At 74.0% G+C, this 55054-nt stretch carries 54 protein-coding genes and 1 pseudogene (2 of these 55 running past the window's edge); 33 read left to right on the forward strand and 22 right to left on the reverse strand.

What is annotated here, in order from left to right; genetic code table 11:
* Positions 1 to 641, forward strand: partial view of an SDR family NAD(P)-dependent oxidoreductase gene (locus tag ACFVU3_RS03355; protein WP_390063234.1) — the 3' portion only. The gene continues 133 nt to the left of window position 1, outside the view; 641 of the gene's 774 nt are visible here — the last part of the coding sequence; its start codon lies off the left edge, out of view; its stop codon occupies positions 639 to 641.
* Positions 642 to 873: 232 nt separating this feature from the next.
* Positions 874 to 1707, forward strand: coding sequence for a DUF4157 domain-containing protein (locus tag ACFVU3_RS03360; RefSeq protein WP_390063235.1), 834 nt, complete (start codon positions 874 to 876; stop codon positions 1705 to 1707).
* Positions 1708 to 1796: 89 nt separating this feature from the next.
* Here ACFVU3_RS03360 and ACFVU3_RS03365 read toward each other — a convergent pair whose 3' ends face one another.
* Positions 1797 to 3137, reverse strand: a complete 1341-nt coding sequence (locus ACFVU3_RS03365) for a hypothetical protein (RefSeq protein WP_390063236.1) — start codon at positions 3135 to 3137, stop codon at positions 1797 to 1799.
* A 235-nt stretch (positions 3138 to 3372) separates the two neighbouring features.
* On the opposite strand from ACFVU3_RS03365, the gene ACFVU3_RS03370 reads away from it, so the two are divergent.
* From ACFVU3_RS03370 to ACFVU3_RS03385, 4 genes and pseudogenes are all read left to right on the forward strand, one after another.
* Entirely contained in the window at positions 3373 to 4002 is a 630-nt protein-coding gene (locus ACFVU3_RS03370; RefSeq protein ID WP_390063238.1) for a response regulator transcription factor, read from the forward strand.
* A 151-nt stretch (positions 4003 to 4153) separates the two neighbouring features.
* Positions 4154 to 6226 carry an HYR domain-containing protein gene (locus ACFVU3_RS03375; RefSeq protein ID WP_390063240.1) on the forward strand — a complete coding sequence of 691 codons (2073 nt, stop codon included), beginning with the start codon at positions 4154 to 4156 and terminating at the stop codon, positions 6224 to 6226.
* Positions 6227 to 6233: 7 nt separating this feature from the next.
* A pseudogene (locus ACFVU3_RS03380) lies at positions 6234 to 6809 on the forward strand (DUF4255 domain-containing protein); the annotation flags it as partial.
* A 5-nt stretch (positions 6810 to 6814) separates the two neighbouring features.
* Complete coding sequence (locus tag ACFVU3_RS03385) at positions 6815 to 8812, forward strand: ATP-binding protein (protein WP_390063242.1); 1998 nt, start codon at positions 6815 to 6817, stop codon at positions 8810 to 8812.
* Positions 8813 to 8826: 14 nt separating this feature from the next.
* On the opposite strand, the gene ACFVU3_RS03390 is transcribed toward ACFVU3_RS03385, so the two are convergent.
* Positions 8827 to 9414, reverse strand: a complete 588-nt coding sequence (locus ACFVU3_RS03390) for a hypothetical protein (RefSeq protein WP_390063243.1) — start codon at positions 9412 to 9414, stop codon at positions 8827 to 8829.
* The gene (locus ACFVU3_RS03395) at positions 9411 to 13145 is read right to left on the reverse strand and encodes a hypothetical protein (protein ID WP_390063245.1); all 3735 of its coding nucleotides are present in this window, start codon (positions 13143 to 13145) and stop codon (positions 9411 to 9413) included. The genes ACFVU3_RS03390 and ACFVU3_RS03395 overlap by 4 nt, the downstream gene beginning before the upstream one ends.
* A gap of 348 nt (positions 13146 to 13493) precedes the next feature.
* On the opposite strand from ACFVU3_RS03395, the gene ACFVU3_RS03400 reads away from it, so the two are divergent.
* The 13 genes from ACFVU3_RS03400 (at position 13494) to ACFVU3_RS03460 (ending at position 25424) form a co-directional block, all read left to right on the forward strand.
* A complete protein-coding gene (locus ACFVU3_RS03400) occupies positions 13494 to 15059 on the forward strand; it encodes a phage tail sheath subtilisin-like domain-containing protein (protein WP_390063246.1) in 1566 nt (521 codons plus the stop codon).
* A 10-nt stretch (positions 15060 to 15069) separates the two neighbouring features.
* A complete protein-coding gene (locus tag ACFVU3_RS03405) occupies positions 15070 to 15513 on the forward strand; it encodes a phage tail protein (protein WP_150233589.1) in 444 nt (147 codons plus the stop codon).
* Positions 15513 to 15944, forward strand: a complete 432-nt coding sequence (locus tag ACFVU3_RS03410; RefSeq protein ID WP_390063247.1) for a hypothetical protein — start codon at positions 15513 to 15515, stop codon at positions 15942 to 15944. The genes ACFVU3_RS03405 and ACFVU3_RS03410 overlap by 1 nt, the downstream gene beginning before the upstream one ends.
* Positions 15941 to 16084, forward strand: a complete 144-nt coding sequence (locus ACFVU3_RS03415) for a DUF6760 family protein (RefSeq protein ID WP_390063249.1) — start codon at positions 15941 to 15943, stop codon at positions 16082 to 16084. The genes ACFVU3_RS03410 and ACFVU3_RS03415 overlap by 4 nt, the downstream gene beginning before the upstream one ends.
* Positions 16085 to 16106: 22 nt before the next feature.
* Positions 16107 to 17795, forward strand: coding sequence for a hypothetical protein (locus tag ACFVU3_RS03420; RefSeq protein ID WP_390063251.1), 1689 nt, complete (start codon positions 16107 to 16109; stop codon positions 17793 to 17795).
* Positions 17796 to 17831: 36 nt separating this feature from the next.
* Positions 17832 to 18272 (forward strand): phage tail protein, encoded by a 441-nt coding sequence (locus tag ACFVU3_RS03425; RefSeq protein WP_390063252.1) that lies wholly within the window; start codon positions 17832 to 17834, stop codon positions 18270 to 18272.
* A gap of 4 nt (positions 18273 to 18276) precedes the next feature.
* The gene (locus ACFVU3_RS03430; protein WP_390063254.1) at positions 18277 to 19071 is read left to right on the forward strand and encodes a LysM peptidoglycan-binding domain-containing protein; all 795 of its coding nucleotides are present in this window, start codon (positions 18277 to 18279) and stop codon (positions 19069 to 19071) included.
* Positions 19071 to 20915 (forward strand): VgrG-related protein, encoded by a 1845-nt coding sequence (locus tag ACFVU3_RS03435; RefSeq protein WP_390063256.1) that lies wholly within the window; start codon positions 19071 to 19073, stop codon positions 20913 to 20915. Before ACFVU3_RS03430 ends, ACFVU3_RS03435 begins: the two co-directional genes overlap by 1 nt.
* 19 nt (positions 20916 to 20934) lie before the next feature.
* Positions 20935 to 21216 carry a PAAR domain-containing protein gene (locus ACFVU3_RS03440; RefSeq protein ID WP_390063258.1) on the forward strand — a complete coding sequence of 94 codons (282 nt, stop codon included), beginning with the start codon at positions 20935 to 20937 and terminating at the stop codon, positions 21214 to 21216.
* Positions 21217 to 21224: 8 nt separating this feature from the next.
* Positions 21225 to 21683: a GPW/gp25 family protein gene (locus tag ACFVU3_RS03445; RefSeq protein WP_390063259.1), complete on the forward strand. Its 459-nt coding sequence runs from the start codon at positions 21225 to 21227 to the stop codon at positions 21681 to 21683.
* Positions 21680 to 23650 (forward strand): putative baseplate assembly protein, encoded by a 1971-nt coding sequence (locus tag ACFVU3_RS03450; protein WP_390063260.1) that lies wholly within the window; start codon positions 21680 to 21682, stop codon positions 23648 to 23650. Before ACFVU3_RS03445 ends, ACFVU3_RS03450 begins: the two co-directional genes overlap by 4 nt.
* A gap of 5 nt (positions 23651 to 23655) precedes the next feature.
* A complete protein-coding gene (locus tag ACFVU3_RS03455; RefSeq protein ID WP_390063261.1) occupies positions 23656 to 24207 on the forward strand; it encodes a phage tail protein in 552 nt (183 codons plus the stop codon).
* Positions 24208 to 24419: 212 nt separating this feature from the next.
* Positions 24420 to 25424, forward strand: coding sequence for an NADase-type glycan-binding domain-containing protein (locus tag ACFVU3_RS03460; RefSeq protein WP_390063263.1), 1005 nt, complete (start codon positions 24420 to 24422; stop codon positions 25422 to 25424).
* A gap of 16 nt (positions 25425 to 25440) precedes the next feature.
* Here the strand turns inward: ACFVU3_RS03460 and ACFVU3_RS03465 are convergent, their stop codons facing one another.
* A complete protein-coding gene (locus ACFVU3_RS03465) occupies positions 25441 to 26037 on the reverse strand; it encodes a VOC family protein (protein WP_390063265.1) in 597 nt (198 codons plus the stop codon).
* A 119-nt stretch (positions 26038 to 26156) separates the two neighbouring features.
* On the opposite strand from ACFVU3_RS03465, the gene ACFVU3_RS03470 reads away from it, so the two are divergent.
* A complete protein-coding gene (locus ACFVU3_RS03470) occupies positions 26157 to 26582 on the forward strand; it encodes an Imm7 family immunity protein (protein WP_390063266.1) in 426 nt (141 codons plus the stop codon).
* Between the two features lie 96 nt (positions 26583 to 26678).
* Positions 26679 to 27164, forward strand: coding sequence for a DUF1877 family protein (locus tag ACFVU3_RS03475; RefSeq protein WP_390063268.1), 486 nt, complete (start codon positions 26679 to 26681; stop codon positions 27162 to 27164).
* Between the two features lie 33 nt (positions 27165 to 27197).
* Here ACFVU3_RS03475 and ACFVU3_RS03480 read toward each other — a convergent pair whose 3' ends face one another.
* The 11 genes from ACFVU3_RS03480 to ACFVU3_RS03530 all read right to left on the reverse strand — a co-directional run bounded on the left by ACFVU3_RS03480 (position 27198) and on the right by ACFVU3_RS03530 (position 42110).
* Positions 27198 to 28073, reverse strand: a complete 876-nt coding sequence (locus ACFVU3_RS03480; protein WP_390063657.1) for an ROK family protein — start codon at positions 28071 to 28073, stop codon at positions 27198 to 27200.
* A 179-nt stretch (positions 28074 to 28252) separates the two neighbouring features.
* Complete coding sequence (locus ACFVU3_RS03485; RefSeq protein ID WP_390063269.1) at positions 28253 to 30277, reverse strand: PQQ-binding-like beta-propeller repeat protein; 2025 nt, start codon at positions 30275 to 30277, stop codon at positions 28253 to 28255.
* 214 nt (positions 30278 to 30491) lie between these two features.
* Positions 30492 to 31520, reverse strand: coding sequence for a hydroxyacid dehydrogenase (locus tag ACFVU3_RS03490; RefSeq protein ID WP_390063271.1), 1029 nt, complete (start codon positions 31518 to 31520; stop codon positions 30492 to 30494).
* A 24-nt stretch (positions 31521 to 31544) separates the two neighbouring features.
* On the reverse strand, positions 31545 to 32525 hold the full coding sequence (locus tag ACFVU3_RS03495; protein WP_390063272.1) for a carbohydrate ABC transporter permease: 981 nt from the start codon (positions 32523 to 32525) through the stop codon (positions 31545 to 31547).
* Positions 32522 to 33418: a carbohydrate ABC transporter permease gene (locus tag ACFVU3_RS03500; protein WP_390063273.1), complete on the reverse strand. Its 897-nt coding sequence runs from the start codon at positions 33416 to 33418 to the stop codon at positions 32522 to 32524. Before ACFVU3_RS03500 ends, ACFVU3_RS03495 begins: the two co-directional genes overlap by 4 nt.
* Positions 33419 to 33598: 180 nt before the next feature.
* On the reverse strand, positions 33599 to 34906 hold the full coding sequence (locus tag ACFVU3_RS03505) for an ABC transporter substrate-binding protein (RefSeq protein ID WP_390063274.1): 1308 nt from the start codon (positions 34904 to 34906) through the stop codon (positions 33599 to 33601).
* A gap of 119 nt (positions 34907 to 35025) precedes the next feature.
* Positions 35026 to 36105: a substrate-binding domain-containing protein gene (locus ACFVU3_RS03510; RefSeq protein ID WP_390063275.1), complete on the reverse strand. Its 1080-nt coding sequence runs from the start codon at positions 36103 to 36105 to the stop codon at positions 35026 to 35028.
* Positions 36106 to 36192: 87 nt separating this feature from the next.
* Entirely contained in the window at positions 36193 to 38136 is a 1944-nt protein-coding gene (locus ACFVU3_RS03515; RefSeq protein WP_390063276.1) for a helix-turn-helix domain-containing protein, read from the reverse strand.
* 120 nt (positions 38137 to 38256) lie between these two features.
* Positions 38257 to 39627, reverse strand: coding sequence for an MFS transporter (locus tag ACFVU3_RS03520; protein WP_390063278.1), 1371 nt, complete (start codon positions 39625 to 39627; stop codon positions 38257 to 38259).
* Positions 39628 to 39749: 122 nt separating this feature from the next.
* The gene (locus tag ACFVU3_RS03525) at positions 39750 to 40541 is read right to left on the reverse strand and encodes a 3-hydroxybutyrate dehydrogenase (protein WP_390063280.1); all 792 of its coding nucleotides are present in this window, start codon (positions 40539 to 40541) and stop codon (positions 39750 to 39752) included.
* Positions 40542 to 40679: 138 nt separating this feature from the next.
* Positions 40680 to 42110 (reverse strand): tannase/feruloyl esterase family alpha/beta hydrolase, encoded by a 1431-nt coding sequence (locus ACFVU3_RS03530; protein ID WP_390063281.1) that lies wholly within the window; start codon positions 42108 to 42110, stop codon positions 40680 to 40682.
* Between the two features lie 376 nt (positions 42111 to 42486).
* Between ACFVU3_RS03530 and ACFVU3_RS03535 the strand changes: the two genes are divergently transcribed.
* Together ACFVU3_RS03535 and ACFVU3_RS03540 are read left to right on the forward strand one after the other, a co-directional pair.
* Complete coding sequence (locus tag ACFVU3_RS03535; RefSeq protein WP_390063283.1) at positions 42487 to 43263, forward strand: CoA transferase subunit A; 777 nt, start codon at positions 42487 to 42489, stop codon at positions 43261 to 43263.
* Positions 43263 to 43916 carry a CoA transferase subunit B gene (locus tag ACFVU3_RS03540; RefSeq protein ID WP_390063286.1) on the forward strand — a complete coding sequence of 218 codons (654 nt, stop codon included), beginning with the start codon at positions 43263 to 43265 and terminating at the stop codon, positions 43914 to 43916. Before ACFVU3_RS03535 ends, ACFVU3_RS03540 begins: the two co-directional genes overlap by 1 nt.
* 105 nt (positions 43917 to 44021) lie before the next feature.
* On the opposite strand, the gene ACFVU3_RS03545 is transcribed toward ACFVU3_RS03540, so the two are convergent.
* Positions 44022 to 44576, reverse strand: a complete 555-nt coding sequence (locus ACFVU3_RS03545) for an HAD domain-containing protein (protein ID WP_390063288.1) — start codon at positions 44574 to 44576, stop codon at positions 44022 to 44024.
* 192 nt (positions 44577 to 44768) lie between these two features.
* Between ACFVU3_RS03545 and ACFVU3_RS03550 the strand changes: the two genes are divergently transcribed.
* A complete protein-coding gene (locus ACFVU3_RS03550; RefSeq protein ID WP_390063289.1) occupies positions 44769 to 44975 on the forward strand; it encodes a hypothetical protein in 207 nt (68 codons plus the stop codon).
* 30 nt (positions 44976 to 45005) lie between these two features.
* On the opposite strand, the gene ACFVU3_RS03555 is transcribed toward ACFVU3_RS03550, so the two are convergent.
* Positions 45006 to 45176, reverse strand: a complete 171-nt coding sequence (locus ACFVU3_RS03555) for a hypothetical protein (RefSeq protein WP_390063291.1) — start codon at positions 45174 to 45176, stop codon at positions 45006 to 45008.
* Positions 45177 to 45516: 340 nt separating this feature from the next.
* On the opposite strand from ACFVU3_RS03555, the gene ACFVU3_RS03560 reads away from it, so the two are divergent.
* Together ACFVU3_RS03560 and ACFVU3_RS03565 are read left to right on the forward strand one after the other, a co-directional pair.
* Complete coding sequence (locus tag ACFVU3_RS03560; RefSeq protein WP_390063292.1) at positions 45517 to 45825, forward strand: hypothetical protein; 309 nt, start codon at positions 45517 to 45519, stop codon at positions 45823 to 45825.
* A 41-nt stretch (positions 45826 to 45866) separates the two neighbouring features.
* Positions 45867 to 46094, forward strand: coding sequence for a hypothetical protein (locus ACFVU3_RS03565; RefSeq protein WP_390063294.1), 228 nt, complete (start codon positions 45867 to 45869; stop codon positions 46092 to 46094).
* Here ACFVU3_RS03565 and ACFVU3_RS03570 read toward each other — a convergent pair.
* Positions 46069 to 47013: an EamA family transporter gene (locus ACFVU3_RS03570; RefSeq protein ID WP_390063295.1), complete on the reverse strand. Its 945-nt coding sequence runs from the start codon at positions 47011 to 47013 to the stop codon at positions 46069 to 46071. The genes ACFVU3_RS03565 and ACFVU3_RS03570 overlap by 26 nt on opposite strands.
* 42 nt (positions 47014 to 47055) lie before the next feature.
* On the opposite strand from ACFVU3_RS03570, the gene ACFVU3_RS03575 reads away from it, so the two are divergent.
* A complete protein-coding gene (locus tag ACFVU3_RS03575) occupies positions 47056 to 47601 on the forward strand; it encodes a MarR family winged helix-turn-helix transcriptional regulator (protein WP_390063296.1) in 546 nt (181 codons plus the stop codon).
* A gap of 52 nt (positions 47602 to 47653) precedes the next feature.
* Here the strand turns inward: ACFVU3_RS03575 and ACFVU3_RS03580 are convergent, their stop codons facing one another.
* Positions 47654 to 48406, reverse strand: a complete 753-nt coding sequence (locus tag ACFVU3_RS03580; protein ID WP_390063298.1) for an MBL fold metallo-hydrolase — start codon at positions 48404 to 48406, stop codon at positions 47654 to 47656.
* Between the two features lie 175 nt (positions 48407 to 48581).
* Between ACFVU3_RS03580 and ACFVU3_RS03585 the strand changes: the two genes are divergently transcribed.
* From ACFVU3_RS03585 to ACFVU3_RS03600, 4 genes are all read left to right on the forward strand, one after another.
* Positions 48582 to 49265 carry a class I SAM-dependent methyltransferase gene (locus ACFVU3_RS03585; protein ID WP_390063299.1) on the forward strand — a complete coding sequence of 228 codons (684 nt, stop codon included), beginning with the start codon at positions 48582 to 48584 and terminating at the stop codon, positions 49263 to 49265.
* Between the two features lie 99 nt (positions 49266 to 49364).
* Entirely contained in the window at positions 49365 to 50066 is a 702-nt protein-coding gene (locus ACFVU3_RS03590; RefSeq protein ID WP_390063300.1) for a VanZ family protein, read from the forward strand.
* Positions 50067 to 50186: 120 nt separating this feature from the next.
* Complete coding sequence (locus tag ACFVU3_RS03595) at positions 50187 to 50882, forward strand: response regulator transcription factor (protein ID WP_390063301.1); 696 nt, start codon at positions 50187 to 50189, stop codon at positions 50880 to 50882.
* Between the two features lie 115 nt (positions 50883 to 50997).
* Positions 50998 to 52068, forward strand: a complete 1071-nt coding sequence (locus ACFVU3_RS03600; protein ID WP_390063659.1) for a sensor histidine kinase — start codon at positions 50998 to 51000, stop codon at positions 52066 to 52068.
* Here the strand turns inward: ACFVU3_RS03600 and ACFVU3_RS03605 are convergent.
* Positions 52062 to 52700 carry an NAD(P)-dependent oxidoreductase gene (locus ACFVU3_RS03605; protein ID WP_390063302.1) on the reverse strand — a complete coding sequence of 213 codons (639 nt, stop codon included), beginning with the start codon at positions 52698 to 52700 and terminating at the stop codon, positions 52062 to 52064. The genes ACFVU3_RS03600 and ACFVU3_RS03605 overlap by 7 nt on opposite strands.
* Positions 52701 to 52823: 123 nt before the next feature.
* On the opposite strand from ACFVU3_RS03605, the gene ACFVU3_RS03610 reads away from it, so the two are divergent.
* Together ACFVU3_RS03610 and ACFVU3_RS03615 are read left to right on the forward strand one after the other, a co-directional pair.
* Positions 52824 to 53402, forward strand: coding sequence for a TetR/AcrR family transcriptional regulator (locus ACFVU3_RS03610; protein WP_390063303.1), 579 nt, complete (start codon positions 52824 to 52826; stop codon positions 53400 to 53402).
* A gap of 45 nt (positions 53403 to 53447) precedes the next feature.
* Positions 53448 to 54020, forward strand: coding sequence for a GNAT family N-acetyltransferase (locus ACFVU3_RS03615; RefSeq protein ID WP_390063305.1), 573 nt, complete (start codon positions 53448 to 53450; stop codon positions 54018 to 54020).
* A 10-nt stretch (positions 54021 to 54030) separates the two neighbouring features.
* Here the strand turns inward: ACFVU3_RS03615 and ACFVU3_RS03620 are convergent, their stop codons facing one another.
* Positions 54031 to 54405 (reverse strand): hypothetical protein, encoded by a 375-nt coding sequence (locus ACFVU3_RS03620; RefSeq protein WP_390063306.1) that lies wholly within the window; start codon positions 54403 to 54405, stop codon positions 54031 to 54033.
* A 75-nt stretch (positions 54406 to 54480) separates the two neighbouring features.
* Positions 54481 to 55054, reverse strand: partial view of an MFS transporter gene (locus ACFVU3_RS03625; RefSeq protein WP_390063308.1) — the 3' end only. 668 nt of this gene lie beyond the right edge of the window; the window shows 574 of its 1242 coding nt (coding positions 669-1242); its start codon lies beyond the right edge, outside the window — the gene reads right to left on this strand; it ends in the stop codon at positions 54481 to 54483.

The following is a 55054-nucleotide window of genomic DNA, read 5'->3' on the forward strand; positions in this document are numbered from 1 at the left end:
CCCTCGCGCGCCTCGACGCCGGGGACGACGTCACCCTCTGCCTCGCGGACGCCACCCACCGGCCCGACGCCGAACGGGCCGTGGACACCGTCGTGGAGCGCTACGGGCACCTCGACATCGTCGTCAACAACGTCGGCGGGGCGACGGACTTCGCCACGGTCGCCGACATCACCGACGACACCTGGCACCGCACCCTCGCCCTCAACCTCGACACCGCGCTCTACACCACGCGGCACGCCCTGAGCCGCCTCGTGCCGCAGCGCTCCGGCCGGGTCATCACCATCTCCTCGATGGAGGGCCGGGACCCCGACCCCGGCCTCTGCGCCTACGCCGCCGCCAAGCACGCCCTCATCGGACTCACCCGGGTCCTGGCCAAGGAGGTGGGCCCGCACGGCATCACCGCGAACTGCGTGTGCCCCGGCGCCGTCGAGACCGACTGGGTCACCGAACAGGGACCCAAGGCCGCGCGCGTCCTGGGCACCGACTACGCCGGTCTCGTCCGCCACTTCACCGGCCGCACCGCCACGGGCCGCCTCACCCGCCCGGAGGAGGTCGCCGCCGCGGTCCTCCTCCTCGCCTCGCACGCCGGCTCCGGCATCACCGGATCCTGCATCGCCGTCGACGGAGGCGCCACCGTGTGACCGGCACGACGGTGAGCCACCGTGCCCCACCACGGCGGCCGCGCCCGCCGGCGTGCCACGACGCGCCCCCGCCCGCCCCGGCCGTGTGACGCTGCGCGAAGGGGCAGCGCTTCCTGCCCCCGGCGCCCGGGGGCGGGCCTGGACGGGGCACGGGCGGGTGGGGACGCTGGGGGTACGGGGGCCGCCGCGCCTCCACGGAGGACGTCTTCGGGGACCGTTCGGGGAGCTGACGATGAGCGTGTACGACCACGACCACGGCCATGAGCACGACCACGAGCACCACCAGGAGCACACGACCGAGCACGCGGCGGACGACCGGCTCCGGGACGACCGGGCCCAGGACGGCGGTCCCGGTGCGGCGCGGCTCTTCGAGGCCGCGGCCGCCGGGCGCACCGACGTCGTGGGGCCGTCCGGGCTCGGAGCGCTCCAGCGGGCGGTCGGCAACGGGGCGGTCGGGGCGATGGTCCAGCGCCGCCGCGGCGCGGAGCCCGAGGCCCCCGCCGAGGAGGGCGCGCGCTCGCCCGTGCACGACGTGCTGGCCTCGGGAGGCGGGCAGCCGCTGGACACCGCGACCCGCGGGGACATGGAGGCCCGGATGGGCGCCGACTTCTCCGACGTACGGATCCACACCGACGCCGCGGCGGACGCCTCCGCCAAGGGCATCGGCGCGCACGCGTACACGGTGGGCAACGACGTGGTGTTCCAGCGGGACGCCTACGACCCGGCGTCGCCGCGGGGCCGGACGACGCTGGCGCACGAGCTGACCCATGTGATCCAGCAGCGCAGCGGGCCGGTCGAGGGCACGGAGGCACCCGGCGGGATCCGGGTGAGCGACCCCTCGGACCGTTTCGAGCGGGAGGCCGTCTCCAACGCGGAACGGGTCATGGCCGAGCCGGCGGCGCCGTCCGCGCCCGCCGCGCCCGCCGTCCAGACGGCACCCGCCCCGTCGGTGCAGCGCGCGGCGACGGAGGACGAGGACGAGCAACCCGCCGACGTGCAGGGCTCGTTCGTGCAGCGGGCGGCGGAGGCGGGGGCCGAGGAAGAGGAGGAGGCCCCGCCCGCGTAGCCGTGTCGCGGAGACGTGGCCGTGCGCGTGCGGGGCCTCGGAGGGCGCTTCCGGGCGGCCGCGGCCGGAGGACCCGGAGCCGGCGGGGCTCAGGGCTTGGTGGACTGCAGGATGCCTCCGGCCAGGAGGGACTGGGCGCACCGGCCCGGGACCGGGGCGCCGACCGGCCGCCCGACCTTGCGGCAGGTGACGGTCATGGAGACCCGGCCGCCCGCGGACACCACGATCGGGGTGACGAAGTGGTAGTCGTGGTCCCGGAAGTTCTCCAGGGCCAGGCTCAGACGGGGGCCCTCGCCGATCGTGATGAACACGGTGCCCGCGTCGCCCTGCGGGTTCTGGACGACGATGTCGGTGACCCGGAACGCCTTCCCGTCCGGCACCACCATCGCCGTACCGCTGCTCGATCCGCCGCCGACACCGTCCCTGACCTGCACCTGGGCGCTGGTCGGCACGGGTGCCGGGAGCGGCTTCGCGGTCGGCTTGGGCTTGGCCGTGGGCTTCGGGGCGGGCTTGACGCTCGGCTTCGGGGGCGGGGCGGGCGTGGGGGTGAGGGTCGGCGTGGGCGACGCTCCTCCGCCGGAGCCGCCTCCCGTCTGGCCGCCGCTGCCGGGTCCGCTGGTCGCGGAGGCGATGGCCTCGGGCGTGATCGCCTCGCGGGCCGCCGACTTCACGGCCGGCCGGAGCAGTCCGTACCAGAACCCGGCCAGGATCAGGGCGAGGACGCACGCGAGGACGAGGGCCCGGGGCAGCCAGCGCGGCAGGACGGCTTCCTGCTGGTAGGTGCCGTCGAGGACGACCGGCGGCACGGCCGGTTCCTCGCCCTCGGGGGCGGGGGGCGCGACGACGGCCTGGAAGGTGTGGACGACCGGGGTGCCGCGCCAGAGGGGCTTGGCGGGCTTGACGCGCAGCTCGGAGAAGGCCGCGCGGCCCGGCTCGATGGTGAGCTCGGGCCGGGTGAAGGAGATCCGGGCCCGTTCGGTGCCGGAGCGGGCGGCGAGGCCGACGGTGAGCGGGGCGTTGCCGCGGTTGTCGACGGCGACCTTGTGTCCGCCGCGCCGCACGCCGTGCGAGCCCCGGGGCACCAGTTCGGCGGTGACCTCGGTGAAGGGCGCGACGGTCACCCGGCCCTCGGGCACCTCGGGTTCGGCGTGGTCGCTGGTGGGGATCACGCGGACGCCGAAGGGCGTCTCGCCCGCGGGTACGGACGGGTCGCGCGGCGGCCGGAAGGTGACGGAGACGGTCTCCGCGCTGCCGGGGTAGAGGGAGAGGGTCGCCGGTTCCACCGTCGTCCAGGCGGCACAGGCGCCGGCCACCTCGAAGCGGTACTCCTCCACGGTGGAGCCGGAGTTGCGCACCTGAAGAGGGAGGCTCGTCTCTTCGCCCGGTACGGCGGTGACGGACGATGCGTCGAGGCTTGCCGTAAGACTCATGGGCGCACCGTAGGGTGCGGGCTCCTCCACAGCATCGTCAGAGAAGGAACACTTTCGGGCAGATTCAGTGCCCGAAGCAACGATTCAGTTTTCGTGACGGTCAGTCAGGGCATCTCCAGTCCGCCGAACTACCAATGAGACTGGCGTTGTTGGCGTTGCATGTGGTCTTCACGTGTCGTTCACGGGGGCCGCGCCACCCGCGCCGGCCGCCGTTTGCCCCGGGGGGAGCCAGACCATGGAACGTACGGCCGTAGCACTGCGCGCGCAGGACCCGATCTCCCAGGCAGGAGTGACGAGCCAGTTACGGACCCGGCCCGAGATCACCGTGACGGAGTGGAGCGAGACCGCCGACCCCGCGCCCGAGGTCGTCGTGCTCGTGGTCGACACCGTCGACGAGGACGTCCTGCGGCTGCTGCGCCACATCCGGCGCACCAGCACCGCGCGCCCGGTCCTCGTGACGACGGACATCGACGAACAGAAGCTGGTCAGCGCGGCGGAGTGCGGGGTCGCCGGGGTGATCCGGCGCGCGGAGGCGACACCGGAACATCTGGTGCACGTCATCGGGACGGTCGCCAAGGGCGCCGGACACCTCCCCTCCGACCTGGTGGGACGCCTCCTGGAGGAGGTCGGCCGACTCCAGGGCCAGGTCCTCGGCCCCCGCGGCCTGCACTTCACCGGGCTCGCGGCGCGCGAGGTCGACGTGCTGCGCCTGGTGGCGGAGGGCTACGACACCGCGGACATCGCCGCGAAGCTCTCGTACTCCGAGCGGACCATCAAGAACGTGCTGCACGCGGTGATCACCCGTCTGCAGCTGCGCAACCGGTCGCACGCGGTCGCGTACGCGATGCGGCAGGGGCTGATCTGATCCGCGGGCCCGTCCGGGCGTCCGCCCGGACACCCTTGCCCCTTGAGGCAGAACTCCGTTCCCCGAAAGGTGACTTGGGAAGCGCAGACGACCGCGGCCCGGTCCGGCATCCTCGGGCCGTCGAGCGACGTGAGGCCGAGGGGGTTGTGCCGTGCGCTGGTTCCAGTCGTCCGGGCGTACGAGGCCGACGGTGCCGCGCCGGGCCGCGCGACGCTCGCCCGCCCGGGCCACGCTCGCGCTGCTGCTGCTCGCCGGGGCCGTACCGGCGTCGACGTCCGCGTCGGCGGTCCCGGTGCCGGTCGAGCCGGTGACGCCGGCGAGCGTCACGCAGGCGCTGGACCCCGGCGCGTCGCTCACCGTCGACAAGCGGGTCCTGACGCCGCCGGTGCCGCCGAGGCCGGAGGTGGTGCTGCTGGTGGACGGGACGTACAGCATGGTCGACGTCATCGGCAGCGTACGGGGAGGACTGTCGAGCATCATCGAGAAGGTGCGGTCCAACCAGCCCGAGGCCCGGTTCGCGGTGGCGACCTTCGGCGACCAGCAGGTGGACCCCGGCGCCGGCTTCGACGTCACGGCCGCGCTCACCCAGGACGTGGACCAGCTGCGCACCGGGGTCGAGAAGCTCGGCACGTCCCGCGGCAACGGCAGCATGGGCCCCTCCGAGGACTGGATCAACGGCCTGTGGCAGATCGCGAACGGCGCCGACGGCCGGACCGTCTTCCGGGAGAACTCCAGCCCGGTGGTCGTCCTCGTCAGCGACGCGTCCAGCCACAACCCCAGCAACGGACACACCATCGAGGACACGATCTTCGCCCTCCAGGACGCGAACGCCCGCGTCCTCGGCATCGACGTGGACACCTCCGTCGGCGACGGTCTCGACGGCACCGGCTACGCGGGCATCGAGGACCAGATCGAGAACCCGCGCACCACCCCCGGACAGGCCACCCGCATCATCGAGGCGACCGGCGGCCGGAAGCTCAGCGGCATCGACCCCGACCGGGTCGCCGAGGCCATCGTCGAGGGCCTCGGCAATCTGCCCACCCGGGTCGGCCACCGGCCGACCTGCGACCCCGGGCTCACCGTCACCCTCGACCCGCCCACGCGTGACGTCGTCAGCGGCGAGACCGCCGCCTTCACCGAGACGATCACGGTCGCGCCGGACGCGCCCCAGGGCGCCACCCTCACCTGCACCGTCGAATTCCCGCTCGGCACCCAGGCCCCGGACACGTCCGCCATCGGGCCGGCGGCCGCCGCCGGCCCGGGCTACCAGCAGCAGATCTCGATCACCGTCAACGACGTGGCCGCTCCCGTCGTCACCGTCGACGACCGCACCGCCCGCGCCGGCGGTCCCGAGGGCGCTCCGATCGACTTCACGGCGACCGCCACGGACGCGCTCGACGGCCCGCTGACGCCGGTCTGCGTCCCCGCGTCGGGCTCCGTCTTCCCCGTGGGCACCACCACCGTGACCTGCACGGCCACCGACGCGGCCGGCAACACCGGCACCGACACGGCCGTCTTCCACGTCGCGCCCCCGGCCACACCGCCCGGCGGGCATCCGTCGCCGCCCCCCGTACCGCCGTCCTTCGCGGACGTGGCCGTCTCCCTGTCGCTCTCCCCCGTCCGCTCCTACACGGGCCGGGCGGTGGTCGCCCGCTACACCCTCACCAACGCCGGTCCGGACACGGCCCGGGACATCACCCTCGCCACCACATGGCCCGCCGGTCCCGGCCGCGCCCTCTCCCGCACCGACCGCTGCACGGCCGCCGCGCCGTGCTCCCTCCCGCCCGGCGGCCGCGTGGTGGTCACCCAGACGGCCACCTACCCGGAGGCCGTGTCCGGGACGGTCCGGGCGACCGTCCGCCACCCCCTGCCCGACCCGCAGGCCCGGGACAACACGGCCACGGCCGCGCTCCGGGTGGTCCAGCCCCGCCTGGAGGTCACCCCCCGGGTGGTCAAGCCCGGCGAGCCCGTCTCCGTCCGCGGCACCGACTTCCCGCCCGGCGAGCGGGTGAGGCTCGTCTGGTCCACGGGCCTGACCGCCGACACCGCCCCCGTCACCGTGGGCCGGGACGGCCGCTTCGAGACGCAGGTGCTGGTGCTGCGCAAGGACAGGACCGGTCCGCGGCTGCTGCGCGCGGAGGTCGCGCGCCTGGAACGCCTGGAGCAGCCCGTGCTGGTGGTCCAGCACGCGCTCCAGCCGCCGGACTTCGCGGGCCGGGGGTGAGGGTCCGTTGATCCACGAGGTCGACGACGTCCTGCGCTCCCTCATCCGCGCGGAGGTCCTGGAGGGCGGGCAGGTGGCGGTGGTCTTCGACGCGCCCACCCGCGAGTGGGCGGCGAAGGTGAACGCGCCGATGGTCAACCTGTACCTGTACGACATCCGCGAGGACATGCGGCGGCGCGAGCGCGGTCTGCACAACGAGTACGACGAGCGCGGCGTGGTCGTCGCCCGCCGCCGCCCGCCGCGCTACTTCAAGCTGTCCTACCTGATCACGGCGTGGACCAAGCGCCCCGAGGACGAACACCGCCTGCTGTCGTCCCTGCTGGCGTGCCTGCTGCGGTACGAGGCGCTCCCGCCGGCACGACTCACCGGAACCCTCGCGGAGATCGGCGCGGCCGTCCCGATGTCGATCGCCCTCCCGCCGCCGGAGGACCGCTCGTTCGCCGACGTGTGGAGCGCGCTGGGCGGCGAGCTGAAGCCGTCCCTCGACCTGGTGGTGAGCGTCCCGGTGACGGCGTCGCCGCGCTACCCGGCAGGCCCGCCGGTCGGCGACGAGAGACTGGACGTCCGGTTCGGCGGAGGGCCCACCGGATGACCGCCGAACTCCTCGCCAGGGCCCGCGAGATGGAGGTCCGCGTCCGCCGCGCGGTGGAGGCCCGGAGGGAGGCGGACCCGGATCCCGACGACGCCTTCCGGGGCCTGTACCTCACGGAGGAGGCGGTGGAACGGCTCCTGGACGCGCCCCGCGCCTTCCCCCGCCCGGAGCCCATGCCGCCGGCGTCCCCGTCCTCCCGGCTGGGTGTGCTGGCACGCGACTTCGGCCTGTCCGCCCTCGACGTGGACATCCTGCTGATCGCCCTCCTTCCGGACCTGGACGACCGCTTCGAGGCGTTCTACGGCTACCTCAACGACGACGTCACCCGCCGTCGCCCCTCGGCCGGCCTGGCCCTCGGCCTGTGCGGCATGCCCCACGCGGACCGCGAGGCCCGGGCGAGGCTCGGCGAACGGGCCCCCTTGCGGGCGGGTGGCCTGCTCCTGGTCGAGGACCGGGACCGCCCCTTCCTCGGCCGCGCCCTGCGCGTCCCCGACCGGGTGACGGCGTACCTCCTGGGCGACGACACCCCGGACCCGCGCCTGACCGACGTACGAGCCCCCTGGGAACCGGTGCGCGGCGTGGGCGACCCGGCGCCGCTGGCCCGCTTCCTCTCGTCGGACGGGACGGGCCTGGTCTACCTCCAGGAGGACCAGGGCGGCGCCGGTACGGCCCTGGCGGCGTCGGCGCTGGAGACGGCGGGCCGCGCGGTCCTGGGCGTCGACCTGGCCCGCCTCGCCGAGGACCCGGCCCCCGCGGAGGCCGTCCGCTGCCTCCTCCGCGAGGCCCGCCTGACGGGAGCCGGCCTGGTCTGCGCCCCGGTCGACGCGGTGGCGCGGGAGCGCCCGGGCCTGCTGCGCGCGGTGACGGACCTTCCGGTGCCGGTGGCCCTGGTGGGCCGCCTCCCCTGGGACGCGGCCTGGTCGACGGCGCCGCCGCTGCTCGTCCGCGCCCCGAGGGTGGGCCCGGAAGCGCGGGCGGAGCTGTGGCGCGCGAGCGCGGGCGAGGACGTGGCCCTGCCGGTGGAGGACATCCTGGCCCCCTTCCTCCTGACCCCGGAACAGATCGTCCGCTCGGCGCGGGCGGCGGTCCAGAAGGCGAGCCTGGAGGCGACGGAGGTCACCGCGGACCACCTGCGCCAGGGCGCCCGGGCCCAGAACGCGGCGGGCCTCGACCGCCTGGCCCGCCGCATAGAACCCACGGTCGGCTGGAACGACCTCGTCCTCCCCCCGGACACGGAGACCCAGCTCCGCGAACTGACCTCCCGGGCCCGTCACCGCGACCACGTCCTGGGCGCCTGGTCGATGCGCCCGGGCGGCGGCAGGGGCCGGGGAGTGGCGGCCCTGTTCGCCGGCGACTCGGGCACGGGCAAGACGATGTCGGCGGAGGTCATAGCGGCCGACCTGGGCCTGGACCTCTACACGGTCGACCTGGCGACGGTGATCGACAAGTACGTGGGCGAGACGGAGAAGAACCTGGAACGCATCTTCACGGAAGCGGCAGGCGTCAACGGCGTCCTCCTCTTCGACGAGGCGGACGCCGTCTTCGGCAAACGCTCGGACGTGAAGGACGCCCACGACCGCTACGCGAACGTGGAGTCCGCGTACCTCCTGCAACGCATGGAGTCCTTCGACGGCCTGGCCATCCTGGCCACCAACCTCCGCGCGAACCTGGACGACGCCTTCACCCGCCGCCTGGACCTGATCGTCGACTTCCCGGTCCCCGACGCCCCCCAACGCCTCCTCCTCTGGGACCGCACCCTGGGCCCCCACGTCCCCCGCGCGACGGACCTGGACCTCCCCTTCTGCGCCGAAGCCTTCGAACTCTCGGGCGGCAACATCCGCTCGATCGCGGTGACGGCGGCCTACCTGGCGGCGGAGGCCGCCGGCCCCCTGACGATGCCGATGCTGATCCACGCGGTGCAGCGGGAGTACCAGAAACTGGGGCGACTGACGTTGGCGTCGGAGTTCGGGCGGTACGCGGCGCTGCTGGTTTGAAGCTCCCGGAAAATTCAGCGGCTTCTGCGGACGGACCGCAACACGCGCCGCGCCACCGCCCGCACTTCCCTGTCCGGGTCGCTTGACGCCACTGCGGACAGGACGCCATCCAACTCCTCCCAAGCCGCATAGGCTGACGAAACAAGAGCCGCTTTCCTCACCACCGAATCGATCGACTCACCCAAGAGAAGCTCACGAAACGCAGCAATCACCGCACTATCCGGAGATTCGGTCGCCAAACCGAGATGTCCGGCAGCGACGGCCCGCTCTTCAAGGGTGGACGCCTCGCGAACCCACGTCACAACATCAAGGGAATCGAGCACGTTCAGCCCGGCTCTCACCCGGCCGACCAGGCTTTCGATTCGCTTCCCAGGCTGAGCTTCCAGGGTCAAATAATGAACCCCGACCAGATCATCTTCAACATAGAACGCGGCGTCGATACCATTCCGATCAGACCACACCTCTTCGTATGGTTCATCGACGCTACCTTCCTCGAGACTCCGCAGAACCCACGTGATCCTGATGAAGAATGCACCTACTTCACTTCGAGCGACATTCGGACTCAAAGCAAGGCGAACGGTCGCCAGGTCTTGCTCGATCACGGTACAGTCCCATCTCTCACCAGTTGCCTGAGATGCTTCTCTAGCTCTCGCCTGACAAAATTTCTTATCGCACGCTCATTTCCGGATATTCCAGTCTCAGTAATATGCCAACACGCGTACCGTTTCAAAAGATTCCGCTCACGCTCCATGAATTCATCCGGACCGACCTTAAGGTCAGTCCGCTTAGGATAGTCACTCTGAGCCCTGATACCGAGATCTTTGATGGAAGGAAGCGGACGCTCACTCCCTTCATTGAGCTCATCATGCACGAATCGGGCCGTCACTCCCGACCCTTCCAAGACCATCGGCTGCTCAGGACCATAGCGTTCACCCCACCCCAGCGCCCCTCTGGAAGCGAGAAAGTTGGCCAGGGATTCAGTCACACTCGCGCCAGTGCCGCGCGCTGCCTCGATGTGAGAAAGCCGCGCCAGGGAGGCGGCCCTATCCAGCTCGTCCTCCGACAGCCCTGGAGGTGACGGGCGCCCATGCTGAAGAGCCAGTACCGCCTCCATGAAGAGCTGCGGGTCCCTGGGGGGTTCCGCCGCGATCTTCAGATACTTCCCCCCGGGCTTGGGGCGACCTGTCGTCGTTCCGATCTCTCCCACGTTCAGCTGCCCAGGCAATGGGCCAGCCTTCCGCCTATATCCGCCTGATTTTTCAAAAGCTGCGACAGCCCGGTCACGCATCTCCATCAAGAAGAATTCCCATTCGCGACGCACAACCCCTCTCCGGGAGAGATCCCTGACGTCCTGCACAGCAGCCGACGATCGCCCACGCGGACGGAATCGAAGAGACCTGGACGCCTCTTGCCCTCGCCCTACATTCCGCTGCCTCTCAAGGAATTCAGCAGGCCCGGAAACGGAATTATCATAATCCTCTTCTATCGAGACCCTCCTAATCATTCTATTTGAACCGACACCCGGCCCCGAGTATCGCTGCAGTCGATTGCGTCCAAAATTGTCGATCTCATCGTCGACTATTTTCTTGTCCTGCGGCGTGCACTCCCCCGGGGGCAAGAGGTGAGTCCCTGTACGCGCAGCCTGCACGTACACCTCATCGCCTTCCGGCTTTTTAGGTGTGACCACAACACGGAGGCTCGTGCTGAATTTTTTGGCTATTCGTGCAACGCGAGTCCGGACATCATCGACCTTATTCTCACTGGAGAGAACAAGTTCAGACTGCTTCAATGCCTCCCGCTCGCCGTTCGCCTCACCAGGAAATCCTCTCGCATTCTTCCCGGGGTAGGGCGAGGGATTTCTTTCGCCAGCTTTACGCCAGAGCGCCTTGCCCTTCTTGGCTATGAAGTCGACGATCTTGTCGATGGCTCGGTTGACCGGGCGGGAGACGGCCTGGAAGACGGAGCGGACCTTGTTGGCGAGGTTGCCTATGCCCAGGAGGGCGGCCAGGAAGCCGATGAGGAGGGGGACGCTGGCGGCCAGGGCCGTTTCGACCATCTTCGGGACGCCGGCCGCGCCGCCGTTGGCGATCTGGATGACCGCGTCCAGGACCGCGTTGACGAAGTCGGCTATCTGGGCGCCCTGGGTCACCACGAACGTGACGATGTCGATGATGCCCTTGACCGCGCGGACGAAGGCCGAGGCGGGGTTGAGGAGGGAGAGGATCCAGGTGACGCCGGCGATGATGACGGTCGGGACCAGGTATTCCGTGAGCTTCGACAGGATCGTCGACTTGAGGTCGCCCGCCTCCGCCTGGATCTCCTTGACCGCGCCCGCCGGGCCCTCCTTCGCCAGGGACTGGGCCACCGGGACCGTCGACTCCACGGCCGTCATCGCCTCGTCGGGGACGCCCTTGCGGGTGATGCGGGTGCGGATGTTCTCCCAGGTCAGGCCCAGGAGGGAGGCGATGAGCTGGATGATGCCGCGCAGGTCGAAGCGTTGCGGGAGTTCGAGGCCCGCCTTGGTCGCCGTGCCCAGGAGCCAGGAGACCAGGCCCGTCTTCAGGTGGGTGCCTATGTTCGTGATGAAGAGGTTGAGGCCGGCGCCCACCGCCTTCACCAGGTTGCCCAAGAAGCCGATCGGGTCCTTGATGATCTTCACGATCGCCGAGGCGGCCTTCGCCAGGATGCCCAGCAGCAGGTTCTTCAGCTCGTTGATCGTCTTGATGACGCCGGCGATCGCGTCCTTCGCCTTGTCGATCAGGCCCTTGTTGGCCTCCTGGAGCTTCTTGATCTCCTCGTCCACCGCGTTCAGCGCGGCCGTGTACTTGTTCGCCAGGTCCTGGACCAGCTGTTCCGACTTCTCGTCGACGCTCGCTTCCAGGTCCTCGAACTTGCCGGCGAAGTCCTGCTGCGCCTCCTCGCCGAACGCCTTCAGGTCCGCCGGAAGCCGGTCGACCTCCGCCTTCAGCTCCGTCCTGCCCTGGGCGATGCGCGTCTTCGCGCGGCCCAGCTCCACGCCGATCATGTCCGCGACGGAGGAGATCACCGTCCGCATCCGCGCCACGTACAGCTTGCGCGACTCCTGGTAGAGGTCGTTCGCCTCCTTCGGCAGGCCCGCGAACTTGTCCTTCAGCCAGCGGCCCTTGCCCAGGAAGCCGCTGTAGCGCTTGTCCTTGTACTTCTTCATGCGGGCCTTGTGGTCCGCCGTGAAGGCGTCTCGGGCCGACTTCTCGCCCGTCGTGAACGCGGTGTCGACCTTCTGGTCGAGACCCGTCAGCGTCGCCTCGACGTCCTTCTTCGTCGCGTCGAAGACCTTCTGGAGCTTCGCGGTGACCTCGGCCCGCTTCTGCTCGTCCTTCGACTTCGTCTCGCCCTTGCCGCCGTCGACCGCCTTGCCCGCCGCCGCCCGCGTCGCCGTCAGCGTGGTCATCGCCTGCGCCCCCGCCGCCGCCGCGCCCGCCTTCGCGGTCGCCAGCTGCTGGTCCTCGGCCGTGTGCGCCTTGCCGGGGGCCTTCGCGGAGTCCGTCTCCGCGGTCTTCTTCGCCTTCAGCGCGTCGTCGAACTCCGGCTCGTTGCCCTTGGCGAGCTGCTCCTCCGTCACCTCGGCGTCGGCCATCGTCTTGTCGTTCTCCGCCGGGCCCTGGGAGAAGTCCGTCACCGCCGGCGGCTGCTTCTCCGGGATCGCGTCGGACGCGGACGGGGCGCCCGGGTTGGCCGGCGGGCGGTCCGGGCTCATCGGGGTGACCGGTTTGTCCTTCGCCGCCGACGTGTCCGGAGGGGCCTTCGTCGTCGTCTCGATGTCCTTGGCCGAGGTGTCCTTGCCTTCGCCGACCTTCCCGTCGACCTCGTCCTTCACCTTGTCGGCCTTGCCGGACTTGGAGAACTTGTCGGCCTCGTCGAGGTTCTTCGGCGCCTGCGCCTCGATCGCCTTGTCGACCGCCGCGACGAACGCCGCCTTGTCGAACTCCCCCGGCTTCGCCGCGTTCATCTTCTCCGCGTTCGCGGCCTTGCCCTGCGCCTCCTTGTCGTCCGGGGGCGCCACCGCCGCGTCCTGCGCCGACTTCGACTCCGCCGCCGCCGGGGCGTGCGCGGCCATCGTCCGCTTCTTCGCCGCCACGTCCGCGCCCACCCGCCGGAATCCCGGCGCGGCGTTCGCGGGGGTCTTCACCGGGGCGGTGTAGCGCTGGGCGACGAGCCGGGCCACGGCCGCGTTGCCGGCCGCGCCCTGGAGGCGCTGCACACTGTGCGGCGAGAGTCCGCCGGTACGGGAGGCGGGTGCGGCCGGACCGGTCTGCCGGTCGTTCGTCGGCTTCTTCTCCGGGACGTCCTTCATCCGTCGCCTCCCGGTCGCCGTGGCCGCACGGCCAGGCTGCCCGCCGGCCCGTCCCCGCACGGAGGGCGGAGAGGGAGCGCCGATACCCCGACTCCCTTGCACCTTCGGGCAGTTCACGCTGCCCGGGCGGGCGGCCGATCATCCGTTCCGGGTGATCGAACCGCTCGTGAGAATGGCCCGGTTCCAAGGGAGCGGTTCCGAGGGAGCGGTTCCGAGGGAGCGGTTCCGAGGGAGCGGTTCCGAGGGAGCGGTTCCGAGGGAGCGGTTCCGAGGGAGCGGTTCCGAGCGCGTGGTTCGAGGGGAGCGGTTCCCCGGTCGAGGAGTGACGTCGAGGAGAGAGAGCACCGAATGCCGTCGTATCTGTCCCCCGGCGTCTACGTCGAAGAGGTCCAGTCCGGCTCCCGTCCGATCGAGGGGGTGGGCACCTCGGTCGCCGCGTTCGTGGGCTTCGCCCGGAAGGGGCCCTTCGACGAGCCGACGCTGATCACGAACTGGAGCCAGTTCGTGAGCCGCTTCGGCGACTTCGCCGAGGGGACGTACCTCGCCGCCTCGGTGTACGGCTTCTTCTCGAACGGGGGCGGGACCTGTTACGTCGTCCGCGTCGACGACGGCACCGCCGCACCCGACGGGGCCACCGCCACCGGCCCCGCCGAAGCCACCGGCCCCGTCGAGGCCACCGGCCCCACCGCCGTCGGTGCCTACTCGGTCGTCGCCCGCCCCGGTGTCACCGGCACGATCACCGTCGAGGTCGCGGACGTCGAGGGCGACGATCCGCCCTCCGACGCCTTCCGGCTGATCGTCAGCCAGAACGGCAAGCCGGTCGAGACGTACCCCTCCGTCACCACCAAGCGCAGCAAGGAGAACGTCGCCACCCGCGTCAACGCCTCCTCCGCGCTCATCGAGATCTCGGAGCCCGGAACCGGCGCCGCGCCCGCCCGCCCCGCGCCCCAGACGGTCACCCTCGCCCCGGCCCTGCCGGCCCCGGCCACCGGAGTGGTGACGGCCCTCAGTCCCGAGGTGTACGTGGGCGACGCCGACCGGCGTTCCGGACTCGGTGGCCTGGAGGCGGTCGAGGACGTCACGACCGTGGCGGTGCCGGACCTGATGAGCGCGTACGAGCGCGGGCTGATCGACCTCGACGGGGTGATCGCCGTCCAGCAGGGGCTCATCGCGCACTGCGAGCTGATGGGCGACCGGGTCGCCGTCCTCGACCCGCCGCCCGGCCTCAGCCCCCAGGAGGTCGCCGGCTGGCGCTCCGAGCGGGCCGGGTACGACTCCAGGTACGCGGCGCTCTACTACCCGTGGATCAACGTCGCCGACCCGTCCACCGGACGGATCTCGCCGGTCCCGCCGAGCGGCCACGTCGCCGGTGTCTGGGCGCGCAACGACGACCAGCGCGGGGTGCACAAGGCCCCGGCCAACGAGGTCGTCCGGGGTGCGGTCGCGCTCCAGACGCAGTTGACGAAGGGCGAGCACGACCGGCTCAACCCGATCGGCGTCAACTGCATCCGCGCGTTCCCCGGCCGGGGCATCCGGGTGTGGGGCGCGCGCACGCTCTCCTCCGACCCGTCGTGGCGTTACCTCAACGTGCGGCGGCTCTTCAACTACCTGGAGGAGTCGATCCTCGCCGGCACCCAGTGGGTGGTGTTCGAGCCGAACGACGACGCCTTGTGGGCGCGGATCCGGCGCACCGTCTCCGCCTTCCTCGTCAACGAGTGGCGCAAGGGCGCCCTGTTCGGGCTCAACCCCGAGGAGGCGTTCTACGTGAAGTGCGACCGCGAGACGAACCCTCCGGAGAGCGTCGACGCGGGCCATGTGATCTGCGAGATCGGTGTCGCGCCGGTCCGGCCGGCCGAGTTCGTGGTCTTCCGCCTGTCCCAGCTGACCAGCGGCACCGGTGCCGTCGACGAGTGAGGAGTCTCTCGTGCCCCTTCCCGATCTCGACAGTTCCGTCGGACACTCCTTCGGCCTGGAGTTCGACAGCGTCATCATCAGGCAGATCACCGAGGTCAGCGGCCTGAAGATGGAGCAGGACGTCATCGAGCTCAAGCAGAACACCGCCGACGGCAAGTACGCCATCAAGAAGCTGCCCGGCCGGCCCAAGGCGGGCGAGGTCACGGTGTCCCGCGGCCTCACCGAGGACAACAGCTTCGAGCGGTGGATCAAGGACTCGCGGTTCGGCCGGATGAGCGACGCGCGCCGCAACGGCGCGATCATCGTCTACGACTACGAGGGCCTCCCCATCAAGCGGTACAAGCTGATCAACGCCTGGCCCAAGTCGCTGGAGATCGGCGCGCTCAAGGCCGGCGACACCTCCGTCCTGACGGAGAAGCTCGTCATCACCTACGAGAGCATGGAAGTCGACTGATGCGGCGGACGACGGCGGCCGCGCCGTCCCACGCCGACCAGGGCGACGGCGCCGGAGCGGGACTGCGGACCGAGTTCCCGTTCCGTCTGCCCCGCGGGTACGTCGACGAGCACGGCACCGTCCACCGCGACGGCGTCATGCGGCTCGCGACCGCCCGCGACGAGCTGGTGCCGCTGCGGGACGACCGGGTCAGGGAGAACTCCGCGTACCTGTCGGTGGTGCTCATCTCCCGCGTGGTGACCCGGATCGGCGCGGTCGACGACATCCACCCCGGCGTCGTCGAGGACCTGTTCGCCTCGGACCTGGCCTTCCTCCAGGACTTCTACCGGCGGATCAACGCCGAGGGGCACACCCGCGCCGCCGTCACCTGTCCGTCCTGCCAGGAGGAGTTCGCGGTGGATCTCGCCGGTGGGCGCCTGGGGGAATCGTGACGTACGCGGCCGACCAGCTGTACGAGGAGGTCGCGTACCTCGCCTACCACTTCCACTGGCCACTGGATCAGCTCCTCGACCTGGAGCACGCGGAACGTCAGAGGTTCGTCGCCCATGTGGCCCGCCTCGGCGGAGGATGACCGACGGGGAGGGAGCGGAACGATGGGACTGCTGTCCTGGCTGCGCGGCGGGCGGGGGGCGGAGCGCCCGGCGGACACGCCCGCGCCGGTTCCGGCGTCCGCCTCCCGCGAGGACCGGTTCGACGTCGTCGAACTCCCTCCGATCCAGCGCACGCTGGGAGCACCGACGCTCGTCACGGACCCGTCCGCCTTCGAGCGCGGGCTGCCGACCCGGCAGCCGACCGCGCTCTCCACGCCCCTGGGCCACCTGGTCAGCGCGGAGGCGCCCGGCGGCCTGGTCCAGGGCGTGACGACGCCCGTCCAGCGGTCGCTGGTGGAGTTCCCCGTACGCGGCGGGGCGGCGCCGTCGGGGTCCCCGGTGGCCGGCGCCCCCGCCCCCGGGCTGCCGGCGGTGACGTCCCCCGTCGGCGGGCCGCCCCGGTCGGCGGGCCCCGTGCAGCGGACGACCTCCGCCCCCTCCCGTCACCCTTCCCCGCCCGCACCGGACATGTCTGCCCCGCCCGCGGTCCAGCGGACGCGCGAACCCCAGGAGAGCACGGAGGTCACGGAGGCCGCGGAGGTCACGGAGACCACCGGCCCGGAGGAGCTCCCCGCCGCCGCGACCGAGGGCTCCGGCGCCACCGACTCCGCAGGGACCGGGGCCGCCGAGGCCGCCCCCGAGCCCTCCGTACGCCCGCTGGTCGGCGAGCGGCCGCTCCTGGACACCCCGTCGCCGGACGCCGCCCCCGACAGCACCCCGGATCCCGCCCCGCCCCCGGTCCAGCGCTCCCTCCCGCCTGCCGGAACGGCCCCGGCCCCGGCACCGGCGCCCTCGCCGGCTCCCGGAGCGTCACCGCCCCCGTGGCGTGCCCCCGGCCTCGGAGCGCCGCTCGCCGCACTCCCGCCGACGGCCCAGCGCGTGGCCCACGCCTCCGCCCCGACCCCCGCGCCCGCCCCCGTACCGGCCGAAGGCACGCCGCCCCCGCTCCCCGCACCGGCGCCGGAGCCCGCGCCCGCGCCCGAGCCGGTGGCGCCGCTCCTCGCCGACCGGCCCCTGGTCCTGCGTACCGTGTCCTCCGAGCCGGGACCGGGCGCGACCGTCCCCGGAGCGGCTTCCGCCCCGGGGTCCGCCTCCGCGCCCGCCGTCCCCGTGCGGTGGGAGACGCCCGCCGTCCAGCGCCGGACACAGGCGCCCGCGGCCCCCGCCCTCACACCCGTACCCGCAGCCGCACCCGCACCCGCAGCCGCAGCCGTCCAGCGGGCCTCGGCGGGTCCCGCCGGGCGGCCGGCCGGACGCCCCGCTCCGGAGGTCCCCGCGCCGCCGCGGGACGCCGGGGACGTGGCCGTCGCGGCCGGGATCGCCCAGCGCATGGCCGACGGAAGCGTGGTCTTCGCACCGCCGCCGCCCGTACGCCGGTCCGCGGCCCCCTTCGTCCAGCGCGAGGTCGCCACCGAGGAACCTCCTCCCCCACCGCCGGAGGACGGCGGGGCCGCCGAGCCCGATTCCGTACCGGATCCGGACCCCGGCGCGGACCCCGCACCCGGCCCCGACGGGTCCCCGGCCGCGGGCGGCACGGGAACCGTCTCCGCCGGCTCCGGTGCCGCACCCGGCACTCCCCCCGTCACCGACGAGTTCGTGCGCGCCCTGTACCCGCCGCTCGCCCGGCTCTTCAAGGCCGAGCTGCGGCTGGAGCGCGAGCGGGCCGGACGGCTCATCGACACCCGGTTCTGACCGGGCGAGGCATCGAACACCGGAAGGAGCGACCCCATGGCCACCCCCGCCCAGAACGACGAACCCGCCGTCAGCGTCTGCTTCGTCGTCACCATCGACGACATCGAACTCGGGTCCTTCAACACCTGCGAGGGCCTGGGCTGCGAGGTGGTCCTGGAGACGCGCGAGGAGGGCGGCAACAACACGCACGTCTGGCAGCTGCCGACCCGCCTCAAGTACGCGAACGTGAAGCTGTCGCGCCCGCTCACCCGGGAGACCGAGAAGGTGGCGCGCTGGTTCGCCGGCATGACGACGGGCTTCACCCGCAAGACCGCCCACATCGAGGCGCGGACCGGGGACGGGCGCACGGTGGCGCAGTGGGGGCTCCTCGAAGTGGTGCCGGTGCGGTGGACCGGGCCCTCTTTCACTCCCGAGTCGCCGAAGGTGGCGATCGAGACGATCGAGATCGCCCACCACGGCTATGTGATGGAGGGCTGACGGCATGAGCGCCCCGATCGCGTTCAGCGCGGCCGGCACGTCCGGCGTCGCGTCCGCCGCCAAGGGCGGCTCCGCCCGGCCCAAGCTGGAGCACGCCTATCTGGAACTGCGGACGCCGCCGTCGGGCGGCGGGCTGACGCCCGGGGCGCCGTGCGGTCGGATCGACTTCCAGTTCAACCCGAAGGAGCTGAGCCTCACCAAGGCGGCGGCGTGGAAGCGGACGCCGGCGAAGGGCGCGAAGAGCGCGGGGCCGCCGGAGTACCAGGGCCCGCAGCCGAGCAAGCTGACGGTGGAGATGTTCTTCGACGCGAGCGACACCCAGGACACCCGGGTGGTGACCTCGGTGGAGCAGCTGTTCGCGTGCTGCGTGCCGACGAGCGAGACCCGGCAGCAGCAGCGGTCGTCGCCGCCGTGGGTGGTGTTCCACTGGGGCGGGCTGACCGGATTCCCCGGCTACGTGAGCCAGGTGCAGGCGAAGTACACGCTGTTCACGACGTCGGGCGTGCCGATCCGGGCGGTCTGCCTGGTGACGATGGAGGAGATCAGCGGGGAGACGCCCGGGCAGAACCCGACGTCGGGGGCGCTCACCGCCCGCCGGACGCACCGGGTGGCCGCCGGGGACTCGCTGCCGTCGCTCGCGCAGCGCGAGTACGGCGATCCGGCGGCCTGGCGGGTGATCGCGGAGGCCAACGGCATCGACGACCCGCTGCGGCTGGCGCCGGGCACCCGGCTGCTGCTGCCCGCCCCCGACGAGCTGGGCCGGCTGCGCGAGGCGCCGTCCTCGGGGGGTGGGCGCTGATGGCGCCGCCGGGCGTGGCGTCGGCGCTCGTCGTCGAGGTCGCGGGCGGTCCGCTGCCGGCACGGCTGATGAACACGCTGGTGGAGGGGTACGTCGACGACAGCCGGACGCTGCCCGACCTGTTCCTGCTGCGGTTCCGGGACCCGGACCGCACGCTGCTCGCGCAGGGCGGGATCGCGGTCGGCGCGGAGATCCGGCTGCTCGCGCGGGGCGGTGGCGGCACGGAGCCGCAGCCGCTGCTCACCGGGGTGGTGACGGCGCTCGAACTGGAGCTGGACGAGTCGGGCACGTTCACGGTGGTGCGCGGGCTCGACGAGACGTACCGGCTGCTGCGCGGGGCGCGGGTGGCCGGCTACCAGAACATGACGCTGTCCGACATCGTCGCCCAGGTCGCGCAGCGGGCCGGTCTGAAGCCGGGCACGGTCGACGTGGCCGGCCCGGTCCTCGACCACGTGGCGCAGGCCAACGTCAGCGACTGGGAGTTCGTGCGCGGCCTCGCCGAGGAGGCGGGGGCGCAGGCGTACGTGCGGGACGGGCAGCTGCACGTGGTGCGGCCGGCCGAGGCGGGCGGGGCGCCGGACGCGTCGGCGCGCGCGGACCGGGACCCGCTGGTCCTGGAGCGCGGGGCGAACCTGCTGCGCTGCCGGGCGTCGGTGTCGGCGGCCGAGCAGGTCTCCGAGGTGGAGGTGCGGGGCTGGGACGTGCGGGGGAAGCGGGCCCTGGTGGGCCGGGCGCCGGCGGGGACGTCGTCGACGCTGGCGCTGGGGATGACGGCGGCGCAGGTGACGGCGCCGTTCGGGGAGGCCCGGCACGTGGTGACGGACGGCGGGTACGGCACGCAGGAGCGGGTGGACCGGGCGGCGAAGGCGCTCGCGGAGCGGATCGCGGGCTCGTTCGCGGAGCTGGAGGCGGTGATCCGGGGGAACCCGGAGGTGCGGGCGGGCTCGGCGGTGGCGCTCAACGCGGTGGGGGCGCCGTTCGAGGGCCGGTACACGGTCACCTCCTCGCGGCACGTCTTCGACGCGCTGCGCGGGTACGAGACGTGGATCACGGTCTCCGGGCAGCAGGAGCGCTCCCTCCTCGGCCTCACGGGCGGGGGGCCGGCCGCCGCGGCGCACCGGTCCGGTGGCCTCGTCAACGCGACGGTGACGGACACGCAGGACCCGGAGGGTTCGGGCCGGGTGAAGGTGACGTTCCCGTGGCTGTCGGACGAGTACGCGAGCGACTGGGCGCGGACCGCGCAGGCGGCCGGGACGGGCGGCGGCGAGCCGTACATCCCGGAGGTCGGGGACGAGGTGGTGGTCGGATTCGAGCTGGGGCGCCTCGACCGGCCGTACGTGCTGGGCGGGCTCTACAACGGCCAGGACCGTCCGTCCGGGGGCGGTGCCGTGGATCCGACGTCCGGGGCGGTGGACCGGCGGGCCTTCGCCTCCAAGGGCGGGCACAAGCTCGAACTGCTCGACGCGGCGGGCGGGGCGCAGGGCGTCAGGCTGCGCACCGGCGACGGGAAGCTGACGATCGACCTGGACCAGGCGGGGACGGCCGTCACGATCGGCAGCGACGGGTCGGTGCGGATCACCGCGAAGGAGAAGGTGTCGATCACGGCCACGGGCGGGGTCAGCGTCGCCGCCGGGCGCGGTGCCCTCGAACTCAGCGGTGACAGCGTGTCGGTGACGGCACGTCAGGGGGTGCGGGTGGACGGCGGTCAGGGTGCGGTGCGGCTGGCGACCGGGGGCGCGCTCGACGTCCAGGGGGCCACGGTCACGGTGGACGGCACCCAGCGCACGGAGCTGAAGGGCGGCACGACGCTCTCCGTCAGCGCCCCCCTGGTGAAGATCAACTGATGGGCACGGGGGGAGACTCATGACACAGGCAGCGGCCGCGCGGGTCGGCGACCCGACCGCGCACCCCGGGGTGATCGGTCCCCCCGGGGTGTCGTCGGTCCTCATCGGCGGACAGCCCGCCGCCACCGTCGGCACCGCGCACCAGTGCGCGTCGCCGGCGGCGCATCCGCCGTCGGCGCTCGCGCCGCCCGGCTCCACCACCGTGCTGATCGGCGGCCGCCCGGCCGCCCGGGTCGGTGACCTGTCCGGCTGCGGCTCGGCGGTCGTGTCGGGCTGCTCGTCGGTGCTGATCGGAGGCTGAGGGGAACCATGGGCCAGGAGTTCATCGGCGCGGGCTGGGCCTTCCCGCCGCGCACGGACGCGACCGGGTCGATCGCGCTCGTCCGGGGCGAGCGCGAGCTGGAGGAGTCGATCCGGCTGATCCTCGCGACCTCGCCCGGGGAGCGGCCGATGCGGCCCGAGTTCGGCTGCGCGGTCAACGACTACGTGTTCGCGCCCGCCGACGCCGGCACGGCCGGACAGCTCGCGTACGAGGTGCGGCTCGCGCTGGAACGGTGGGAGCCCCGGATCGAGGTGACGGAGGTCGCGGTCCGCTTCGACGAGGTCGACAACGGCGTGCTGTACATCGACATCGGCTACACCGTGCGCGGCGCCAACGACCCCCGGAACCTGGTGTTTCCGTTCTATGTGATCCCGCGCCACGACACCGCCCTGCCGCCGGCCCCGGGGACGTCCGGGTCCGGCGGTCCTGAGGAGGACCGCTCATGACCCTGCCCAGCCCCCATCTGGACGACCGGCACTTCCAGAGCCTGGTGGACGAGGCCAAACGGCTGGTGCAGCGGCGCTGCCCGGAGTGGACCGACCACAACGTGTCCGACCCGGGCGTCACCCTCATCGAGGCGTTCGCGACCATGGTCGACCAGCTCGTCTACCGGGTGAACCGGGTGCCGGAGAAGAACTACCGCACCTTCCTGGACCTCATCGGCGTACGGCTCCATCCGCCGACCGCCGCCGGCACCGACGTCACGTTCCGCCTCTCGGCGCCGCAGCCGGAGCCGGTCTCCGTGCGGGCCGGCACCGAGGTGGCGACGGTCCGCACGGAGACCGAACCGGCCGTGGTCTTCGGCACCGTCCGCGACCTGACGATCGTGCCGTGCGCGTACGCGGCGCTGGCGACCCTGCCGGCGACGGGTGCCGGGACGGGCCCGGGCGCCGACCCGGTGGACCGCACCGCGGACCTGGCCCTCGGCCGTGACGTCCCCTGCTTCTCCTCCCCGCCCGCCGCCGGCGACGCCCTCTACGTGGGCCTGTCGACAGCCGTCCCCGCCGGCGTCGTGGTGCTGCGCCTCGACTGCGACGTGCAGGGCGTGGGCGTCGACCCGCTGCGCCCGCCGCTCGCGTGGGAGGCGTGGGACGGGCAGCGCTGGGCGGCCTGCGAGGTCGAGAAGGACGACACGGGCGGCTTCAACCGGTCCGGCGAGCTCATCCTGCACCTGCCGGCGACGCACACCGCGCTGAGCATCGTGCGCCGCCCCGGCGGCTGGCTGCGCTGCCGGCTCGTGGCGGCGGCCTCCGACCAGCCGACGTACGTGGCGCCACCGGTGGTCCGCGGGATCACGGCCTTCACCATCGGGGCGACGGTCGCGGCGGAGCACGCCGAGCGGATCACGGACGAGGTCCTGGGGACGGCCGAAGGGGTGGCCGGGCAGTCCTTCACCGTCGACCGGCCGCCGGTGGTCCCCGGCGAGTTCACCCTGGAGGTCGTCGCACCCGACGCCGACGACGACGCCGAGGCGCCCTGGACCCGGGTCGACGACTTCGCCCACTCCGGCCCCGAGGACCGCCACTTCACCCTCGACGAGGGCACGGGCCGCGTCGAGTTCGGTCCGGCCGTCCGCGAACGGGACGGCACCGTACGGAACTTCGGCAAGATCCTGCCGAAGGGCGCGACCGTCCGGGTGCGCGCCTACCGCACGGGGGGCGGCCTCCGCGGCAACGTGGCGCGCTCCACCCTCCGCGTCCTGCGGAGCACCGTGCCGTTCGTGGCGCGCGTCGAGAACCGCCGCCCGGCGCTGGGCGGCGTCGACGGCGAGACCGTCGACAGCGCCCGGATCCGCGGCCCGCTCACCCTGCGGACGCTCCAGCGGGCCGTCGTGCCGCGCGACTACGAGCTCCTCGCCCGCCAGGTCGCCCCGGACGCGGCCCGTGTGCACTGCGTCCCCGAGGACGGTGAGGCGGGCGTCCGGCTGCTCGTCGTCCCGTCCGGGCGCGGCGACACCCGCGGCCGGATCGCCTTCGACGAGCTGATCCCCCCGCCGCGCACCCTCCAGCGGATCGCGGAGCACCTGGAGGCCCGGCGGCCCGTCGGGGCCCGGCTGGTCGTCGAGCCGCCGTTCTACCAGGGCGTCACCTTCGTCGCGACCGTGCAGGCGAGCCGCGGCGCCACCGCCGAACGCGTCCGGGAGAAGGCGCTCGCGGCCCTCGACGGCTACTTCAACGCCCTCAACGGCGGTCCCGCCGGCGACGGCTGGCCCTTCGGCCGCCCGGTCCAGACCGGCGAGGCGTACGCGGTGCTCCAGCGGGTCCCCGGCGTCGACCTCGTCGACGACGTGCGCCTCTACCGTGCCGACCCCGTCACCGGGCAGCGCACCGAGGTCCCCGACGGACGGATCCCCCTCGACCGGCACGCCCTCGTCTTCTCGTACGAGCACCAGCTGCGGGTCCGGGAGGTCTGACCGCCGTGCGCACCGACGTCCCCGGGCTGCCGAACCCGCACCCGCTCATCGACCTGCTCCCCGCCGTCTACCTGGAACACGACTTCCTCGCCCGCTTCCTCGGCGCGCTCGACGAGGTCCTGGCGCCGGTGCTCCTGAGCCTGGACAACCTGCCCGCCCACCTCGACCCGCGCACCGCTCCCGAGGACTTCCTCGACTGGCTGGCCGGCTGGGTGGCCGTCGAACCCCACGAGGACAGCCCCCCGGACCGCCGTCGCGCGGCCGTCCTCGGCGCCGTGGACCGCCACCGGGCCCGCGGCACCCTCCACGGCCTCGCGGAGGCGCTCCGCCTGGAGACGGGCGGCGCGCGGGTCGCGCTCACCGAGAGCGGCGGCACGGTCTGGTCCCCCACCCCGGGCACCCCTCTCCCCGGCAGCCGCCGCCCCTGGGTCACGGTCCGGCTCACCGTCCCGGACCCGGCCCGGGCCAACCGGTCCCGCCTGGAGGAGCTGATCACCGCGGAGCTCCCCGCCCACGTCGGCTTCACGCTGGAACTCATCCCCGGGGGTACGAGATGACCTGCCCGACGTGCGGCCAGCGGAACACCCCGGGAACCCCGTTCTGCGCCTCCTGCGGGGCGTTCCTGGACTGGGAGGGCGAGGACGCCGGCGGGCCGGACCCGGGTCTAAGGGGCGGTTCCGGTACGGGATCGGGTACGGAGGCCGGTGCGGGTACGGGCGCGGGCGCGGGATCCGCGCAGCCGGCGCCGCCGGTCGCGCACCCTCCGGTCGTGGCACCGCCGGTCGTGGCACCGCCCGCTCCGGCGCCCGTCGCACGCCCGGTGCCGCCGGTCGTCCTTCCGGCGATCCCCTCGCAGGCGCCGCCCGCGCAGCCGGCCGTGCGGCCACCCGTGCCACCGACCGTCGCACCCCCGGTGGTGGCGCCGGCGGAGGGGCCGGAGGCGGCGGGGCCGCGGCGGCCCGGCGCGGAGACCGACGCGCCGGTGCCGGGACCGACGCCCGAGACCCCTCGCCCGGCCCCCGACGCGGCCGCGCCGGCGCCACCCGCCCCGACCGTCCGCTGCACCGGGTGCGGCACGGCGAACGAGACCGACCGCACCCTGTGCGTACGGTGCGCGCTGCCGCTGGCCCCGGGCCCGGCACCGGAGGCCCCGCCACCGTGGTGGCGCCGGCTGCCGCGCCGCGGGCGACGGCAGGCGCCCGTGGCGGGCACCCGTCCGCGCCGCTCCCGGCGCAGGCCCCGGATCGTGCTGCCGCTGGTCCTCGTCCTCCTCGCCGTCGGCGTCTGGTTCGGACTGCCGCACGCCGGACGCCTGCTCGGCCTGGCACGGGAGGAGACGAGCCCGCCCGAGGCGCTCCCGCCGTCGGCCGTACGCGCCTCCCGGTCCGTCGAGGACCATCCGGCGAGCGCGGCCTTCGACGGCTTCAGCAACCGCTACTGGGCGGCGCCGGCCACCGGCGCGACCCTGGAGGCGGACTTCGATCCGCCGGGGGTCCGGGTGACGAAGCTGGTGGTCTTCGCGGGCACGTCGGCGAAGAAGGACGAGTTCCTGACCCAGGCGCGCCCCGCGCGGCTGCTGGTGGAGGTCGTCTCGGCCGACGGCGACGCCCAGACCCGCCGCATCACGCTCAAGGACCAGCCGGGCCAGCAGACCTTCACCCTCCGCGGCTCCGGGGTGACCCACGTCCGCATCACCCCCGAGACCGCCTACGGCTCGGCCCGCGGCCGCCACCTGGCCCTGGCCGAGGTCGAGTTCTTCGGCCACCGCGGCTGAGCCCGACCGCCGGCGTTCAGCGCGTGCGGTGGAACTCGTTCCCCGCGGCGTCGACGGACTCGCCGGATTCCTCGCCGTGTCGGGCGACCTCCAGGCGCAGCCGGTTCCGGCCGGACTTCGGTGCGGCGGGCGGGCCCATCACCAGCGAGACGGTGGCGGCGGGATGCCGTCGCAGCCGGACGCCCCCGTCGTGGTGCTCGGCGGCGTGCCAGCCGGACTGCGCCTCCCAGAAGGCGGATTGGGCGGGGCGGTGTTCCTCGGCGACGTCGAGGCAGATCGCGACGAGACCGGAGTCGGCGAGGACGCCGGGGTGGCCTGGACGCAGGAGGCAGAACTCGTTGCCCTCCGGGTCGGCCAGCACGTCCCACGGGACGTCCCCCTGCCCGATGTCGGTCCGCCGCGCGCCGAGGGCGAGCAGGCGGGCGACCTCGGTCTCCCAGTCCGGCCCTCCGGCCAGGTCCAGATGGAGCCGGTTCTTGTGCCCCACCGCCTTCGGCTCGGCGGCCTGCGCGAACCGCAGCCGCAGCCCGCCCGTCAGGCCCCGCGTCGCACTCCCCCAGAAGTCCTCCATGCGCGCGACGTCCACCGCGTCGATCACGATCCCGGTCAGCATCCTTCTCCCCCTCGGCCGTCGGACACGTGGCCGGTCCATTGTGGCCGCGGAATCCGGCGCCGTCCCGCGGACCGGGCGATCCCGGCGGCTCGCGGGGCCCGGCCGCGTAGGATCGCGGGGTGTTCGAGTACCACGGGTGGGTCACGATCAGGGAGACCGCGACCGTCGACGACGACGACGCGCGGCTGCGGCGGATCGTCGACGGGCTCCGGCTGCGCATCGCCGGGATGGCCGACCCGTACCTCCTGGACCTCCGGTGGATGAACGGCGAGCCGTTCCTCCACCTGGGCGGCAACGCCAACCACCGCTCGTCCGCGGAGGTCCTCCGGCTGTTCGAGCACGTCGGCGCGGTGGCACCCGGTTCCTACGGTCTGCTGCACGTCCGCGACGACGAGGACCCGGGCCACGAGAACGAGGTGCGCGTGTTCAGGCTCGCGCGCGGCGCGGTCACCCAGCACACGGAGACGCTGTTGTCCCCGTGCGTCCCGGAGTTGGAGGATCCCTTCGGCGGCTTCGGCGACCGCGACGGCCGGCGCCCGGAGTGACCGTCCGCGGAGCGGACCCGGCGGCTGTCGGTGCCGTCGAGTAGGTTCCCTCCGTTCGGCCCGACGGACGGGCCGCCGAACCGGGGAACCCTCGCCGTGAGCATCCACCTGCACTTCCGCGCCGTCGCCGAGTCCGAGATCCACGACGACCACACCTGGCTCGCCGGGTTCATGTCCGACGCATGGGACGTCCACGAGGAGGAGTACGCGGCGGGCATCACCGACTCCATCGACAAGATCTGGGGCTCTGTCCACGAGTTCTACGCGGCCGCCGGGACCCTGGACACGGACCCCGGCGAGCCCTGGACCCTGCCGGTCTACGGCGGGCGCCCCGTGCCGGACAGCGCCGACGCCGACCCCTCCGATCCCCCGATGATGCTCCTGGAACCGCCCGGCGTGTCCCAGGCCGCGCGTTTCCTCGCGACCGTCTCCTTCGACGCCCTGTGGGACGTCGCCGGTGCCGGGTTCGAGGCCCGCGGCTGTGCCAGACAGGAGTTCCTCGAACACCACACGTCGCTGCGAGGCTTCTACGGCCGGGCGGCGTCGGCGGGCCACGCGGTGGTCAAGGTCGTCTGGGCCTGAGACCTCGGGCGCGCGTCCCCGCGGTCCGCACGGTCACGTGACGAGGTCGCGGGCCAGGAGCGCCGCCCCCAGGCAGGCGGCCGTGTCCCCGAGGCGGGACGCGGCCACGACGGGACGCCGCTGGAAGGTGAGGCGTTCCGTCACCGCCTCGCGCAGGGGGACGAGGAGGGTGTCTCCCGTCGTGGCGAGCGCGCCGCCGATGAGGAGCGTGCCCGGGTCCAGGATCGTGAGCGCCGTGATGAGCGCGTCGGCCAGGGCGTCGACGGCCTCCCGCCAGACGCGGGCCGCGGACGCGTCGCCGGCCTCGACGGCCCGGGCGCACGCGAGGGCGTCGGCCCCGGGACGGCCGCCCGCCCGCCGCCACGCCCGGGTGATCGCGGCGGTGGAGGCCAGGGTCTCCAGACAGCCGGAGCGGCCGCAGGCACAGGGCGGGCCGCCCGGCCGCACGGTGACGTGGCCGATCTCGCCCGCCCGGCCGGCGCCGGGCTCGATGCCGCCGCCGAGGCCGATCGCCCCGCCGATGGTCCGGCCCACGGACACGAACAGGAAGCGGTCCCGCGGGCGGCCCGCCCCGAGACGGCCCTCGGCGAGCCCGGCGGCGCGGACGCCGTCCGCGAGCGCGACCGGGATTCCGCCGAGCGCGCGGCTCAGGCGCTCCCCCGTCCCCGGGTCGGCAGTGCCCGCCGTCGTCGCGAGACCCGCCGCCTCCGCGCCGGCGCCGAAGTGCCGGCGGCCGTGGGCCCGGAGGTCCTCGGCCAGGCGGAGGAGCGGTTCCCCCGGGAGAGGACCGGTCGCGCGGCCGCCGATGGGCGGCCGCCGGATCTCGTACAGCGCCCTCCCCCATGGCGACCGCTCCACCGGCGCCCGTCCGCCGGGCGAACTCCCGTCCAGGGCAAGAGCGTGCAACACCGGTCCAGGCTGCGGCGCGTCCGGCGTCGCCGCGTCCGTGGCGATCAGCGCCCCTCTCGTCCCGGTGTCGCTCGCGTCGAGGGCGATGACGTACCTCACGGGTCTCCTTTCGCGTGGCGCCCCGCCCGCGCGCGTCGGGGCGCGCGGGGGCGGGCGGGGCGCCTGGCGTGTCCGGGCGCTCAGAATCCCGGGCGGTCGTCCACGCGGACCAGGTGGTGGCCCCGCATCGTGTACAGCCGACCATGGCTGTCGGCGTTGACGTGGGGGCCGCTGTACCAGGCGCCGTCGATGTCCGCGACGACCGTGCTGACGGCGAAGGTCTCGGGGTGGAAGCGGAAGAGCGTGGTGTCGGAGACGCCGTAGACGACTCCGCGGCTGGTGACCATGGCGGCGAAGCCGGGGCAGAGGGCGCGGTGGTCGGCGGTGTGGATCAGGGTCCGGCGCTTGAGGTCGACGACGAAGAAGCCGCCCCGCCTGGTGAGTCCGTACAGGTGGCGGCGGCGGACCGCGAGGGCCGCGACGCCGGTGGCGAACGGGAGGTCGAGGCGCCACAGTTCACGGCCGGCCACCGGGTCGAAGGCGACGAGCGTGCCTCGCGTCCCCTGGGTGGTGGGGTTGTCGCCGCCGAGGTAGGCGACGCCGTCGCGGGTGGTGACGGCCCGGACGAGCTGGAGGTCGTCGACCGGGTCGACGTGCGCGGAGGTGGCGCGCGTGGCCGGGGAGAACGTCCACAGCGAGCCGCCGCCCTCGGTGTCGGACTGCACGCCGACCAGGAGGAGTTCGTTCACGGGGTCGTAGCAGACGTCGAGGGGGCGGTTCTGCTCGCTGGGGTACGAGGCGATCCGGTACGGCTGCGGGTCGGTTCGGGGGTCGTAGGCCCAGATGCCCTGCGAGCTGTACTGGCCGGTGTAGAGGACGCCGTCGAGCAGTTCGGCGTCCTTCGCCTCGCCGGGGGCGCGGAGGTTGACGACCTTGCCGGTGCGCAGGTCGTGGCGGGCGATGACGTTGTTGCCGCCGACGTAGACGTGGCGCCGGTCGGCGGCGATGCCCATGGTCGTCTGGGGGATGACGGGGGCGCCCGCCGCGCCGAGGTCGGTGACGACCGAGGTGCCGGCGGCGGGGTCGATCTCGGCGACGAATCCGTAGCCGGAGACGAGGGCGAGGCTCCCGCCGGCGTGGTCGAGGCCCCAGACCTCGCCGAGTTCGGGGCCGTCGAAGACGATCCGCTCGGTGACGCCGGTGCTCAGCGCGTACGAGTACAGGCCGGACTCGGTGACGAAGCGGACGAGGTCGCCGTCGGCCGTGAGGTTCTTGACCACCTTGCCCTCGGAGCGCGCGAGCGTGTACGAGGAGAGGTCGGCGAGGTCCATCACGGCGAGCTTGGCGGGCTCCGTCGAGGCGGCGGTGCTGACGAGGAGCCGGTCCCCGAGGACGGCGAGTTCGCGGACGCTGGGGTCCTTCTCCATCTCGGCCGGCGTGACGAGGGTGAAGGTGCCCGCGGCCCGGTCGTAGGCGTACAGCGATGCCTTGCCGGCGCCGTCCCCGCCGGCCAGGGTGCTTCCGGCGCCGAAGAAGACGGTCGTGTCCGTGGCGGCGACGGCCCGGGCGAGGGTGGCCTTCGGGTCGGGGACGCCCAGATTGGTCACGGCGCCGGAGCGCGGGTCGTACTGCCACAGCGCGGGCGCCTTCCCCGGGATGCCGCCGACGGCGTACACGGTGCCGTCGGGGGCGACCGCGAGCTCCCGGACGTCGCGGTCCTCGGTGCGGCCGACGCCCACCGCCGGGACGTCCGGGGTGGTCAGGTCCCAGCGGAAGAGGTTCGGCCTCCCCTCGTCGGCCTTCGTCAGCACGCCCGCGTACAGGTATCGGCCGGTGGGGTCGGCGGCGAGGGCCTGGACGGAGTGGCCGGTGCCGAGGGCGGTCCGGGTGACGACCCGGCGGCTCGGCAGGTGGAAGCCGATGACCTGGGTCGGCGTGAGGTTGCGGGAGCCGATGTAGACGGTGTCGCCGACGAGGAGGCCGCTCATCAGCGCGAACTGCTCGATGGCGGGGCCCAGGTCGGTGACCGTGGTGCCGGGTGCGGGCGCCCCGGCGGGCACGGCCCGGGCCGGTGCGGCGAGCGCCGGGGACGCGGCCGCGGCGAGCCCGAGGGCACCGCCCGCGCGGAGCAGCCGGCGCCTGTCGAAGGACGGGGTGGTTTCCATGGGGACTCCTGTGTCGTCGTGCGGGCGGAGGGGAGTGGGGCGAGCGGGACCGGGGTGGGTACGAGGGGGGCCGGAGGCGGCGCGGGGGCGGGGCGTGACGAGGGGGCCGGAGTCGCCGCGGCGTGGTCGGGTGCCGAGGGAGGCAGGAGACGGTACGGGGGGGCGGGGCGTGACGAGGGAGGGCGGCCGTACGGCGGGGACGCCCCGCGCCGCGTCAGGCGGAGGTCGCCAGGGCCGCTTCGTGGACGGCGTGGGCGAACGGCGCGCCGGAGCCGTAGCGCGCGACCTCGTCCAGGACGTCCGCGGAGATGCGGAGGAGTTCGCCGCCCAGCGAGCCGGCGATGTGCGGGGTGAGCAGGACGTTGGGCAGCGTGTAGAGGGGCGAGGCGGCGGGCAGCACCTCGGGTTCGGTGACGTCGACGACGGCGTGGATCCGTCCCGTCACCGCCTCGGCGGTGAGGGCGTCGGTGTCGACGAGGGAACCCCGTGCGGTGTTGACGAGGGTGGCGCCGTCCCGCATGAGGGCGAGCCGGCGCGCGTCCATCAGGTGGCGGGTCTCGGGCAGGGCCGGGGCGTGCAGCGAGACGACGTCGGAGCGGCGGACCAGTTCGTCGAGCTCCACGTGGCGGGCGCCGAGGGCGGCGGCGCGCTCCGCGTCGGCGTGGGGGTCCGCGAGGAGGAGGTCGAGGTCGTGGGGGCGCAGCAGTTCGAGGACCTTGCGGCCGACGAGCGAGGCGCCGACGATCCCCACGGTGCGGCGGTAGTTGCCGAAGCCGGGGTAGAGGCCGGCCCAGTCCAGCGGGGCCCGGTGCTCGCGGTAGAGGCCGCCGATGTCGAGGACGCGCTTGTTGGCGAAGAGGATCGCGGCGACGGTGTACTCGGCGACGGGTACGGCGTTGGCGGCGGCGGCCGAGGAGACGCGCAGGCCCCGGTCCCAGCATTCCCGGGTGATGTGGTGCTTCACGCTGCCCGCGGCGTGCACGACGGCCTTGAGGGCGGGCATGCGGGCCAGGGCCCGCCGGTCGAGGACGGGGCATCCCCAGGAGGTGATGAGGAGTTCCACCTCGCCGAGGGCGGGCTCCCGGGTGAAGTCGTCCACGACGCGGTCCGGGTCGATGTCGACGTACGTGGCCAGGCGGCGGGTGACGGCCGGCGGGAAGAGGGTGTCGCGGTGGCGCCGGGCCATGGCGAACAGGGCGCGGGGGCGGGCGGGCGGGGCGGAGGCCGGGGTCGGGGTCGGCATCGGGTGGTTCCTCACGGTGAAGGGCTACTTGACGGCGCCGGCGGTCATGCCGGACTTCCAGAACCGCTGGAGCATCAGGAAGACGGCGATGAGCGGGGCCACCGCGACCAGCGAGCCGACGACGGCGAGCAGGTAGTCCTCGGGGTGGCCCTGGGAGAGGGCGGAGGAGTACCAGACGTAGAGGCCGAGGTTGACGGGGTACAGGTCCTGGTCCGACAGCATCACCAGGGGGAGGAAGAAGCTGTTCCAGATCTGGGTGAACTGGAAGAGGAAGAGGGTGACGAAGCCGGGCGCGAGCATGGGGAGCGCGATGCGGCAGAAGGCGCGGAACTCCCCCGCGCCGTCCATCCGCGCGGCTTCGAGGACTTCGTCCGGCACGTACGCGGCACTGAAGACGCGCGCCAGGTACACGCCGAAGGGGAAGACGAGGCCGGGCAGGAACACGCCCCAGAAGGTGTTGACCAGGCCGGCCTCGGCGGCGAGCAGATAGAGCGGGATGGCGAGCGCGGTGCCCGGCACCATCACGCCGAGCAGGACGAGGGAGAAGAGCCGTTCCTTGCCGGGGAAGGCGAGCTTGTCGAAGGCGTATCCGGCCGCGACGCCGAAGAGGGCCGCGAGGAGGGCGCCGGCGCCCGCGTACGCCACGGTGTTGAGGATCCAGCGCAGGTAGACGCCGCCGTCGGCGGAGAAGAGGTGCGCCAGGTTCTCGGTGAGGTGGAGCTCGCGGCCGAGGGCGAAGCCGTTGGTGCCGAAGAGGTCGCCGCGGCTCTTCGTGGAGGAGAGCAGCAGCCAGGTGAGGGGCGCCAGGGTGTAGACGGTGGCGAGGGCGAGCATCGCGGTGACGCCGGCCCGGGAGAGCAGGGCCGTCGGCTGCCTGCGGGCGCGGCGGCGCGCGGGGTTCGCGGCGGGCCGGGAGGGCCGGGGGGACGCCGTGCGCCCGGTGGGCGGGGGCTGCGGGGACGAGGAGGGCAGGGGCGATCCGGGCAGGGTGGAGGGGCTGGTCACGGCTGGCTCCCGCGGCGTGAGATTCGGGTGACGACGAAGGAGAGCGCCGCGGCGAAGAGGGCGATCAGCAGCGACGCGGCCGCCGCGAGGCCGAAGTCGTTGTTCTGGAAGGCGGCCGTCTGGACGTACATGTTGGGGGTCCAGCTGCTGCCGATCGCGGTGGACGCGTTGTAGATGACCTTCGGCTCGGTGAAGAGCTGGATGGACCCGATGACGGTGAAGAGGACGGCGAGGGTGATCGCGGAGCGGATCATCGGCACCTTGACGGAGAGCGCGGTCCGCAGGGCGCCCGCGCCGTCGACCTTCGCCGCGTCCAGCGTCTCGCGGGGCACGGCCTGGAGGGCCGCGTAGAAGATGACCATGTTGTAGCCGGTCCACTCCCAGACGGCGATGTTGGCCGCGGAGAGGACGGCGTTGTCGGCGGAGAGGAAGTCGATGTCGAGGCCGCCGGACCGGAGGAGGTCGATGACCGGGCTGAGGCCGGGTGTGTAGAGGTACACCCAGATCAGCGCGGCGATCAGGCCGGGGACCGCGTGGGGCAGGAAGAGCGCCAGCTGGAAGAAGGACCGTGCCTTGGCGAGGCCGCTGTCCAGGAGCAGGGCGAGGGCGAGCGCGCCGCCGATCATGACGGGGATGTAGACGGCGCAGTAGGCGGCGACGACGAGGAAGCCGTCGCGGAACTCCGGGTCGGCGAGGGCCCGTCCGTAGTTGTCCCAGCCGGCGAAGACGCTCTCCGTCCCGCCGAACCCGAGGCCCGAGGTGCGGGTGGTGAAGAGGCTGAGCCAGGCCGCGTAGAGCAGCGGGGCGAGGGTGACGGCGGCGAAGAGGGCGAAGAAGGGGGACAGGAGCAGGGCGGCGGTGCCGCGCTGCCCTCGCGTGGAGGGTGCTGCCATGACGGCCTTTCGGGGCGGGGCGGGGCGGGTGGTGCGGGGTGCGGGCGCGGGTTACGGGTGCGGGCGCAGGCGCGGGACGCGGGGCGCTGGCGCGGGGCGCGGGGCGCTGGCGCGGGGCGCGGGGCGCTGGCGCGGGGCGCGGGGCGCAGTGACGCGGGCGCGGGACGCGGGGCGCGGGAGCTACGGGGCGGTGACCCGCATGCCCCGCCGGCGCATCTGCTCGACCGTCGTGCGCTGGACCTGGGTGAGGACGTCGGGCAGGGTGACGGTGCCGTCGGCGACCTTGGGGAGTTCGTCCACGAGGGCGGTGTTGGTGGCGGCCATGGCCGGGCCCCAGCTCCAGCCGGGCGGGACGGCGTCGTAGGACGCCTTCGCCACCGCGTACACGTCCTGGCCGCCGTAGTACTCCGTGCCGAACGCGGCCCTGGTGACGGGGACGAGCGTGGGGTCGGCGGGGAAGAGGCTGCTGGTGCCGGAGGACACCCATGCCTTCATGCCCTCGGGGTCGGTGGTGATCCACTTGATGAACTCGGCGGCGGCTCCGCTGTTGCGGGCGCCCTTGGGGATCACGAAGGACGAGCCTCCGTACATGGCCGAGGCGGGCGTGCCGTTCCAGGTGGGCACGGGCGCGACGGCCCACTTCCCCTTCTGGTCGGGGACGGTGGCCTGCTGCGCCCCGGCGCACCAGCTGGCGCAGACGTAGGCGACGGTCCGGTTCTTCTGCACGCTGGTCCAGAACGGGTCCAGCGAGCTCAGGGAGTGGACGAGGTCCTCGCGGGCGAGGTCGCCCCAGTAGGCGGCGGCCTTCTGGGAGGGGGCGTCGTCGACGGCGACCTTCCAGGAGTCCCGCTCCGCGCCGAACCACCGGCCGCCGGCCTGCCAGGCGTAGGCGGTGAGCAGACCGGGGTTGTCGGTGAAGAGGACGCCGCCGCGGGCGCCGGGGTCCGCCTTCCGCACCTGTTCGGTCATGGACCGGTAGGCGTCCCAGGTGGTGGGCACGGGGATCTTGTGCCGGGTGAAGAAGTCCTTGCGGTAGAAGAGCATGAGGGGGGCCGCGTCGCGGGGGACGCCCCAGGTCCTGCCGCCCAGTTCCACCAGCTGACGGGCCGCGTCGGGGAACCGGTCCTTCACGACCGGGCCGAGCGCTCCGCTCAGGTCCTCGACCTTGCCCTGGGCGGCGAACTCCGGCAGGTGGGGGTATTCGACGACGGCGACGTCCGGGGCGGTGCCCGCCTTCACGGCGTTGGTGAGCTTGGAGTAGTACTCCTGGCCCGACGGCACGGTCTCGAACGTCACCTCGATGCCCGGATGGCTGCGGTTGAAGGCCGCGGCCACCTGGTCGGAGCCCTTGACGAAGGACCAGAAGGTGACCTTGCCGGTCCTGTCCGCGCTCGGGGCGGCGCCGTCGTCCGCTCCCGCGCAGCCGGTGGCGAGGAGGCCGAAGGCGGCGAGGGAGCAGATCAGGGCGGTCGTTGTTCTGCGCAACATGGCGTACACCGTTCGTTCGCTGGGGCGTCGAACGGCATCATTCGCCAGCCTGCTTTCACTCGTCAATGACTTTGGCTTCACTTGCATTGAAGTGAAAGCAAATGAAAGCAGAAAGGGGGTCAGTTCCCTGCCGGCGACCCGCTGGAGGCGCGGACGCGGAGCTCCGGACGGAGCAGCAGCTCGGCCAGGGGCGCCGACGGATCGGCGAGGCGCCGGCGCAGGAGCTCGACCGCCCAGGCCCCCACGGCCCTCTTGGGGGGTGCCACGGCGGTCAGGGGCACGTCGCTCAGCTCGGCGACCTCGTCGTCGTACGTCACGACGGCGAGGTCGTCGGGGACGCGCAGGCCGCGCGCCTGGAGGAGGCCGACCAGGGTGACGGCGTCGAGGTCGTTGTGGACCAGGGCGGCCCGGACGTCGCCCTTGCCGACCGCCCGGACCAGCTCCTCGAACCAGGCGGCGGAGGACGGCCCCTCGGCCCCCTCGATGCGGTACTCCGGGCCCTCCGCCAGCCCCAGATCCCGGCAGGCGGCCGCGTAACCCTCCCTGATCAGCAGGGTGTTGGGGCTCTCGGCCCGGGCGATCAGGGCGATCCTTCCGTGCCCGAGGCCGGCGAGGTGGCGGACGGCGAGGCCGGCGCCGTGGGCGTGGTCGGACGCCACCTGTTCCAGGCGTCCGGCGTGCCCGGCGAAACGGCGGTCGACGAGGACGGCCGGGGTGTCGAGGGCGGCCAGCCAGCGCTCGACCTCCTCCGCGGGTTCGATCCCGGCCCGCGGCATCAGGAGCAGGCCCTCGGCACCGGCCGCGACGAGCCGCCGTGTCTGCTCCCGGATCTCGGCGAGCGTCTCCCCCGAGACGGCCAGCACGACGCGGACGCCCTGCGCGCGGGCGGCCTCCTGCACCCCGCGGACGATCTCGGGGTAGTAGTAGTCGCCCGGCGGGACGACCAGGCCGAGCGAGGGCCCCTGCCGGGGTGCGGACCGGTCCGCACCGGAGGCGGGAGCGGCGGCCTGTCCGGCGGCGGCCGGGGACATCGCCCCGCCGTGGACCCGGACGACGAGCCCGCGGTTCGCCAGGTCACGGACGTCCTGCCGGACGGTGACGGCGGAGACGCCCATCTCTGCCGCGGCCTCCTTGACCGTGATCGATCCCTGGCGCTCCACCATGCGCAGGATCGCCTCGCGCCGTTCCTCGGTCAGCACTGCTGCCCCCTCTCCTTGTGAGTGAAGCGCGGTGCTTTCACTCGACGAAATGAAAGGTAGCAACGGCCGGCCGGCGCCTGGCACCGCTCACCGCGGCGGAGGAGCCCCGGTGCCGCCGCGGGTGAGGTGGTGGAGACGGAGCGCCAGGTGGATCTCCAGGGCGCTGGCCGGGGTGTTCCAGTCGGGGCCGAGGAGCTGGGCGACCCGGTCGAGGCGCTGCACGACCGTGTTCACGTGGACGTGGAGGGCGTCCTTGGCGCGGGAGAGGCTGGAGCCCTGGTCGTAGTAGGCGTGCAGGGTGCGGACGAGGTCGGTGCCGCGCTCCGCGTCGTAGGCGAGGACGGGGCCGAGGACCCGGTCGACGTACGGGGCGATGTCGGCCCGGTCGCCGAGGAGGACGCCGATGAAGCCGAGGTCGGCGATGTCGGCGCCCTCGCCGGTACGGCCCAGGGCGTGCAGCGCGGTCAGGCAGCGCAGGGCCTCCGCGTGGCGGGCGGCGTGCTGCTCCGGGCCGGTGCCGGGACCGGCCGCGCCCACGGTGACGGGGGAGCCGACGACGCGGGTGAGGTCGGCGGCGAGGCCGCGGGCGAGGAGGCCGGGCCGGTCGCAGGGCGCGAGCAGGACGGTGTGGCCGTGCCGGGTGCCCGCCAGGCCGCCGAGCCGCCGGGCGGTCCTGGCGTTCTCCGCCGCGAGCCGGGAGCGCAGGACGGGCGCGCAGTCGAGGACGGCGACGGCGTGGGGCCGGGTGAGGTCGAGTCCGAGGCGGCGGGCGCGGAGGGTGAGGCTCCCGCCGTCCCAGTGGGCGGAGGAGGCGGGGCCCGCGAGGAGGTCGTCGAGGAGTTCGCCGCGCACCCGGTCCTCGGTCTCGGCGACGGAGCGGCGGATGAGCAGGAGCATCGCCGTGACCAGCGCCGACCGTTCGAAGAGGCGGCGGTCCGCCTCGGGCAGGTCGCCCCGGCCGGTCAGGACGATGCTGCCCAGCGGTTCCGCCCCTGCCAGGACGGCGCAGGTCCAGACGCCGCCGGCGCGGACCGCGCGGCCTTCGGTGCGCGAGGCCGCCAGGCTCGCCGCGGAGGGCGTGACGGGGGCGGTGCCGACCCGGGCCAGTTCGCTGCCGTCGGTGTCGTGCACGGCCACTCCCCCGCCGAGCAGCATCGCGATCTCGGCCGCGACCTCGTCGGTGCCGGCGCCGCGCAGCACCAGCTTGGAGAGCCGGTCGTGGGCGTCGGACGCCTGGTGGAGGGCCTCGCTGTGGGCGCGGGCGGTCGCGTTGGCGGCTTCGAGCCGGGCGAGGGCGGTGCCGGTGGCCTCCAGCCGGCGGGCGCTGTCGATGGCGACGGCGGCGTGGTCGGCGAGCGAGGCGAGGAGGGCGATGGCGTCGGGGGTGAACTCGCGCGGGGTGCGGTCCGCCGCGAACAGCACGCCGATGACCTCCTCGCCCAGGCGCAGGGGGACGCCGAGGATGCCGCGGAGCCCTTCCTCCGCCACGCCGTCGTCGATGGTCCCGGTGTGCCGGTAGCGGTGGTCGGTGCGGTAGTCCGTGCTCGCGTACGGGCGGGCGGTCTGCGCCACCAGCCCGCCCAGGCCCTCCCCCATGCCGAGCCGCAACTGCTGGAAGGCCGCAGAGACGGATCCCTCGGTGACCCGCATGAACGTGTCCCGCGCGGCCGGGTCGTTGAGGGTCAGATAGGCGACGTCCGAGCCCAGGAGCGTGCGGGCGCGCCGGACGATGGCGCGCAGCACGCCGTCGAGGTCCCGCAGCCGCGCGAGGTCGCCGGCGGTGTCGAAGAGCGCGACCAGCTCCGTCTCCCGGCGACGGTACTGGTCGAGGACCCTCCGCACCGACAGGGCGACCTGGGTGGTCTCCTCGATCCACGCGAGGTCCCCGCTCGCGGCCCCGCCGGCCCGTGAGCGGGCGGGCTGGGCGGCGACCTCCTCGGCGGGGGCGCCGGCGGCGAGCAGGTCGAGCATCCGGCGGGCCGCCTCGGTGGACGCGGACGTCAGGGCGTCGGTGCGGCGGCCGGTGGTCATGGGACCTCCTCGCGGGTCGGTCGGTGGGGGCGGGGGCAGCGGCCGGCCGGAAGCCGGTCGTGGCCCGGTCCGCCGTCCTCCCTCGGGGGACGGCGGACCGGGCCGGCGGTGTGACGGGGGTCAGGCCCGGTCGCCCGCGGTGACCACGGACGGGGTGTCGGCCGGCTGCTCGTCCCGGCCGCGGGCCAGGTCGCGGCCGCGGGTCTCCCGGGTGACGGCCACGGTGAGGGTGGTGACCACGGCCGCCGCGCAGAGGTAGACGGCGATGGGGGTGGAGGAGTCGTACTCCTTCAGCAGCTCCACCGCGATGATCGGGGCGAGGGCGCCGGCGATGATCGAGGCGAGCTGCGAGCCCATGGAGGCGCCGGAGTAGCGGACCTTCGTGTCGAACATCTCGGAGATGAACGCGGCCTGCGGGCCGTACATCGCGCCGTGCAGCAGCAGGCCGGCGGTGACGGCCAGGGTGATCACGGCGAACGACTTCGAGTCCACGAGCCCGAAGAAGGCGAACGCCCACACCGCCATGCCGACGGAGCCGATGAGGGTCACCGGGCGGCGGCCGATCCGGTCGGAGAGCGCGCCCCACAGCGGGATGGTGACGAAGTGGATCGCCGAGCCGATGAGGACGGCGTTCAGCGCGGTGCTCTTGGGGAGTTCCAGGTGGACGGTGACGTACACGAGGAGGAAGGAGGTGAGGATGTAGTACGAGATGTTCTCGCCGAAGCGGGTGCCGATGGCGGACAGCACCTCGCGCCAGCTGCGCCGGAACACCTCGACGACCGGGGCCTCCTCCTTGACGCCGGCGGCGGCGGCCGCCTCGGCCTTCGCCTGGGCCTCCAGGAACACCGGGGACTCGGAGACCGAGACGCGGATCCACAGGCCGATCACCACGAGCAGGCCCGACAGCAGGAACGGGACGCGCCAGCCCCATGCCTGGAAGTCGGCCTCCGACTGGACGGCGGCCAGCAGGGCCAGGACACCGGTGGCGAGCAGGTTGCCGCCCGGGGCGCCGGCCTGCGGCCAGGACGCCCAGAAGCCGCGGTGCTTGTCGCCGCCGTGCTCGGAGACGATGAGGACGGCGCCGCCCCACTCGCCGCCCAGCGCGAAGCCCTGGACCAGGCGCAGCACGGTCAGCAGGATCGGCGCGCCGATGCCGATCGTCTCGTAGGTGGGCAGCAGGCCCATCGCGAAGGTCGCGCCGCCCATCATCAGGAGGCTGACGACCAGGAGCTTCTTGCGTCCGATCTTGTCCCCGAAGTGCCCGAAGACGATGCCGCCGAGCGGCCGGGCGGCGAACCCGATGGCGTACGTGATGAAGGCGATCAGCGTGCCCACCAGGGGGTCGGCGCTGGGGAAGAACAGCGTGTTGAAGACGAGCGCGGCGGCCGAGCCGTACAGGAAGAAGTCGTACCACTCGATGGTGGTGCCGATCAGGCTCGCTCCGACGATGCGGCCGATGCCGCCTCTCGGCTTGGTGGTGGTGTCAGACATGGGTTCACCGGTTTCACGAACGGACGGACGGGGACGGGACGAGCGCGGTGCGGTGGTACGGGTGGTGCGGGGGGGGTACGCGTGGTGCGGGGGTACGGCCGCGGCCGGGCGGGCGATGGGGGTCAGCCCGCCGTCCAGCCGCCGTCGAGCGGCAGGGACGCGCCGGTGAGGTAGCCGGAGTGCGGACCGCAGAGCCAGAGCACCGCGGCGGCGACCTCCTCGGTCTCCAGGAGCCGCTTGACGGGTGAGCGGGCCAGCATGACGTTCGACAGCACGTCGCCCTCGCTGATCCCGTGGGCGGCGGCCTGGTCGCGGACCTGGCCCTCGACCAGCGGGGTCCGGACGTAGCCGGGGTTCACGCAGTTGCTGGTCACGCCGTGCGGGGCGCCTTCAAGGGCGGCGACCTTGCTGAGCCCCTCCAGGGCGTGCTTGGCGGCGACGTAGGCGGCCTTGTAGGCGCTGGCCCGCAGACCGTGGACGCTGGACACGTTGACGATCCGGCCCCAGCCCCGTGCGTACATGGACGGCAGCGTCCTCCGCATGAGCAGGAACGGGGCGGTGACCATCACGTTCTGGATCAGCTCGAAGCGCTCCGGGGGGAACTCCGTGAGCGGGGCCACGTGCTGGAGTCCGGCGTTGTTGACGAGGATGTCGACGTCGGCCGGGAGGAGGTCGATCGCGGCCCGGTCCGCGAGGTCGACCTCGTGCGCCTTTCCGCCGGCGGCCTCGGCGACCGCCCTGGCGGCCGCGCCGTCCCGGTCCACGACGTGCACGACGGCCCCCGCCTGCGCCAGGGCCAGGGCACAGGCCCGGCCGATGCCGCTGCCGCCGCCGGTCACCAGGGCGGTGCGGCCGCTCAGGTCGGTCGCCGCGGTGGCCGGCAGGGGAACCGGACTGGGAAATGTGTTCGTCATGGCCGGAAACAGTAGGGAGAGGTCCGGGGCCCTCCCATGGAAGGGGCCACCATAAAGTGACGCATTCCAGTGGTGCCGGCCACCATAGGCGGCCTCAAGGGTTCGCCGCCGGACGCCGGCCGAGGCCCCCGGAGGGCTCTAGCGGCCGAGCGAGCAGCGGTTCACGAGCGCCGTCGGGTCCGCCGCGGCGGGCAGGGCGACGGTCTTGGAGGCCGGCGGGCGGACGCCCCGGGACAGCCAGTCCTCCAGCGCGGTGAAGCCGCTGCGGTGGCAGGGCACGAGCGGCCGCAGCTTGTCCGGGAAGATGTCGTACAGCGAGTCGGTGTGGGTGCCGCCCTCGATGCGGTAGTAGCGGTGCAGCGGTCCCCGGCCGGCATCGCGCACCATGCGCGCGTAGACGTCGGAGTCCTCGCCGATCGGAAGGAGGGTGTCGAGCGTGCCGTGCAGGGTGACGAGGGGTTTCCCGATGCGCCCGGTCAGGGCGATCCTCTCGACGGCCCGCCGGACCTCCGCGGGCCGGGCCGCGTAGTCGTAGTCGGTGTCGCAGGCGGGTGTGCCGGTCGCGCAGTACGGGGTGCCGGCCTCGGTCGCGCCGTCGAAGCCGGGGTCCAGCTCCTCGCGGTAGATGCGCTGGGTGAGGTCCCAGTAGACCTTGTGGTGGTACGGCCACAGGAACTCCGAACCGGCCGGGAAGCCGGCGGCGTGGAGGTCCCGGCGCGCCTGTTCGGCGCCCTCGCCGCCCGCCGCGTACACGGGGTAGGCGCGCAGGGCCTTGGGCAGGAAGTCCAGCAGGGTGGGGCCGTCGGCGCGCCAGAGGGTGCCTTCCCAGTCGACACCGCCGTCGTACAGCTCCGGGTGGTTCTCCAGCTGCCAGCGCACCAGGTAGCCGCCGTTCGACATCCCGGTGGCCAGGGTGCGGGCCGGGGGCCGGTGGTAGCGCTGGGCGACGGCCGACCTGGCGGCGCGGGTGAGCTGGGTGAGGCGGTCGTTCCACTCGGCGATCGCGTCGCCGGGCGCGCGGCCGTCGCGGTGGAAGGCGAGCCCGGTGTTGCCCTTGTCGGTGGCGGCGTACGCGTAACCGCGGGCGAGCACCCAGTCCGCGATGGCCCGGTCGTTGGCGTACTGCTCGCGGTTGCCGGGGGTGCCGGCGACGACGAGGCCGCCGTTCCACCGGTCGGGCAGCCGGATGACGAACTGGGCGTCGTGGTTCCAGCCGTGGTTGGTGTTGGTGGTGGAGGTGTCGGGGAAGTAGCCGTCGATCTGGATGCCGGGCACTCCGCCGGGGACGGGCAGGTCCTTGGGGGTGAGTCCCGCCCAGTCGGCCGGATCGGTGTGCCCGGAGGCGACGGTGCCGGCCGTGGTCAGTTCGTCCAGGCAGTCCGCCCGCTGGAGTTCGGCGCCCGGGACGCGGATCTGGTGCAGTCGGGCGCAGTGGCCGGCCGGGCCGCCGGTGCCGGAGCCGGGCGCGGCCGCGGCGGGCACGGCGGTGACCGCGAGGGCGGCGACGGCGAGGGCCGTGAGGGTGTTGCGGAGCGGTACGCCTGGCGGGGAGCCGGGGGAGAGACGCATCGGGGTGCCTCCGGGGGTCGGGTTTCTGGGACGCGCGAGAGGCTATGACGCCGTTTCGGCCCGACACATGGGCGTATCGCCCATTCTTGGACGCCCGATGGTGGTGGGCGGCACCACCCGCTCAGGGCAGCACGACGGGGCCCGGCACGGAGCGGGCCGTGCCGGGTCCCCCTCGCGCCGGCGTGCGGGCGGTCCGCTCCTCCTCGGGTCCGCGTCTCGGAGGAGGTGGTCGGCACCACCTCCACCGGGGCCGGTGTGTGGACGACAGCCATGGGCGTGCCCCGGGGCCCCTGCCTAGGCTCGCTGCCCATCGGTCGTAGCGGTCACCGGTGCCGGCCCGCGGGGCGGCGCCGGTCGCCTGAGGGAAAGGGTCCGTATGGGTCTGGACAAGACGGTCGCGAGCGCGGCGGAGGCGGTGGCCGACATCACGGCCGGCGCGTCCCTCGCGGTGGGCGGCTTCGGGCTGTGCGGGATACCCGGCACGCTGATCGACGCCCTGTGGCAGCGGGGGGTCGACGATCTGCGGATCGTGTCGAACAACTGCGGCGTCGACGACTGGGGGCTCGGGCTGCTGCTGGCGGCCGGGCAGATCTCCCGGATGACGAGTTCGTACGTCGGCGAGAACAAGGAGTTCGCCCGCCAGTACCTGAGCGGGGAGCTGGAGGTCGAGCTGGTCCCGCAGGGCACGCTGGCGGAACGGCTGCGGGCCGGCGGCTCCGGCATCCCCGCCTTCTACACCCCGGCGGGCACGGGGACGCAGGTCGGCGAGGGCGGGCTGCCGTGGCGGTACGCGGCCGACGGCACGGTGGCGGTCGCGTCCCCGCCGAAGGAGACCCGGGAGTTCGGCGGCCGCCCGCACCTGCTGGAGGAGGGCATCACGACGGACTTCGCGCTGGTCCGGGCGACCGTCGGCGACCGCCACGGCAACCTCGTCTTCCGCTCCTCCGCCCGCAACTTCAACCCGCTGGCCGCCATGGCCGGCCGGATCACCGTCGCCGAGGTCGACCACCTCGTCGAGCCGGGCGAGCTCGACCCCGACGAGGTCCACCTGCCCGGCGTCTTCGTCCAGCGCGTGGTCCGGGTGACGCCCGGCGACCCCGCCGCCGAGCGGCGCGTCGAGCGCCGTACCGTCCGACAGGAAGGCGACGCCTGATGGCCCTCACCCGCGAGCAGATGGCGGCCCGCGCCGCCCTCGAACTGACCGACGGCAGCTACGTGAACCTCGGCATCGGGCTCCCCACCCTCATCCCCAACCACCTCCCGCCCGGTGTCGAGGTCGTCCTCCAGTCCGAGAACGGGATCCTCGGCGTCGGCCCCTACCCGACCGAGGACGAACTCGACGCCGACCTGATCAACGCGGGCAAGGAGACCGTCACGACCCTGCCCGGGGCCTCCTTCTTCGACTCGGCCCTCTCCTTCGGCATGATCCGCGGCGGGCACATCGACGCCGCGGTCCTCGGCGCCATGCAGGTCTCCTCCACGGGCGACCTCGCCAACTGGATGATCCCCGGCAAGATGGTCAAGGGGATGGGCGGCGCGATGGACCTCGTCCACGGCGCGGGACGGGTCATCGTGCTGATGGAGCACACCGCCAAGGACGGCACCCCCAAGCTCGTCGAGAGGTGCGGCCTGCCCCTGACCGGCCGTGGTGTCGTCCAGCGGGTCGTCACCGACCTCGCCGTCGTCGACGTCGCCCCCGACGGCTTCGTCCTGGCCGAACTCGCCCCCGGCGTCACCGTCGAGCAGGTCGTCGCGGCCACCGCCGCGCCCCTGCGCGTCCCGGAGGGCGTCGGGCCGGTCTCCTGAGACCGTCCGCGGCGGGCCGGCGCGCCCGGCCCGGCGGTTCAGGCCGTCCGGGGGCGCGCCCGGCCCGGCGGTTCAGGCCGTCCGGGGGCGGGCCTGGCCGGCGGTTCAGGCCGTCCGGGGGCGGGCCTGGCGCAGCCAGGCGCCGGCCGTCGCGTAGTCGGCGTCCGTGAGGCCGACGCGGGCGTCCACCCGGAGGAGCAGGGCGCGGCCCGGGTGGTGGGCGGCGACCCAGGCGCGGTCCCGGCCGGTGAGTTCGTCGTCGATCCAGACGAACGGCCGCCCCGCCGCCCACGCGACGAGCGGCCGGGTCTTCCAGTGGATCCCCTCGCGCTCGTCCTCGTCCTCGTCGGCGTCGGAGGGCTCCGGCCAGTCGACGACGGCGAGCCGCGGCAGCCCGAGCAGCGGGCCGACGGCCTCGTTGGCGTCGTCCCCCCACGTCGTCGCCCACACCACCTCGCACGGCAGCGCGGAGAGCCGGGTCCCGTGCGCCGGATCGATCCGGGACAGCAGCGGGCTCACGTCGACCCCGTGCAGCGCGTGGGGGTGCCCCAGGGCCGCCGTGAACGTCGGATACTCCCCGGGCTCCGCACCGAACGGGATCAGCGGGCCGTCGACGTCGAGGAACAGGAGGGGGAGCGGGAGCCACTCGGTACCGGTCACGACGGACGACGATAGCGGCGGGGACCGCCGCCGGCCCTCCGCTCCGGGACCGGTCCGCGCTCCCCCCACGCCTCGGCGGCGTCCGGGGACGGGCCGCGCCCGCTCGCGAGGGCTGGACCCGGTGGGGCCTGGCGGACCGGCCGGGCCCGTGGGACGCTCCCCGTACGGGACGAGCCGTCGTGGGGGGACATCATGAGGCGTGGATACGCGGGGGCGGTCGCCGCCGTCGCCCTCGGCTGGAGCCTGGCCGGTGCGGGGCCGGCCACGGCCGCCGGTACCGGGGACGGAGTGCCGCCCGTCTCGGCGGCCACCCTCGAATGGCCGGACTTCCCTGCGGCCGCGGCCTCGGACCCCCTCGCGACGGGCTGGAGCCCGGACTACCCGCTCAGCGAGAACTAGCAGCTCTCGCGGGCGCGGCCACGGCCGGTGTCAGGTGCGCAGCAGGTCCAGGACTCCCAGCGTGATCCCGCACAGTCCCGTGAACGCCTGGAGGCGGCGGATGCCGCCCGAGGTCTGACGCCGGACGGTCAGGGAGGCGAGGACGAGGAGTCCTCCCCCGACGATGAAGAACCACGCGCCCGCCGTTCTGAGCAGTTCCACACCCTCCACCGTTCCGCCCCCCTGTCCCAGGCCCCCGCCTGATCGCCGCGCGCCGGATCGAAGCGCTTCACGCTCCATCATGCGGCCGATCGCCCTTGTCGCACAAAGAGTTGGCGGCGGAGCGGCCCAGCCGGGCGGCGTCGTGCTCGGGCCGGGTGACGGCGACGGCGGGTCCAGGAGGCCGGACGACGGAGAGAAGTCTGCTGGAGATCGAGGGCGCGGCCGTGCGACGGCCTCCCGGGGCGCACTCCGCGGACGGGCCCCTCGGGCCGGACGCTGGTCTACCGTGGGATCGGACGACCGGTCAGAGAGCCGCGTCCGCACGGAAGGAGAGCCCGCGATGGGTCTCGTGCCCCGTCCCGCCGAGCCCGGCGTCCCCCGTCCCGCCGAGCCCGGCGTCCCCCGTACCGCCCACGCGATCGCGGCGGCGCTCGCGCCGGGCCGTGAGGGGCCGTTCCTGGAGGAGCTGCTCGCGGCGCAGGCCGGGGACGAGCAGTTGGCGGTGATGGACCGCTGGCATCTGCGGGCCGTCGCCGACACCCGGCGCACCGATGCGGACCGGGCACGGGCGGCCGCGCTGCGGACCGGTGAACGCGCCGGGGTACGACCGCTGGACGCCGTGCTCGCCGCGCTCGGCGGGGCCCGGTGAGCCACGGGTCGACCGATCAGGCCGCCGCGGTCCTCTCGGCCATGTCCGCCCGGGCTCCCGAGGCGTTCGCCGCGACCGTCCGGGTGCTGGCCGCCGTCGCGGAGGCGCACGAACGCGGCACGGTGCCGCCCGGGGCGAGCCCCACCGACGAGTGGGGCGATGTGTACGACCTCGACGTCCCCGGCCATCCCGTGCTGGTCGAGTGGTTCACCGGGGACCCGGAGACGGTGACCGTCACCCGCGTCACCTGGCTGGAGGCCCGCCGGTAGGCCGTTCCTTCCGGAGCGCGCCGGACCCGGGGCCGGTGGGGCGGGCGGGGATCCGCCGCCGGACCCGCCGGCGCCCGGCGGGCGCCGGTCTGCCGAGGAACACGCCGCACAGCACGAGTCCCAGCCCGCCCAGCTGCTGGACCGTCAGTCCCTCGCCGGCGACGGCCACGCCCAGCAGGACCCCGGTGACGGGGTTCAGCAGGCCGAGCAGGCCGACGGTCGCGGCGGGGAGGTGCCGCAGCCCGGCGAACCAGACGGTGAAGGCGAGGGCGGTGGCGATCAGGGAGACGTAGGCGAAGGCGAGGAGCGCCGAGGGGGACAGCGCGGGCGGCGCGCCCTCCACGACGGCGGCGACCGGGAGCAGGACGAGCCCGCCCGCGGTGAGCTGCCAGGCCGTCGAGGCGAGCACGTCGACGTCGGTGGTCCACCGCTTGGCGAGGATGTGGCCGAAGGCCGACACGAGCATGGCGGCGACGGAGGCGAGGACTCCGGGGCCGCTGATCCCGCCGGCCCCCGTGAGCAGCATCAGGGCCACGCCCGTCAGGCCGGTCACGGCCCCGGCGAGGTGGGCGGCGCCGGGCCGCTCCGCCACGAGGGCCCACGCGATGAGCATCATCGCCAGCGGCGACACCGCCATGACCGTCGAGGCGACGCTCGTCGGGAGCAGCTGGGAGGCGGCGTACACGAGGACGAAGAACAGGCTGACGTTGAGCAGCCCGAGCACCGCGGAGCGCCACCACCACGCCCCGCGGGGCCGTTTCCTCGACAGGGCCAGCAGCACCGCGCCGGCGGGCAGCGCGCGCAGGGCGGCTCCGTAGAGCGGGCTGTCCGCGGGCAGGAACTCGTGGGTGACGTAGTAGTTCGCTCCCCAGGCCACCGGCGCGACGGCGGTCAGCACGACCCAGCGATTGACTTCCATGGAAGCCAATATATAACTTCCACGGAAGCTATGCTGTCGGCCATGGACGATCCGCCCCCGCTGGACCGCGTGGCCCGCATCCAGGCCGACTGGCGCCGCGAGCGGCCCGACCTCGACGTGACCCCCCAGGGCGTCATCGGCCGCCTGCACCGGCTCGCCGACCGCCTCACCGGGGAGCTGCGCCTCGTCTACGAGCGGTACGGGCTCGGCGAGGGAGAGTTCGACGTCCTGTGCGCCCTGCGCCGGGCCGGCGCTCCCTACGAACGCGCCCCCGGCGAACTCGCCGCGCACACCATGGTCACGACCGGCGCCATGACCAAGCGCATCGACCGCCTGGAACGCGCCGGACTGGTCACCCGCCGCCGCTCGGACGACGACCAGCGCGGCCGCATCGTCGGCCTCACCCGCCCCGGACGCGAACTGATCGACCGCGCCTTCACCGACCACATGCGCAACGAACGCCGGCTGCTCGACCTGCTGACACCCGCCGAGGCCGAGGCCCTGGAGGCGCTCCTGACCACCTGGCTCGGCCGTGTGGAACCGCCGACCGCGCCCGAGACCCCGGCCGCGCACGGAACCGGGCCGTGAGAAGGCCCCGGCCCCTCGGGCGGAACCGGGCCGTGAAGAGGACCTCGGCCCCTCAGACCGTGAAGCACACGCCGGGATCGGCGTGCCGGACCTCCCCCGGGAACTCGGCCGCGGCCAGCGCGACCGCCTCGGCCGGCTCCGTACCGGGCCCGACGTGCGTGACGACGAGCCGGCCCGCGCCGGCCCGCGCCGCGCTCCGCCCGGCCTGGGCGGCCGAGTGGTGCCCGTCGGTCTCCCCGTCGGCCTCGCAGACGAAGAGGTCGCAGTCCCGGCCGAGTTCGACGAGGGCGGGGCAGGGGGCGCAGTCGCCCGAGTAGACGAGGGAGCGCCCCCGCGCGTCCTCGACGCGGAGCGCGAAGGCGGGCATGCCGTGCTCGACGGCCCGCGCCCGCAGGCTGAGCCCTCCGACGGTGACGGCATGGCCGTCGTACAGCTCCTCGAAGGCGAAGGCCCTCTCCACGGGGCTCCGTCCGGGCCCGTTGGTCAGGAAGCCCGCCAGCCGGCCGGCGGTGCCGGCCGGGCCGAAGAGCGGGACGGGCAGGGACGGCGCGAGCCCCGCGTGGAGGAGACCGTAGTAGGCGGTGAGCAGGTCGGCGCTGTGGTCGGCGTGCAGATGGGAGATCCAGACCGCGTCGACCGCGTCGAGCCGGACGTACTTCTGGAGCTCTCCGAGCGTGCCGCTCCCGGCGTCCACCCACACGCGGACGCCTCCGCCCTCGACGAGATAGCCGGAACAGGCGTTGCCCGGACGGGGGAACGGGGTGGCGGAGCCGAGCACGGTGATCCGCAGGGCGTCGTCGGTCATGGGTCCGACTCTAGGACGGACACCCCCGGGTCCGGGGTCGTACCGGATCCCGGTGTTCCCGCCGTTCCGGGGATCCGTTCCGGATCCCCGTGCCCTCGCCGTTCCGGCGTCCGTGTTTTTGCCGTTCCGGCAACAGGACTGGCCCGGCCGGAAAGGGCTGCGCGACCGTGGGGCCATGCCCGACGACATCGCAGCAGAAGCCCCCGCCCCCGACGTTCCCTCGTTCGCCGACGGCTACCTCGGCGACCCCGCCGTGCGCGACGAGTGGGACCAGCGCTATTCCGAGCGGCAGCAGCTCTGGAGCGGGCGGCCCAACGGGGCGCTCGTGGCGGAGGTCTCCGGCCTCGCACCCGGCCGCGCGCTCGACGTCGGCTGCGGCGAGGGGGCGGACGCCCTCTGGCTCGCCCGCTCCGGCTGGGACGTCACCGCCCTGGAGGTCTCGGGCGTGGCGCTGGAGCGGGCGGCCGCCCACGCGCGGGACGCGGGCGCGGCCGTCCGCTGGGTCCACGCTGGACTGACCGACGCGGCGCTCCCGCCGGGCTCCTTCGACCTCGTCTCCGCCCAGTACCCGGCACTCCTCCGCACTCCCGGCGCCGCGGCCGAGCACGCCCTGCTCGCGGCCGTCGCCCCCGGCGGTGTGCTGCTCCTCGTGCACCACGCGGGCATGGACGAGCACCACCCGGAGCAGGACAGCTCGTTCGACCCCGCCGACTACGTCTGGCCCTCGATGGTCTCCGCGCTGCTCGGCGACGACTGGCGGGTGGAGGTGGACGAGGAGCGGCCCCGCGTCGTCCCCGAGGGCGGCGCCGGCGCGCACCACCACCACGACGTCGTGCTGAAGGCCCGCCGGCTGCGCTGAGGCGGACGGGCCGCGGCGGGGCCCCGCGGACGGGGTGTATCGCCGGCGTATCGGAAAACGCATACGCCGGCGCAACCGCTCGCCGTATCCGATGGGGGCATGAACGACGCCGCCCCGCCGCCCCCGCCCCGACGCGCCCGCCGGATCGCGCTCCTCGGCCTGACGGCCCTCGCCGCGGCGAGCGGCCTGTTCGCGCTGCGGGGACCGCTCCTGATGTCCGCGCCGATGTGCCTGGCCGGACGGTGGGACCGCTGCCTCGGCACCTTCAACGGCGTGGTGCTCATGACGCTGGTCACGCTGCCCCTGGCCCTCCTGGTGGCGTGGGCCCTGACCCGCGTGCGGCGCGCCGCCGGGCGCGCGCCGGCCTGGCGGACGTCGCTGGCCGAGGTGGGCATGGCGCACGGGACGGTGCCGTTCCTGTGGCTGACGATGATCCCGGGGGGAGGTGCCGGTGTCGCGCCCCCGCGGGTGAGTCTCGTGCCGCTGAGGGACCTGGTCACGATGGGCCCGCTGGGCATCGGCGGCAATCTGCTGGTCTTCGCCTCGCTCGGCTTCTTCGCCCCGATGCGGTCCTCGGCGCTGGCATCCGTGCCACGGATCCTCGCAATCGGCGCGGGCTGCTCGGTCCTGGTCGAGACCGCGCAGTACGTCCTCCGGCTCGACCGGGTGTCGTCCGTGGACGACGTCCTGGTGAACGCCACCGGTGCCGTCCTGGCCGGACTCGCGTCGCGCCGCTGGTGGCGCGCCCCGGCGGCGGCCCCGTCGGACCGGCCCCGCCCGGTGCCGGAACCGGCGGGCTGAGTCGAGCCGAGGCCGACGCATCCGCGGCCGCCTCTGCCTCCTTCGGCGACTGTCGCCGTCGCTGGAGCCGTCGCCGACGCGCATACGTCGGCGATACGCCGTGCTGCTTAGGCTTCGCACATGCGCGTACTGATCGTGGAGGACGAGCCGTACCTGGCCGAGGCCGTCCGGGACGGTCTCCGGCTGGAGGCGATCGCCGCCGACATCGCCGGCGACGGCGACACCGCCCTGCACCTGCTCGCCGTCCACTCCTACGACATGGCGGTGCTCGACCGCGACATCCCGGGGCCGTCCGGCGACGAGGTCGCCCGCCGGATCGTCGCGTCCGGCAGCGGCATGCCGATCCTCATGCTCACGGCCGCCGACCGGATCGACGACAAGGCGTCCGGGTTCGCGCTCGGCGCCGACGACTACCTCACGAAGCCGTTCGCACTGCGTGAGCTCGTCATGCGACTGCGGGCGCTCGACCGGCGGCGCGCGTACACGCGTCCCCCGGTCCGCGAGCTCGCCGGCCTGCGTGTCGACCCGTTCCGCCGGGAGGTCTTCCGCGACGGGCGGCACGTCGCGCTGACCCGCAAGCAGTTCGCGGTGCTCGACGTCCTCGTCGCCGCCGAGGGCGGGGTCGTGAGCGCCGAGGACCTGCTGGCGCGTGCCTGGGACGAGAACGCGGACCCGTTCACCAACGCCGTCCGCATCACCGTGTCCGCGCTGCGCAAACGGCTCGGCGAGCCGTGGGTCATCGCCACGGTGCCGGGTGTCGGCTACCGCATCGACACCGGGCCGGGCACCGCGTACCCCGGCCGGTCCCGTGGCTAGGCCGCCTCTTCCGGACCCTGCCGGGCTCGCGTCGTCCGGCCCGGTCCGGAAGAGTCGGCCCAGGCGCCGCGGACTCAGCGTCCGTCTCCGGCTCACCCTCAGCTACGCCGGTTTCCTGACCGTCGCCGGCGCGCTCCTGCTGGCCGTGGTGTGGGGCTTCCTGCTCCGCTACGTCCCCGACAACTCGCAGGGCCTCCTCGGAGTCTCGCCCAACCGCTATCTGCTGGTGCGCACCTTCGCCCCCGCCGCGGCCGCGGCGATGGGCTTCCTGCTCGTGTTCGGGCTCGTCGGGGGCCGTCTCCTGGCGGGCCGGATGCTGGCGCCGCTCACCCGGATCACGGCGGCGGCGCGAACGGCGGGGACCGGCTCGCTCTCCCACCGGATCCGCATGGAGGGGCGCGAGGACGAGTTCCGTGAACTCTCCGACGCCTTCGACTCGATGCTGGAACGGCTGGAGTCGCACGTCGCCGAGCAGCGGCGTTTCGCCGCGAACGCCTCCCACGAGCTGCGCACCCCGCTGGCCGTGTCGCAGGCGCTGCTCGACGTCGCCCGCGAGGACCCGACGCGGGACCGCGACGAGCTCCTGGCGCGCCTGCGCACCGTCAACACGCGCGCGATCGACCTCACCGAGGCGCTGCTGCTGCTCGGCCGCAGCGACCGCGGGCTCGTAACCCGCGAGCGCGTCGACCTCTCCCTCGCCGCCGAGGAGGCCGCCGAGACGCTGCTCCCCCTCGCCGAGCGGCGCGGGATCACGCTCGACGTCACGGGCGGGGCGGCCTGGGCCGACGGCTCGCCCGAGCTGCTGCTGCGGATGGTGGCGAACCTGGTCCAGAACGCGGTCGTCCACAACCTGCCCGACGGCGGCACCGTGACGGTCCACACCGAGGCCGCGGGAGACGTGACCGTGGTGCGGGTCGAGAACTCGGGGCCTCCGGTCCCGCCGGAGCTGGTGCCGACCCTCACCGAGCCCTTCCAGCGCGGCACGGAGCGGGCGCGTTCCGACGGGCACGCGGGCGCGGGGCTCGGGCTCGCCCTCGTGCGCAGCATCGTCCGCGCCCACGGCGGCGCACTCGCCCTCGTGCCGCGTCCCGCCGGCGGTCTGCTCGTGACGGTCCGGCTGCCCGGCACGCCGCGGGGGCCGTCCCCGCACGCCCGTCCGCACACCGGGTGGGGTTCGGGTCAGTAGCCCAGGCCGATGGTGTGGCGGACGGAGGCGGGCTCGGCCAGGGTGGCGAGGATGGCGCGGGCGAGGTCGGCCCGGGCGAGGGTGAGGCCGCCGCGCACGTTGCGGTCGGTGGCGGTGCGGTACGGGCGGGGCGCGCCGTCGGTGAGGCGCGGCGGGCGCATGATCGTCCAGTCCAGGCCGCTGTCCCGGACGATCCGGTCGGTGCGGGCGAAGTCCGCGAAGTTGCCCCGCAGCACGCGCCGCAGCACCGGCTTGACCAGGGTCCGCGTGAAGGGCCCGTCGCCCTCGTCGACGACGTGGCCGCTCGCGGTGACGACGACGAGCCGGCGGGTGCCGGTCGTCCGCATCGCGGCGATGATCGCGCGGGCGCCGTCGCTGCACACCGACGCCTCGGTCCTGGCGGTGGCACCCAGCGCCGAGACGACGGCGTCCCGGCCGGCCACGGACGCGCCGATGGCCTCGGGGTCCATGACGTCGGCGGTGACGACGTCGAGCCGCGGGGCGTCCGCCCGCCGGAGCCGCAGCCGGGCCGGGTCGCGGACGACCGCGGTCACGTGGTGTCCGGCGTCCAGGGCCTGGTCCACGAACTGCCTGCCCGTGCCGCCGGTGGCACCGAGAACGGTGATGCGCATGCCGGGTCCCTCCCTCTCCCGAGGTGTCGGTGCCCACGAGTTAGTGAACACTAACCCCAGCCTGCGCTACTGTTCACCGACCCGTCAAGAGAGGACGGCACGACCGGACCCGGGAGGGCGGCGATGAGCAGCACACGGGAGCGGATCCTCGACGCGGCCGAGGACATCCTGCGGACCCGCGGCGTCGTGCGCGCCACGACCAAGGAGATCGCGCAGGCGACCGGCGTCTCCGAGCCCACGCTGTACAAGTACTTCGGCGACAAGGAACGGCTGCTCCTCGCCGTCCTGGAGGAGCGGGTGCCCGGCCCGTCCCGCGTCGCGGTCCGCCCGGGCGAGGGCGACGTCGAGACCAACCTGACCGAACTCGCCCACGCGGCCCTGGACTTCTACCAGCAGTCGATCCCGATGCTGGGCGCGCTCCTCGCGGACCCCGAGCGGATGGCGGCGCACCGGATCGCCATGAGCCGGCACGGCGGCGGCCCCGAGAAGCCGGTCGCCGGGTTCGCCGCCTATCTGAAGGCCGAGCAGGACCTCGGCCGCGTCGCCGCGCACGCGGACCCCCGTGCCTCCGCCGCCCTGCTCGTCGGGGCGTGCTTCCAGGAGGCGTTCCTGCGCCACTACGCCCATGGCGCCGGTGCCGAGCCGGCCCCGCGCTCGCACGCCGCGGCCCTCGCGCGGGCGGTGGTCGGCCCCCTGTGCTGACCCGTGGGGCCGACCGTCACCCGTAAGGCCGCATACGATCGGCCGATGATCACTTCTGTCACGCTCCACGCGGCCCCGACGCCGGACGCTCCCGCGCTCGTCCTGCGCCCCTGGCGGGCGGAGGACGTCACCGCCCTCGTCGAGACGGCCCGGGACCCGGCCCTCCGTCACTGGACGGGCCTGGTGATCGAGCGGGAGGAGGACGGAGCGCGCTGGGTGCGGGACCAGCAGCGGGACTGGGCGGCGGGCGTGCGCTTCGGTTTCGCGGTCCTGGAGGCGTCCGGCGGCAGCGCTCCCCCTCGGCTGGTGGGCAACGCGGTCCTGAAGGAGGCCGCCCCCGGCAAGCCCTCCGCCGAGGTCGGCTACTGGACGGCGGCGCACGCCCGCGGCCGGGGCGTCGCCCCGCGGGCCCTCGGCGCGCTCACCGCCTGGGCCCTGGAGACCTTCGGGCCCACCGGGCTGGAGCGCCTCGAACTCCTCCACCAGGTGGACAACGCGGCCTCCTGCCGCGTGGCCGAGAAGTGCGGCTACGCCTTCGACCGCGTCCTGCCCTCGATGCCTCCCGCCTTCCCGCTCGACGGCCACCTCCACGTGCGGCGCGCCCCGCGGTCCGGGTGACGGGCGCGGTTCAGGCGCGGCGCCGCGCCCGGAGCCACCGGAACGCGTTGGCGAGGGTCACCTCGACGTCGTCGCTCCACGAGTAGACCTCCAGCCACGCCAGGTAGCCGCGCCGGGTGACGATCATGACCCCGCCGGGGCAGTCGCCGGTCTCGGTCAGCAGCGGCGCCTCCACCGGCACCTCGGTGCCGGTCCCGACCGGCGCGGGCGCGACCTCGTCCTCGCCGGGATCGAACGCGAAGTCGGCCGTGCCGCACCCGCAGCCGCAGCGTCCCGCCACCTGGATGTACGGGACCTGCCGGCGGAGGGCGGCATGGACGGGGTCGTCCTGGTCCAGGAGTTCCGCGAGCACTCCGGCGACGTCGGGGGGCAGGGTTTCGGGCACGCGGTCACGGTAGCCGACCGGTGCGGGGCGTCCGGGCGCGGGGCCCGCCGGCGGGCGGGCCCGTGCGGGCCCGCCTCAGTCCACGCCCCTGATCCGGCGCACGAGTACGGCCCCGGCCAGTCCGAGCACGGCCGCCACCAGGTACAGCGCCCGGTACCCGCCCAGGTGGTTCACGAGCGGGGCGGCCAGCGCGGGGGCGGCCACCTGGGGCAGGGCGTTGGCCACGTTGATGATGCCCAGGTCCTTGCCGCGGTCGTGGGCCGTCGGCAGGACGTCCGTCATCAGGGCGAAGTCGACGGAGGTGAAGACGCCGAAGCCGATCCCGAGGAGGGCGGCGGCGACGAGGGCCCCGTTCCACGTCTGCCAGCCGGCGAGCATGCCGGTCGCCGCCGCCATCAGGACCCCGGACCAGAGGACGAACGGCTTGCGCCGCCCGATCCGGTCCGACCAGATCCCGCCGACCACCACGGTGGCGAGCAGCGTGGCGCCGTTGACCGCCGTCAGGACCAGCACGCCGGTCTCCGGGTCCGGGTACCGCAGCCGGTCGCGCAGGTAGTAGAAGAGGTAGAGCAGGACCAGCGCGTTGCTCAGGTTGACGAGGAAGCGCGTCAGCCAGGCCCACGCGAGGTCGGGGTGGGCGCGCGGGCTC

The sequence above is a fragment of the Streptomyces sp. NPDC058052 genome, assembly GCF_042885515.1.
In the GTDB taxonomy this organism is placed as follows: Bacteria; Actinomycetota; Actinomycetes; order Streptomycetales; family Streptomycetaceae; genus Streptomyces.

Bases quoted from the DNA above. Each gene is read 5' to 3' on its own strand.
- ACFVU3_RS03560 (WP_390063292.1), top strand. From the start codon at position 45,517: ATGGGTCTCGTGCCCCGTCCCGCCGAGCCCGGCGTCCCCCGTCCCGCC.
- ACFVU3_RS03515 (WP_390063276.1), bottom strand. From the start codon at position 38,136: ATGACCACCGGCCGCCGCACCGACGCCCTGACGTCCGCGTCCACCGAG.
- ACFVU3_RS03605 (WP_390063302.1), bottom strand. From the start codon at position 52,700: ATGCGCATCACCGTTCTCGGTGCCACCGGCGGCACGGGCAGGCAGTTC.
- ACFVU3_RS03535 (WP_390063283.1), top strand. From the start codon at position 42,487: ATGGGTCTGGACAAGACGGTCGCGAGCGCGGCGGAGGCGGTGGCCGAC.
- ACFVU3_RS03610 (WP_390063303.1), top strand. From the start codon at position 52,824: ATGAGCAGCACACGGGAGCGGATCCTCGACGCGGCCGAGGACATCCTG.
- ACFVU3_RS03400 (WP_390063246.1), top strand. From the start codon at position 13,494: ATGCCGTCGTATCTGTCCCCCGGCGTCTACGTCGAAGAGGTCCAGTCC.
- ACFVU3_RS03525 (WP_390063280.1), bottom strand. From the start codon at position 40,541: ATGACGAACACATTTCCCAGTCCGGTTCCCCTGCCGGCCACCGCGGCG.
- ACFVU3_RS03410 (WP_390063247.1), top strand. From the start codon at position 15,513: ATGCGGCGGACGACGGCGGCCGCGCCGTCCCACGCCGACCAGGGCGAC.
- ACFVU3_RS03450 (WP_390063260.1), top strand. From the start codon at position 21,680: ATGACCCTGCCCAGCCCCCATCTGGACGACCGGCACTTCCAGAGCCTG.
- ACFVU3_RS03360 (WP_390063235.1), top strand. From the start codon at position 874: ATGAGCGTGTACGACCACGACCACGGCCATGAGCACGACCACGAGCAC.
- ACFVU3_RS03440 (WP_390063258.1), top strand. From the start codon at position 20,935: ATGACACAGGCAGCGGCCGCGCGGGTCGGCGACCCGACCGCGCACCCC.
- ACFVU3_RS03420 (WP_390063251.1), top strand. From the start codon at position 16,107: ATGGGACTGCTGTCCTGGCTGCGCGGCGGGCGGGGGGCGGAGCGCCCG.
- ACFVU3_RS03575 (WP_390063296.1), top strand. From the start codon at position 47,056: ATGGACGATCCGCCCCCGCTGGACCGCGTGGCCCGCATCCAGGCCGAC.
- ACFVU3_RS03500 (WP_390063273.1), bottom strand. From the start codon at position 33,418: ATGGCAGCACCCTCCACGCGAGGGCAGCGCGGCACCGCCGCCCTGCTC.
- ACFVU3_RS03430 (WP_390063254.1), top strand. From the start codon at position 18,277: ATGAGCGCCCCGATCGCGTTCAGCGCGGCCGGCACGTCCGGCGTCGCG.
- ACFVU3_RS03485 (WP_390063269.1), bottom strand. From the start codon at position 30,277: ATGGAAACCACCCCGTCCTTCGACAGGCGCCGGCTGCTCCGCGCGGGC.
- ACFVU3_RS03550 (WP_390063289.1), top strand. From the start codon at position 44,769: ATGAGGCGTGGATACGCGGGGGCGGTCGCCGCCGTCGCCCTCGGCTGG.
- ACFVU3_RS03365 (WP_390063236.1), bottom strand. From the start codon at position 3,137: ATGAGTCTTACGGCAAGCCTCGACGCATCGTCCGTCACCGCCGTACCG.
- ACFVU3_RS03445 (WP_390063259.1), top strand. From the start codon at position 21,225: ATGGGCCAGGAGTTCATCGGCGCGGGCTGGGCCTTCCCGCCGCGCACG.
- ACFVU3_RS03435 (WP_390063256.1), top strand. From the start codon at position 19,071: ATGGCGCCGCCGGGCGTGGCGTCGGCGCTCGTCGTCGAGGTCGCGGGC.
- ACFVU3_RS03540 (WP_390063286.1), top strand. From the start codon at position 43,263: ATGGCCCTCACCCGCGAGCAGATGGCGGCCCGCGCCGCCCTCGAACTG.
- ACFVU3_RS03465 (WP_390063265.1), bottom strand. From the start codon at position 26,037: ATGCTGACCGGGATCGTGATCGACGCGGTGGACGTCGCGCGCATGGAG.
- ACFVU3_RS03585 (WP_390063299.1), top strand. From the start codon at position 48,582: ATGCCCGACGACATCGCAGCAGAAGCCCCCGCCCCCGACGTTCCCTCG.
- ACFVU3_RS03385 (WP_390063242.1), top strand. From the start codon at position 6,815: ATGACCGCCGAACTCCTCGCCAGGGCCCGCGAGATGGAGGTCCGCGTC.
- ACFVU3_RS03595 (WP_390063301.1), top strand. From the start codon at position 50,187: ATGCGCGTACTGATCGTGGAGGACGAGCCGTACCTGGCCGAGGCCGTC.
- ACFVU3_RS03490 (WP_390063271.1), bottom strand. From the start codon at position 31,520: ATGCCGACCCCGACCCCGGCCTCCGCCCCGCCCGCCCGCCCCCGCGCC.
- ACFVU3_RS03570 (WP_390063295.1), bottom strand. From the start codon at position 47,013: ATGGAAGTCAATCGCTGGGTCGTGCTGACCGCCGTCGCGCCGGTGGCC.
- ACFVU3_RS03370 (WP_390063238.1), top strand. From the start codon at position 3,373: ATGGAACGTACGGCCGTAGCACTGCGCGCGCAGGACCCGATCTCCCAG.
- ACFVU3_RS03565 (WP_390063294.1), top strand. From the start codon at position 45,867: ATGTCCGCCCGGGCTCCCGAGGCGTTCGCCGCGACCGTCCGGGTGCTG.
- ACFVU3_RS03505 (WP_390063274.1), bottom strand. From the start codon at position 34,906: ATGTTGCGCAGAACAACGACCGCCCTGATCTGCTCCCTCGCCGCCTTC.
- ACFVU3_RS03395 (WP_390063245.1), bottom strand. From the start codon at position 13,145: ATGAAGGACGTCCCGGAGAAGAAGCCGACGAACGACCGGCAGACCGGT.
- ACFVU3_RS03520 (WP_390063278.1), bottom strand. From the start codon at position 39,627: ATGTCTGACACCACCACCAAGCCGAGAGGCGGCATCGGCCGCATCGTC.
- ACFVU3_RS03615 (WP_390063305.1), top strand. From the start codon at position 53,448: ATGATCACTTCTGTCACGCTCCACGCGGCCCCGACGCCGGACGCTCCC.
- ACFVU3_RS03580 (WP_390063298.1), bottom strand. From the start codon at position 48,406: ATGACCGACGACGCCCTGCGGATCACCGTGCTCGGCTCCGCCACCCCG.
- ACFVU3_RS03425 (WP_390063252.1), top strand. From the start codon at position 17,832: ATGGCCACCCCCGCCCAGAACGACGAACCCGCCGTCAGCGTCTGCTTC.
- ACFVU3_RS03530 (WP_390063281.1), bottom strand. From the start codon at position 42,110: ATGCGTCTCTCCCCCGGCTCCCCGCCAGGCGTACCGCTCCGCAACACC.
- ACFVU3_RS03590 (WP_390063300.1), top strand. From the start codon at position 49,365: ATGAACGACGCCGCCCCGCCGCCCCCGCCCCGACGCGCCCGCCGGATC.